At 65.9% G+C, this 57,671-nt stretch carries 55 protein-coding genes (1 of these 55 running past the window's edge); 24 read left to right on the forward strand and 31 right to left on the reverse strand.

Annotated elements, in window-relative coordinates; genetic code table 11:
• Positions 1-3,629, forward strand: a 3,629-nt coding sequence (locus ACWEO2_RS38755; protein WP_452409913.1) for a non-ribosomal peptide synthetase, incomplete at its 5' end; no start/stop codon positions are given.
• The gene (locus ACWEO2_RS38760) at positions 3,589-4,263 is read left to right on the forward strand and encodes a DUF6875 domain-containing protein (protein ID WP_452409914.1); all 675 of its coding nucleotides are present in this window, start codon (positions 3,589-3,591) and stop codon (positions 4,261-4,263) included. The genes ACWEO2_RS38755 and ACWEO2_RS38760, both read left to right, overlap by 41 nt.
• Before the next feature lie 30 nt (positions 4,264-4,293).
• Here the strand turns inward: ACWEO2_RS38760 and ACWEO2_RS38765 are convergent, their stop codons facing one another.
• The 5 genes from ACWEO2_RS38765 to ACWEO2_RS38785 all read right to left on the reverse strand — a co-directional run bounded on the left by ACWEO2_RS38765 (position 4,294) and on the right by ACWEO2_RS38785 (position 8,892).
• Positions 4,294-5,376, reverse strand: coding sequence for an AraC family transcriptional regulator (locus tag ACWEO2_RS38765; protein ID WP_452409915.1), 1,083 nt, complete (start codon positions 5,374-5,376; stop codon positions 4,294-4,296).
• 224 nt (positions 5,377-5,600) lie between these two features.
• Complete coding sequence (locus ACWEO2_RS38770; RefSeq protein WP_452409956.1) at positions 5,601-6,242, reverse strand: formylglycine-generating enzyme family protein; 642 nt, start codon at positions 6,240-6,242, stop codon at positions 5,601-5,603.
• Between the two features lie 99 nt (positions 6,243-6,341).
• A complete protein-coding gene (locus tag ACWEO2_RS38775) occupies positions 6,342-7,226 on the reverse strand; it encodes an alpha/beta fold hydrolase (RefSeq protein ID WP_452409916.1) in 885 nt (294 codons plus the stop codon).
• A 154-nt stretch (positions 7,227-7,380) separates the two neighbouring features.
• Positions 7,381-8,247, reverse strand: a complete 867-nt coding sequence (locus tag ACWEO2_RS38780; RefSeq protein ID WP_452409917.1) for a class II glutamine amidotransferase — start codon at positions 8,245-8,247, stop codon at positions 7,381-7,383.
• Between the two features lie 210 nt (positions 8,248-8,457).
• On the reverse strand, positions 8,458-8,892 hold the full coding sequence (locus ACWEO2_RS38785; RefSeq protein WP_452409918.1) for a MarR family winged helix-turn-helix transcriptional regulator: 435 nt from the start codon (positions 8,890-8,892) through the stop codon (positions 8,458-8,460).
• Between the two features lie 180 nt (positions 8,893-9,072).
• On the opposite strand from ACWEO2_RS38785, the gene ACWEO2_RS38790 reads away from it, so the two are divergent.
• Positions 9,073-9,639, forward strand: a complete 567-nt coding sequence (locus ACWEO2_RS38790) for a YbhB/YbcL family Raf kinase inhibitor-like protein (protein ID WP_452409919.1) — start codon at positions 9,073-9,075, stop codon at positions 9,637-9,639.
• Positions 9,640-9,883: 244 nt separating this feature from the next.
• Here ACWEO2_RS38790 and ACWEO2_RS38795 read toward each other — a convergent pair whose 3' ends face one another.
• Together ACWEO2_RS38795 and ACWEO2_RS38800 are read right to left on the reverse strand one after the other, a co-directional pair.
• Positions 9,884-10,570, reverse strand: a complete 687-nt coding sequence (locus tag ACWEO2_RS38795; RefSeq protein ID WP_452409920.1) for a TetR/AcrR family transcriptional regulator — start codon at positions 10,568-10,570, stop codon at positions 9,884-9,886.
• Positions 10,571-10,572: 2 nt separating this feature from the next.
• Complete coding sequence (locus ACWEO2_RS38800) at positions 10,573-11,178, reverse strand: TetR/AcrR family transcriptional regulator (protein ID WP_355189756.1); 606 nt, start codon at positions 11,176-11,178, stop codon at positions 10,573-10,575.
• Positions 11,179-11,584: 406 nt separating this feature from the next.
• Here ACWEO2_RS38800 and ACWEO2_RS38805 point away from each other — a divergent pair, with 406 nt between their 5' ends.
• The 10 genes from ACWEO2_RS38805 (at position 11,585) to ACWEO2_RS38850 (ending at position 21,519) form a co-directional block, all read left to right on the forward strand.
• Entirely contained in the window at positions 11,585-12,427 is an 843-nt protein-coding gene (locus ACWEO2_RS38805; protein ID WP_452409921.1) for an MlaE family ABC transporter permease, read from the forward strand.
• A gap of 26 nt (positions 12,428-12,453) precedes the next feature.
• Positions 12,454-13,344 carry an MlaE family ABC transporter permease gene (locus tag ACWEO2_RS38810; protein WP_452409922.1) on the forward strand — a complete coding sequence of 297 codons (891 nt, stop codon included), beginning with the start codon at positions 12,454-12,456 and terminating at the stop codon, positions 13,342-13,344.
• A gap of 7 nt (positions 13,345-13,351) precedes the next feature.
• Positions 13,352-14,401, forward strand: coding sequence for an MlaD family protein (locus tag ACWEO2_RS38815; protein ID WP_452409923.1), 1,050 nt, complete (start codon positions 13,352-13,354; stop codon positions 14,399-14,401).
• Positions 14,401-15,420, forward strand: coding sequence for an MlaD family protein (locus tag ACWEO2_RS38820; protein WP_452409924.1), 1,020 nt, complete (start codon positions 14,401-14,403; stop codon positions 15,418-15,420). The genes ACWEO2_RS38815 and ACWEO2_RS38820 overlap by 1 nt, the downstream gene beginning before the upstream one ends.
• A complete protein-coding gene (locus ACWEO2_RS38825; RefSeq protein WP_452409925.1) occupies positions 15,408-16,409 on the forward strand; it encodes an MlaD family protein in 1,002 nt (333 codons plus the stop codon). The genes ACWEO2_RS38820 and ACWEO2_RS38825 overlap by 13 nt, the downstream gene beginning before the upstream one ends.
• 4 nt (positions 16,410-16,413) lie before the next feature.
• A complete protein-coding gene (locus ACWEO2_RS38830; RefSeq protein WP_452409926.1) occupies positions 16,414-17,511 on the forward strand; it encodes an MlaD family protein in 1,098 nt (365 codons plus the stop codon).
• 14 nt (positions 17,512-17,525) lie between these two features.
• A complete protein-coding gene (locus tag ACWEO2_RS38835) occupies positions 17,526-18,572 on the forward strand; it encodes an MlaD family protein (RefSeq protein WP_452409927.1) in 1,047 nt (348 codons plus the stop codon).
• A complete protein-coding gene (locus tag ACWEO2_RS38840) occupies positions 18,569-19,558 on the forward strand; it encodes an MlaD family protein (RefSeq protein WP_452409928.1) in 990 nt (329 codons plus the stop codon). The genes ACWEO2_RS38835 and ACWEO2_RS38840 overlap by 4 nt, the downstream gene beginning before the upstream one ends.
• An 18-nt stretch (positions 19,559-19,576) precedes the next feature.
• Positions 19,577-20,146, forward strand: coding sequence for a hypothetical protein (locus tag ACWEO2_RS38845; RefSeq protein WP_452409929.1), 570 nt, complete (start codon positions 19,577-19,579; stop codon positions 20,144-20,146).
• A gap of 116 nt (positions 20,147-20,262) precedes the next feature.
• Positions 20,263-21,519 (forward strand): class I SAM-dependent methyltransferase, encoded by a 1,257-nt coding sequence (locus ACWEO2_RS38850; protein ID WP_452409930.1) that lies wholly within the window; start codon positions 20,263-20,265, stop codon positions 21,517-21,519.
• Between the two features lie 52 nt (positions 21,520-21,571).
• Here the strand turns inward: ACWEO2_RS38850 and ACWEO2_RS38855 are convergent, their stop codons facing one another.
• Positions 21,572-22,636, reverse strand: a complete 1,065-nt coding sequence (locus ACWEO2_RS38855) for a nitroreductase family deazaflavin-dependent oxidoreductase (RefSeq protein WP_452409931.1) — start codon at positions 22,634-22,636, stop codon at positions 21,572-21,574.
• 35 nt (positions 22,637-22,671) lie between these two features.
• A complete protein-coding gene (locus ACWEO2_RS38860; protein ID WP_452409932.1) occupies positions 22,672-23,253 on the reverse strand; it encodes an NADPH-dependent FMN reductase in 582 nt (193 codons plus the stop codon).
• Between the two features lie 52 nt (positions 23,254-23,305).
• On the opposite strand from ACWEO2_RS38860, the gene soxR reads away from it, so the two are divergent.
• A complete protein-coding gene (gene soxR, locus ACWEO2_RS38865) occupies positions 23,306-23,761 on the forward strand; it encodes a redox-sensitive transcriptional activator SoxR (protein ID WP_452409933.1) in 456 nt (151 codons plus the stop codon).
• Positions 23,762-23,851: 90 nt separating this feature from the next.
• On the opposite strand, the gene ACWEO2_RS38870 is transcribed toward soxR, so the two are convergent.
• From ACWEO2_RS38870 to ACWEO2_RS38895, 6 genes are all read right to left on the reverse strand, one after another.
• The gene (locus tag ACWEO2_RS38870) at positions 23,852-24,676 is read right to left on the reverse strand and encodes an alpha/beta fold hydrolase (protein ID WP_452409934.1); all 825 of its coding nucleotides are present in this window, start codon (positions 24,674-24,676) and stop codon (positions 23,852-23,854) included.
• A gap of 256 nt (positions 24,677-24,932) precedes the next feature.
• Positions 24,933-26,078 (reverse strand): acyl-CoA dehydrogenase family protein, encoded by a 1,146-nt coding sequence (locus ACWEO2_RS38875; protein WP_452409935.1) that lies wholly within the window; start codon positions 26,076-26,078, stop codon positions 24,933-24,935.
• A 261-nt stretch (positions 26,079-26,339) separates the two neighbouring features.
• Positions 26,340-27,407, reverse strand: a complete 1,068-nt coding sequence (locus ACWEO2_RS38880; protein WP_452409936.1) for an alpha/beta hydrolase — start codon at positions 27,405-27,407, stop codon at positions 26,340-26,342.
• 45 nt (positions 27,408-27,452) lie between these two features.
• Complete coding sequence (locus ACWEO2_RS38885) at positions 27,453-28,352, reverse strand: lysophospholipid acyltransferase family protein (protein WP_452409937.1); 900 nt, start codon at positions 28,350-28,352, stop codon at positions 27,453-27,455.
• 194 nt (positions 28,353-28,546) lie between these two features.
• Positions 28,547-30,013 (reverse strand): GTPase HflX, encoded by a 1,467-nt coding sequence (gene hflX, locus ACWEO2_RS38890; protein ID WP_452409957.1) that lies wholly within the window; start codon positions 30,011-30,013, stop codon positions 28,547-28,549.
• A 318-nt stretch (positions 30,014-30,331) separates the two neighbouring features.
• Positions 30,332-30,553: a hypothetical protein gene (locus ACWEO2_RS38895; protein ID WP_452409938.1), complete on the reverse strand. Its 222-nt coding sequence runs from the start codon at positions 30,551-30,553 to the stop codon at positions 30,332-30,334.
• A gap of 129 nt (positions 30,554-30,682) precedes the next feature.
• Between ACWEO2_RS38895 and ACWEO2_RS38900 the strand changes: the two genes are divergently transcribed.
• Complete coding sequence (locus ACWEO2_RS38900) at positions 30,683-31,573, forward strand: alpha/beta fold hydrolase (RefSeq protein WP_452409939.1); 891 nt, start codon at positions 30,683-30,685, stop codon at positions 31,571-31,573.
• Between the two features lie 329 nt (positions 31,574-31,902).
• On the opposite strand, the gene dapF is transcribed toward ACWEO2_RS38900, so the two are convergent.
• The 4 genes from dapF to ACWEO2_RS38920 are packed head-to-tail and all read right to left on the reverse strand — an operon-like array spanning position 31,903 to position 35,413.
• Positions 31,903-32,781: a diaminopimelate epimerase gene (gene dapF / locus ACWEO2_RS38905; protein ID WP_452409958.1), complete on the reverse strand. Its 879-nt coding sequence runs from the start codon at positions 32,779-32,781 to the stop codon at positions 31,903-31,905.
• 27 nt (positions 32,782-32,808) lie between these two features.
• The gene (locus tag ACWEO2_RS38910; RefSeq protein ID WP_355189703.1) at positions 32,809-33,642 is read right to left on the reverse strand and encodes a TrmH family RNA methyltransferase; all 834 of its coding nucleotides are present in this window, start codon (positions 33,640-33,642) and stop codon (positions 32,809-32,811) included.
• Between the two features lie 8 nt (positions 33,643-33,650).
• On the reverse strand, positions 33,651-34,568 hold the full coding sequence (gene miaA / locus ACWEO2_RS38915; protein ID WP_452409959.1) for a tRNA (adenosine(37)-N6)-dimethylallyltransferase MiaA: 918 nt from the start codon (positions 34,566-34,568) through the stop codon (positions 33,651-33,653).
• Between the two features lie 56 nt (positions 34,569-34,624).
• The gene (locus ACWEO2_RS38920; protein WP_452409940.1) at positions 34,625-35,413 is read right to left on the reverse strand and encodes a hypothetical protein; all 789 of its coding nucleotides are present in this window, start codon (positions 35,411-35,413) and stop codon (positions 34,625-34,627) included.
• Positions 35,414-35,679: 266 nt separating this feature from the next.
• Here ACWEO2_RS38920 and ACWEO2_RS38925 point away from each other — a divergent pair, with 266 nt between their 5' ends.
• Positions 35,680-37,161: a DUF349 domain-containing protein gene (locus ACWEO2_RS38925; RefSeq protein ID WP_452409941.1), complete on the forward strand. Its 1,482-nt coding sequence runs from the start codon at positions 35,680-35,682 to the stop codon at positions 37,159-37,161.
• 109 nt (positions 37,162-37,270) lie between these two features.
• Here the strand turns inward: ACWEO2_RS38925 and ACWEO2_RS38930 are convergent, their stop codons facing one another.
• Both ACWEO2_RS38930 and miaB read right to left on the reverse strand, forming a co-directional pair.
• Entirely contained in the window at positions 37,271-37,852 is a 582-nt protein-coding gene (locus tag ACWEO2_RS38930; protein ID WP_354959133.1) for an Rv2732c family membrane protein, read from the reverse strand.
• Between the two features lie 472 nt (positions 37,853-38,324).
• Positions 38,325-39,881 carry a tRNA (N6-isopentenyl adenosine(37)-C2)-methylthiotransferase MiaB gene (gene miaB, locus ACWEO2_RS38935; RefSeq protein WP_452409942.1) on the reverse strand — a complete coding sequence of 519 codons (1,557 nt, stop codon included), beginning with the start codon at positions 39,879-39,881 and terminating at the stop codon, positions 38,325-38,327.
• A 264-nt stretch (positions 39,882-40,145) separates the two neighbouring features.
• Here miaB and ACWEO2_RS38940 point away from each other — a divergent pair, with 264 nt between their 5' ends.
• The 4 genes from ACWEO2_RS38940 to ACWEO2_RS38955 all read left to right on the forward strand — a co-directional run bounded on the left by ACWEO2_RS38940 (position 40,146) and on the right by ACWEO2_RS38955 (position 43,462).
• Positions 40,146-40,874, forward strand: coding sequence for an amino acid ABC transporter ATP-binding protein (locus ACWEO2_RS38940; RefSeq protein WP_452409960.1), 729 nt, complete (start codon positions 40,146-40,148; stop codon positions 40,872-40,874).
• A 58-nt stretch (positions 40,875-40,932) separates the two neighbouring features.
• Positions 40,933-41,766, forward strand: a complete 834-nt coding sequence (locus tag ACWEO2_RS38945) for a glutamate ABC transporter substrate-binding protein (RefSeq protein WP_354961809.1) — start codon at positions 40,933-40,935, stop codon at positions 41,764-41,766.
• A gap of 125 nt (positions 41,767-41,891) precedes the next feature.
• Positions 41,892-42,566, forward strand: coding sequence for an amino acid ABC transporter permease (locus tag ACWEO2_RS38950; RefSeq protein WP_354961810.1), 675 nt, complete (start codon positions 41,892-41,894; stop codon positions 42,564-42,566).
• Positions 42,563-43,462 (forward strand): amino acid ABC transporter permease, encoded by a 900-nt coding sequence (locus ACWEO2_RS38955; protein WP_452409943.1) that lies wholly within the window; start codon positions 42,563-42,565, stop codon positions 43,460-43,462. The genes ACWEO2_RS38950 and ACWEO2_RS38955 overlap by 4 nt, the downstream gene beginning before the upstream one ends.
• 525 nt (positions 43,463-43,987) lie before the next feature.
• Here the strand turns inward: ACWEO2_RS38955 and ACWEO2_RS38960 are convergent.
• The gene (locus tag ACWEO2_RS38960; protein WP_452409944.1) at positions 43,988-44,962 is read right to left on the reverse strand and encodes a LysR family transcriptional regulator; all 975 of its coding nucleotides are present in this window, start codon (positions 44,960-44,962) and stop codon (positions 43,988-43,990) included.
• Between the two features lie 96 nt (positions 44,963-45,058).
• Here ACWEO2_RS38960 and ACWEO2_RS38965 point away from each other — a divergent pair, with 96 nt between their 5' ends.
• Positions 45,059-45,943 (forward strand): NmrA family NAD(P)-binding protein, encoded by an 885-nt coding sequence (locus ACWEO2_RS38965; protein ID WP_452409945.1) that lies wholly within the window; start codon positions 45,059-45,061, stop codon positions 45,941-45,943.
• Between the two features lie 769 nt (positions 45,944-46,712).
• Here ACWEO2_RS38965 and recX read toward each other — a convergent pair.
• The 3 genes from recX to ACWEO2_RS38980 form a co-directional block, all read right to left on the reverse strand.
• Entirely contained in the window at positions 46,713-47,282 is a 570-nt protein-coding gene (gene recX / locus ACWEO2_RS38970) for a recombination regulator RecX (protein WP_452409946.1), read from the reverse strand.
• Positions 47,283-48,288: 1,006 nt separating this feature from the next.
• The gene (gene recA / locus ACWEO2_RS38975) at positions 48,289-49,332 is read right to left on the reverse strand and encodes a recombinase RecA (RefSeq protein WP_355189866.1); all 1,044 of its coding nucleotides are present in this window, start codon (positions 49,330-49,332) and stop codon (positions 48,289-48,291) included.
• Between the two features lie 193 nt (positions 49,333-49,525).
• Positions 49,526-50,545, reverse strand: coding sequence for an Lrp/AsnC family transcriptional regulator (locus ACWEO2_RS38980; protein ID WP_452409947.1), 1,020 nt, complete (start codon positions 50,543-50,545; stop codon positions 49,526-49,528).
• A gap of 97 nt (positions 50,546-50,642) precedes the next feature.
• Between ACWEO2_RS38980 and ACWEO2_RS38985 the strand changes: the two genes are divergently transcribed.
• The gene (locus ACWEO2_RS38985) at positions 50,643-52,052 is read left to right on the forward strand and encodes an MFS transporter (RefSeq protein ID WP_452409948.1); all 1,410 of its coding nucleotides are present in this window, start codon (positions 50,643-50,645) and stop codon (positions 52,050-52,052) included.
• A gap of 90 nt (positions 52,053-52,142) precedes the next feature.
• Here the strand turns inward: ACWEO2_RS38985 and ACWEO2_RS38990 are convergent, their stop codons facing one another.
• The 3 genes from ACWEO2_RS38990 to ACWEO2_RS39000 form a co-directional block, all read right to left on the reverse strand.
• Complete coding sequence (locus ACWEO2_RS38990) at positions 52,143-52,592, reverse strand: nuclear transport factor 2 family protein (RefSeq protein WP_452409949.1); 450 nt, start codon at positions 52,590-52,592, stop codon at positions 52,143-52,145.
• 68 nt (positions 52,593-52,660) lie between these two features.
• Positions 52,661-53,554, reverse strand: coding sequence for a pyridoxamine 5'-phosphate oxidase family protein (locus ACWEO2_RS38995; protein ID WP_452409950.1), 894 nt, complete (start codon positions 53,552-53,554; stop codon positions 52,661-52,663).
• Between the two features lie 4 nt (positions 53,555-53,558).
• Entirely contained in the window at positions 53,559-54,020 is a 462-nt protein-coding gene (locus tag ACWEO2_RS39000; RefSeq protein ID WP_452409961.1) for a VOC family protein, read from the reverse strand.
• A 160-nt stretch (positions 54,021-54,180) separates the two neighbouring features.
• Here ACWEO2_RS39000 and ACWEO2_RS39005 point away from each other — a divergent pair, with 160 nt between their 5' ends.
• Entirely contained in the window at positions 54,181-54,696 is a 516-nt protein-coding gene (locus ACWEO2_RS39005) for a CGNR zinc finger domain-containing protein (protein WP_452409951.1), read from the forward strand.
• Between the two features lie 2 nt (positions 54,697-54,698).
• Here ACWEO2_RS39005 and ACWEO2_RS39010 read toward each other — a convergent pair whose 3' ends face one another.
• The 3 genes from ACWEO2_RS39010 to ACWEO2_RS39020 form a co-directional block, all read right to left on the reverse strand.
• A complete protein-coding gene (locus ACWEO2_RS39010; RefSeq protein WP_452409952.1) occupies positions 54,699-55,907 on the reverse strand; it encodes a phosphotransferase in 1,209 nt (402 codons plus the stop codon).
• On the reverse strand, positions 55,904-56,098 hold the full coding sequence (locus ACWEO2_RS39015; RefSeq protein ID WP_355189874.1) for a DUF3046 domain-containing protein: 195 nt from the start codon (positions 56,096-56,098) through the stop codon (positions 55,904-55,906). The genes ACWEO2_RS39010 and ACWEO2_RS39015 overlap by 4 nt, the downstream gene beginning before the upstream one ends.
• A gap of 99 nt (positions 56,099-56,197) precedes the next feature.
• Positions 56,198-57,355: a glycosyltransferase gene (locus ACWEO2_RS39020; protein ID WP_452409953.1), complete on the reverse strand. Its 1,158-nt coding sequence runs from the start codon at positions 57,353-57,355 to the stop codon at positions 56,198-56,200.
• A gap of 223 nt (positions 57,356-57,578) precedes the next feature.
• On the opposite strand from ACWEO2_RS39020, the gene ACWEO2_RS39025 reads away from it, so the two are divergent.
• Positions 57,579-57,671, forward strand: partial view of an HD domain-containing protein gene (locus ACWEO2_RS39025; protein WP_452409954.1) — the 5' end (the start) only. Its footprint extends 447 nt past the window's final position; only the first 93 of its 540 coding nucleotides appear in the window; the start codon lies at positions 57,579-57,581; its stop codon lies beyond the right edge, outside the window.

Here is a 57,671-nt window from a genome sequence, read left to right on the forward strand (position 1 = left end):
TGCGACTGACCCTGATCAACATCGCCCCCCAGCAGTACCGGCTGCTGTTGAGCATGCACCACATCCTGATCGACGGCTGGTCCACACCACTACTGATCCGAGAACTGCTGATCCTCTACGCCACCGACAGCGACACCGCAGCCCTACCCCCGGTACGTCCCTACCGCGACTACCTGACGTGGCTGAACAGCCAGAACCAGGACGCAACGGAGACCGCATGGACACAGGCACTCGAGGGTGTCACCGAGCCGACCCTGCTGGCCCCCGCGGACCGCGGCCGCCGACCCACCGCTGCAGCGGACGAAGTGCGCGTGCAGCTCGACGCGGACCGCACCGCGGCCCTGGTGACGGTGGCCCACCACCAAGAGACCACCCTCAACACCATCGTCCAGGCGGCGTGGGCACTCGTGCTCGCCAATGCGACCGCCCGCGACGACGTGGTCTTCGGTACCACCGTCTCCGGGCGCCCGCCACAGCTTCCCGGCATCGAATCGATGATCGGACTGTTCGTCAACACCGTGCCCGTCCGGGTCCGGCTCGACCACCGCGAAACCCTCGCCGAACTGCTGCGGCGGATCCAAACCGAACAGGCTGCGCTGCTCGACCATCAGCACCTCGGACTCGCCCGGATCCAACAGGTGAGCGGTCCCGGCGCGATGTTCGACACCGTGACCGTCTTCGAGTCCTACCCGGTCGACTCGACCGGACTGTCCGAAGACACCGACATCGCCGGAATGCACGTCCGCGACGTCCGGGGACGAGACGCCGCACACTATCCGCTCGGCCTGATCGCTCACCACGACACCCAGCTACACCTGACCTTCGAATACCTGCCCGAACTGTTCACTCGACAGCAGATCGACGCCTTTGCCGACCGGGTGCTGCGGGTGCTCGACACCATCGCCACGCATATCGACCTCCCGCTCACCGAACTGCAACTGCTCTCGCCGGTCGAGCAGGCCACGCTGGTGCCCGTCCGCGGTCGGCCCGGCACGGTGCCTGCGCCGTTGCCGCAGGTGTTATGGGACGCGGCCACGACGACGCCCGGCACGGAAGCGCTGGTCTGCGACGACGTGCGGCTGTCGTACCGCGAACTCGATGAAACTTCCAACCGGTGGGCACAGATATTCATTGATATGGGGATAGGTCCGGAAGTGATCGTTGCTGTGGCGCTGCCGCGCTGCATCGACGCGATGATCGCCGTATGGGCGGTCGCCAAGACCGGCGGCGCGTTCGTCCAGGTCGACCCCACCCATCCGCGCGACCGGGTCACACGCCTCCTCACCGATTCCGGTGCCGCCGTCGGGCTGACCCTCGATACCTACCGAGACCGGTTGCCGGAAGCGCTGGAATGGCTCGCCCTCGACGATCCCGGCTTTCTCGCGAAGACGGCGGCGGCCGCCCCGACAGCGATCGATGACGCCGAACGCACAACCCCACTGCGGCCGGAGCATCCGGCCTACCTGATCTACACCTCCGGCTCCACCGGGACCCCCAAGGGAGTCGTGGTCACCCATACCGGGATAGCGAACCTGGCCGCCGAGACACGGGAGCGGTACGGCCTCACCCCGGCTTCGCGGATGCTGGCCGTCGCCTCGCCGACCTTCGACGTCTCGATCCTCGAATGGCTCAGCGCGACCGCCGCTGGCGCCACCCTGGTCCTCGCACCCGCATCGGTGGCCGCCGGCACCGAACTGGCCGAGTTGATCAATGCCGAACACGTCACCCATGCCGCCATCACGCCCACCGTGCTCGCATCACTGCACCCCGACACCGTCGACACCCTCGAAACCCTGATCCTCGGCGGCGAGACCTGCCCGCCCGACCTCGCCGCGCAATGGACGTCGGGCCGCACCGTGCTCAACAGCTACGGGGCCACCGAAACGACCGTCGTCAGCTGCGGCGATGCTCCTTTGACCACGAGCACGGGCGGCCCGATGACGATCGGCGGGCCGGTGCTCGGATTCACCGCCGTCGTACTCGACCGCAGACTGCGCCCCGTCCCAGCCGGAGTGGTCGGCGAACTGTACGTCTCCGGACCAGGTCTCGCCCGCGGTTACCACCGGCAACCCGCGACCACCGCAGCCCGATTCATTCTCGCCCCCTACGGGCCGCCCGGGACACGCATGTATCGAACCGGCGACCTCGTCGCCTGGAAAACCGATCGAACACTGCGATTCTCCGGTCGCAGTGACCTGCAGCTCAAGATCAACGGCCACCGCATCGAACCCGGCGACATCGAAGCCGCGCTGCGCGACCACCCCGATACCGACCAAGCCGCCGTCACGATCCACACCCGCCCCAATGGCAGCGATCAACTCGTCGGCTACGTCGTGCCCGCTCCCGGCATCACGCCCGACACCGCGGCACTGACCGCCCACCTCACAACGCGACTGCCCACGCACATGATCCCGACCGCCATCCTCACCGTCGACCGGATACCCCTTACCCCCACCGGCAAAGTGGATTACAAAGCCCTACCCACACCACAGTGGCGACCTGCCCGGTTCCGTCCGCCGTCGACCGCACTCGAGGCCACCGTCTGCGACGCCTTCGCCCAAACCCTCGACATCGAGCGAGTCGGCCTCGACGACGGCTTCTTCACCCTCGGCGGCAACTCGCTCGCCGCGGCCACGCTGGTGGCGCGGCTGACCGAGTCGACCGGTGTCAACGTGCCCGTTCAGTGGATCTTCACCGATCCGACACCCGAGTCGCTGGCCCACCGCATCGACACCGGCCGCTATGGGCTCGACGAGCAGGACGTCGGCGAAGCGCTGTCCGTCATTCTCCCCCTGCGCGCCGCCGGAACCGAACCACCGCTGTTCTGCGTCCACCCCGCCATCGGATTGGCTTGGGGTTTCAGCGGACTCGTACAGCACATCGATCCCGGCCGCCCGGTGTACGGGCTGCAATCCCCGGCATTCAGCGATGCCACCGCGGAATTCGCGACGCTCGACGAACTCGCCGCCCGCTACGTCCGAGAGATCCGCGCCATCCAGCCGCACGGCCCGTACCACCTGCTCGGCTACTCGCTCGGCGGCACCATCGCGCACGCCATCGCCGTCCGACTCCGCCGCGACGGCGAGTCCGTCGCCACCCTGGCCATGATGGACACTCGCGTCGTCACGGCCAGCACCGTCCGCGCACCAACTCCTACCATCGGGAAGCTGCTCGCCGAGTTCGCTGGCTTCGAGGGGCCACCGGGCCCGGCCGATCTCACCGCCGCTGCCGCGGCGGAGCTGCTGCACCGGCAAGGCGGACTATTCACCGCAGTGACCCCCGAGCATCTCGTGCTCCTGCACGAGGACTACACCCGGCTCGTCGATCTCACCCGGCATCATCGGCCGACGCGGTTCGACGGTGACCTGATCTACTTCAGCGCCGCCCATACAGACGACGGGGCCTCCCCGGCCCTCGCATGGAACGACCTCATCACCGGCCGGATCACCGAACACCACATTTCGGTCCGGCACGAGCGGATGATCGAACCCGATTCGCTGCGCGCGATCGGATTCGTCCTCACCGAGCACTTCCGCTCAGCCAACACCACCCCACAGGAGTCCCAACCCTTACAAGGACAAGCCGATCATGAACACCTGCCGAATCGTCGGGTCTCGCTCCGGCGTTGAGCCAGTCAACCTGTTCGCTCCCGATCCAGCGACTCCTATCGCCGCGCATCCCCGTGCAGCCGAATTACGTAGGTGGACCCGCGAATACCTGTGTCAGCCGCATCCGGATCTCGGCCGAACCGGCCCGGTCTGTCCCTACACCAGCCGCGCCATCACGAACCGCTTCCTGTGGGCCGCATTCATCGAAGGTCGTTCCATCAACGCCGGGGTGCTGACCGCGGTCGTCGACGATCTGTACGACCTGTTCCCCGCCCTGCCGCCCCGGGAGGAGCCGGATTCGAAGCTCAAGGCTGTCCTGGTGGTCTTCCCGGACCTCACCGAATACGAAGATATCGACACGGTTCAAATCGAACAGAAGTCTCGGTTCGTCGAAAAGGGCCTGATGCTCGGTCAGTTCTATCCGGGGTGCACCGCCCCGGGACTGCACAACCCGGACTTCCCCGCACTCGACGCACCACTGCCCATGCTCGCCGTCCGCTACATGGCCCCCACCGACTTCCCATTCCTCAACACCCGCCACGAATGGATGGACTCCTACCTCAAACTCTTCGCCCCCACGATCCCCAAATTCATCACCAGCACCATGTCCGACAGACTCGTAGAGACAATCGGGGACGCGGACGAAACTCACTGAGATTGCGTCCGGGACAAACCAACCCAGCCGTCAACCGGCGCCGACCAGATGGGTCCGGTCGAGCGCGAACTCGGACACCGCCTTGATCGGCGCGGCCGTCCGGGCACCACGTGCCCGAAACTCCTGCGGCGGACAGCCTTTCCAGCGCCGGAACGCGCGAATGAACGATGCCGCCTCCGCGTAACCGAGCCGCGCCGCCACCTGTTCGGTGGTCATATCGGTGTGGTGCAACAGCTCCTCCGACATCATCTCCCGAACCTCGTCGAGCAGATGGCGGAAGGACGTGCCCTCGTGCCGCAGCCGTCGCGACAGTGTCCGCGGACTCATGAAAAGCTCAGCGGCAACTGCAATTTGATCCGGAATCTCGCCCGGATTGCGGACCAGCCGATCGCGCACCGACCCCGCGACACCGGTGCGGGCGCGGCGCGCGCTGAGCAGATCGCGGCAGAGCTGTTCGCATATGCCGCGCGCCCATTCATTGGCCTGCGGCAGCGCGTCATCGAGATGGGCACTGTCAAAGGCCAATTCATTGGCCTTTGCGCCGAAGACCGGCTCGACGCCGAACATGTTGCGGTAACGCGTCGTATCCGCCGGAGCGGGGTGCCGGAAGCTGACCCGGGAGGCGGGTACCCCCGCGGTGAACAGTTCCCGGCCGATGGTGTGGATGCCGGTGATGACGCGCTCGGTCAGGAACGGGCGCACATCCTCCGGAATCTCGGAGTCGTCGAAGATCAGCCGCGATTCGGTCGCCCCCTCCGCGAAGATCAGGTGGCCGAAAACGAGGGCGAGGTCGATATAGCGCAGCGACACCTCGATCACCTCGCGCACCGTGTGGCTGCTCAGCAGCGCCAGACCCCACGGCCCGTACAGCGAGATGTGGTAGCGACCCCCCGCCTCGACTCCCAAACCGGACTCATCGCCGAATCGCGCCAGCAGATTTCGCACGACGCGCACCTCTTGGCGCGCGGTCACCTCGGCACTGGGATCGGTCACCGCCGCGGGCACCAGTGCGGTGCCCTTCAGGCAGACCTCCGGCGGCATTCCGCGCTCCTGCGCCAATTGCATCAGCACATGCACGCTGGACGTACTACGCAGCAGATCCCAATCGAACACCGAACTGCATCCTCGTCGAAGCTGGTCTTGCTATTGGCGGAACATATCAATCATTGCTTCCGTATCGCAGGAAAATCGGGAATCCGGTATAGCCCACTACGACGCGGAAATCGAGGCGCCCACCACGATCGACCTCATCGAATACCGGTCGCGCAATGCCGCGAAATTCCTCCTCGACGAACACCGGGCGCCACACAGTCCGCCCGGCCGGACCGAGCGTCTGGTCAAGATATCGAGCGGGCGACGCGGAATCCGACATCATCGATCCGATAGGTCGGATGGCTGCGTCGCCGCACCGAGGCCCGGCAGCTCCACTTCTCATCGGACCATCCACCCCCGCGCAACACCCGATACGAGCCGTACACCTCGGCGTCATAGATATCCCAGCACCAGTCCCAGACATTGCCGAGCATGTCGTACAGCCCCCACGCATTGGGCAGTTTGCCGCCCACCTCGTGACTGTGCTCCTCGGAATTGCCTCGGTACCAAGCGATCTCATCGATATCGCCATATCGCGGTCCGGAAGTACCGGCACGGCAGGCATACTCCCATTCGGCCTCGGTCGGCAGCCGATACCCGTTCGCGGCGGCGTCCCATTCGACCTCGTCACCGTGCACGCGGTACGCGGGCGTCAAACCCGCACACGTGGACAGACCATTGCAGAACCCGATCGCATCGAACCACGAGACGCCCTCGACCGGCCGCCGATCACCGCGACCGCTGCTCGGCCGCGCATCGGTGACCTGTGCATACTGCGACTGCGTCACCGAAAACGCCGCCATCTCGCACCCCGCGACCTCGACCGGCCAACTCCGCTGAGTCCGCCGATCCGACAGTGTCACCCGCCCCGCCGGGAGCGCGACCATCTCGATTTCCGCATGCACAGGTAGGCGATCCTAGTCGCCCGGCGACGAAACCCGCACCGAACTCGTCCACCGCCTGAACGGCTGAGCGCGGAATCGCTTTCACTCTTTCGTATGCCACTCCCGGATCGCAGCGACAATCTCGTCAGCGGCGTCTTCCTGGATGAAGTGGCCGGCACCGTCGAGGAGAACCGTCCGATGGTCGGCGAACAACTCCTCCCAATGACGGCGTTCGGGGTCGCGGAAGGCGACATCCTTGGTACCCCACACGATCAGTGCGGGTCGGTCTCGGACCAGATCGAGGCCGCGCTCGACATCGGCCAGAAACTTTCGGCTGGACAGGATTTCGCGCGGGAACACATGGATGGGTTCGCGCGATTCCGGTGTCGGGAAGGGACCGCGGTAGGCGTCCAGCACCGCCTTGTCCAGCTTCTTGCGGCGCACGCCGGCGGGGATGATCCGCTCGACGAAGAAGTTGCGCTGCCGGATGAGCCAACCGCCGACCGGGCCGCCCAGCAGACGCGAGAAGGCCTGCGTCGTCACATCGGATTTCGGCCAGGCCCAGGTGTTTCCGATGACGAAGGAGGTGAAGCGATCCGGATGCCGACCGGCCACGGCGAATCCGATCGGGCCGCCCCAGTCCTGCACCATGAGTGTCGCCTCGCGTAGGTCGAGCCGGGTGACCAGTTCCGCGACGACCTGCGCATGCTCGGCGGGTGTGAAGCGGTAGCCGGGCGCCGCCCGGGACAGCCCGAAGCCGGGATAGTCCACCGCGACGCATCGGAACAGGTCACGCAGGCCAGCGATGATGTCGCGGTAGAGGAACGACCAGGTCGGATTCCCATGCAGCAGGAGCAGCGGCGGTCCGCTGCCTTCGTCGACGTAATGCACGCGCGAGCCGTCGATCTCGGCGAAATGACTCGGATACGGATACAGACTTTCCGGTATCCAGTCCGGTCGAGCCGGTGTGCCGCCTTCTTCGGTCACGCTGCCTCCGATCGCACCTTGGTCATCGAGCAAGTCTGGACGACGACGAACACAATGAGGAGCACATCAGGAGTAACTATTTGATAGCCGAAGCCCCGACCACGGAGTCGTCGCCGCCACAATGTGGCGACTGTGCCCCGCGCCTGCGGTGCGATCATCGCCCCGATTGGGCCGCCGCCGCGCGGCTGTCGAGCTGTGCCAGCGACAGCAGATGGCGCGGCGGGGTGTCGAGGACCGTGCTCGAGTGGACGCGCAGGCCGTCGTCGACGTGCAGCAGCTCGCCCGGTTCCAGCGCCCGCCAGCCCGGATCCTCGTCTGTGCGCTCGCTGGCCACCACGACCGCCGGATATTCGATCAGGTGTCCACTGCGCGCGCGGATCCCGGTGCGTCCGGCGTGGTCCAGATGCCGACCGCCGTGTGGTCCGCCCGCCGCGCGTTCGAGGACGAAAAGGTCATGTGTGTCGGGATACCGGAGTGCCCATAGGCTGGTCGCCGTCGTAAGCACCAAGTTGAGCGCGTAGACCGGCAGCCGGTCCGCGATCCACTGGACCGCATCGGTAATACCCGCCGTGATGTTGCCGCCGTGTCGATCGGTGCGCTGGGTGAGGAGGGCGAAGAACCGTTCGGAGTCCGTATCGCCGTGCACCAGACCGAGGTACGCACCGAGTTCGGCGTCCAGTTCGTCGAGGCCTTGCAGCACACCGTTGTGCGCGAACAGGCGGCCGTGCTGTTCGAACGGGTGGGTGTTGCGAGGTTGCATGCCACCGGTGGTGGCATAGCGAATGTGTGCAACGAACGTCGTCGATTCTCGTTCCCGCGCCTCCCTGGCGAATTGGACATCCTCGTATGCGGCGATCGGCTGCTTCTCCACCACCGCATCCCCATCGGCGTCGAAGGTGCCCAGACCCACGCCATCGGGCTCACGTCTGCTCTGTATCGACAGACTGTCCGGGGCATCGAGCAACCAGAACGTAGCCCGCACCCGGTGCGGTGCGGCCGACAAACCGAACAAGCGACACATGGCACTCCTGCCCGGGGCGTTGTCCGTAGCTGATGAGTTGCCTGCGATCCTAGTCCGCAATCCCCCACGCTGGCCCATCCGCCACCGAATCGGCCGGTGTTCGGCCAGCGCGGATACCAGCGGGTCGGAGAGATCGGTTCCCGCATGTCGCCCACTGTCGACACCGCGAGGGTCGATATCCGGGACATGGGCGAAACAGCCTTCGCGGAGTCAGTCCAGCAGCCGCCGCAGCAGGGGCAGCGACGCCGCCAACCGTTTGCGCTCGGCGGCGGTGAGTCGGTCGTCGATGATTTCGGCGAGGTGTTCGTGGCCGGCCAGGCGGCGTTCGGTGAGAAGTGCGCGGCCGTCCTCGGTGAGGATCAACACTTTGCGGCGCAGATCTTCGCTGTCGACAGTGCGGCTGACCAGGCCGCGGTCGACGAGTGCGGCGACCGTAGCGGCGACCGATTGGTGGCGGAGCTTATCGGCGCGGGCCAAGTCACTAACTGTCGCGGGCCCCTCACGATCGAGGCGTTTAAGTACCGACACCTGCGACAGCGACAGCTCGCGCCCCGGAGAGGCCGAGCGCATGATCCGGACCAAGGCGCCGACTATCGACTGAAGTTCTTCAGCGATCGTCTCGTAGTCGCTTGTCTCACCGCTCACAGTTCACTAAAGTACAGTAAAACTGCGCAGGCTAGCTGTATATCTGCGTTCGCATATCGAGCACCGAGGATGACACCGAATGACCCCGGGGACATGGTAGCGAGCCGGTTCGCACCGCCGCCGTGCGGTTCGGCGCACGATCGCAAGCTCTGAAATCGACTGTCTACCAAGGAGATCACAATGTCCATTGTCGGCAAGCTACTCGCGAACCGGCGCGCCGGTGACCAGGGCCTGGCCTGGCATCGCCCGAATCTGGCCGGGGCCGACACCTTTCAGATGACCAGTCCGGACTTCGACCACGAATCACCCCTGGGCACTATCCATGCCGGAAAACGCGTCGGCGGCCAGGATCGCTCTCCGGCGCTGACGTGGTCACCGCCGCCCGCGCAGACAGCTCAGCTGCTGCTGGTCATCGAGGATCCCGATGCACCGACGAAGACGCCGTTCGTGCATGCGGTCGCCCTGCTGGACCCCACAGTCGACGGCATACCGCAGGGCGCACTCGCCGCCGACGATCCCGTGCCGGGTGTGCGGGTCCTGCGTTCGGGGTGGGGCCGTGGCTACCTCGGTCCGGCACCGATCAAGGGACACGGCGCGCATCGCTATGTCTTCCAACTCTTCGCCCTGACCGAGCCCATCACCGCAGCGGGCGGAAAACCGGTGGAGTCGGCGAAACCACATGCCATCCTGGATACCGGACGGTCACTCGGTCGAGCCCGCATCGACGCCTTCTATGAACGTCACTGACAGAGCAGCGGCGGAGACCGGCTGAGTGCGTAAACGGCTGGGCGCGTGCATGTTCGGGCGGCCAACCTATTTCGCCCGGGTGTTCTCCGCCATGCCGCACAGCCATCGGCCGCGGACCTTCTCGAAGGATGACATCCACATCGTCGGCAACCTGATTCGCAATCCCGCCGCCTATCGCACGGCGCGAGTTACCCCTGGCCGCAACGAGTCTCCGTCGTACGGGAGACGATCCCGATAACGCCGGTTATGCCTCGCGCAGGAACAGATAGTCGAACAGCGTCAGAATTCGGCCGATGTCGAACTGTTCGGGATCGTCGAGTACCAGCCGGGCCGCGGTCTGGATGGCGCCCTGCACAACCTGGGTCAGTACCTCGGCATCCACGTCATCGGCATCGGGCTGTTCCGCCAGCCACCGGCCGACCGCCCGCCCGAGCGGCGTGCGCAATTCGTCGCGCGATTTGGCTACCCGCTCCCGGAGCACCGGCGGGACCCCATCGATGGGGAAGTACACCAGCCGCCAGGTATCGGGTATCGAACGCACCTCGGTGAGGAAGCGTGCGAGCATCGCGGGCAGCTCTTCTGTTGTGGCAGCCCCCGAATCGGTTGTCGTGGCATCACCGGCGACGGAACGTTCGACGGCGGCGGCCATTCGGGCGGTCTCGCGTTCGATGAGTTCCTCGAGCAGTTCGTCGCGGCTGCCGAAGGAGTCGTAGACGACCGGCCTGGTCACGCCGCCGCGCTCGGCGACGGCGGCGATGCTGACGCTGGTGAATCCCGCCTCGGCCACAATGCCCAGTGCCGCGTCGAGCAGTTGCTCGCGCCGGTCGGCGGGCTGGAGTCGTTTGGCATATTTGCGCTTGGCGGGCTGGGGTCCACCTGCCGTGTCGGCTGCCGTCTTCTTTTGGGGCGCTGCTTGTTTCGCGTTCGCCATTGCTACGTCTCCCGGGCCTCGACGGCGGCGACAGCCCGGCGCGCCACCCAGCGCAGCGTTTTCGCCACGGCCTCGTGACGCTCGACACCACCGTCGGCGAGCACGATCCTGGCTCCGGTTTCACTTGCGCTGATCACCGCGTGGCTCAATAACTCACTGTCGATATCTTTTTCGCTCAGCGCGCCCATTACCGCGATCATGGCCTGACTGCGCTCCCGAATCGCATTGCGGGTGCGATCGACCCGCTCGCGCACCTCCTGGGGCAGACCATCACCGGGCATCAGCACGAACCGCCAGGTTTCCGGCGCGGCGACCACTAGGTCGAGATAGATATCAACGCCGTCGACCGCGATATTCGATGCCATCGCGGCCAGGTCGACACCTTCCGGAATCACCGGGGTCGCGGCGGCCGCCATATCTTGTACCCGTTGGTCCTCACGATCGAGCAGTGCCTCGAAGAGTTCGTCCCGATCACCGAATTCGGCATACAGCGCGGGTCGGGTAATGCCCGCCGCCCGGGCGATGGCGTGCATACTCACGCTCGCATAGCCCTCGCGAACAATGAGATCGCGGGCCGCGTCGAGAATGTCGTCACGTCGTGTTGACATGTGCTCCTCCCCACGTCGGCTGACGGATACCTGTTTCAGATTGCTTCCGGCTGGGCCAGTGTACGCATTGCCATCGCGCCTGCCGTAGACATCATTACTCCCGCCGCACACCATCGGGGATTCTCCGGCCGCGCCTCAGCTGGGAATCAGCCGAATCCTGCACCGGCACACCGAATGTCAATCGAAATTGACCCTGTTGTTTTCCCTGCTGGGCAATGTTAGCGTTTGCCCCGGCAGCCGATGGTGTCGATCACACCGGGGGCGGTTGGTGACCGCGTTCACAGCCACTCGCGATCACCACGGCGGCGGCTGTCGAACCTGTCAAGACTCTGAGGTGTCACGTCAACGGGCAGTGTGGCCTGGCACTTGACGTGGCCTTGTGGGGGAAATATGGGAGGAACGATCGATGGACTCCGACGCGCCGAATGCGGCACCGACGGCAACGCAGATCGCGCGGAAGAATCTCACCGATACCACGCAATCGAGTCTGCGCACCTTCGGCCGGGTGGTCGATCTCGGTCTCGAATCGGCGCGCGGCACTGTCTCCGATATCGTCGCGGGTAAGTTCCAATGGCACGAAATGCTGCGCCAGGCTTGGTATTTGGTGACGGTCACCGCATTTCCCGCGGTGCTGATGGCGGTGCCGTTCGGAGTGGTCGTTTCGGTGCAGGTGGGCAATCTGATCCATCAGCTCGGCGCGGATTCGCTGATCGGCGCGGCCGGCGGCCTCGGCGTTATCCAGCAGGGCGCGCCGATCGCGACGGGCCTGCTGCTCGGCGGCGCCGGCGCGTCGGCGATCGCCGCCGACCTGGGCGCACGCACGGTCCGCGAGGAGATAGACGCGCTGCGCACCATGGGCATCAGCCCGGTTCATCGGCTGGTGATTCCGCGGGTGACCGCGATGATGCTGGTCGCGCCGCTGCTCAATGTGCTGATCATCTTCGTCGGCATCGTCGCGGGCTATGCGGTGGCGATCGGCGCGCAGAATGTCACGCCCGGTAGCTACTGGGCCACCTTCGGCTCCTTCACCGTGCTCACCGATGTCTGGATTTCGATGATCAAGGCGGTGCTGTTCGGATTCATTGTGGTGATCGTGGCCTGCCAGCGGGGGCTGGAGGCCAGGGGCGGGCCGCGCGGCGTCGCCGACGGCGTCAATGCGGCGGTCGTGCTGTCGGTGGCATCGATAATCGTGGTGAATCTGGTGATCACCCAGGTCGTCGCGATGTTCCTACCGTTGCGGGTGGCCTGATGGTTCGAGCATCGCGTAACGATTCCATGAGGGGTGGCGGTCAGGTCGCGAGCGGGCCAGCTACTCCCTATGTGCCCAAGGGATTTCGCTGGGCCCATCGCCTCCTCGACCGCGCCCGGGTGCTAGCGCCGCTGGAGAACGTGGGTTTCGCAATCGGATTCGTATTCCAGGCGCTGGCCGCCATTCCATTGACCCTCAGGCGCTATCGCGGCGAGACCATGCGCACCATTACCGATATGACCTGGGGCCGCGGCTCGGTCATTGTCGGCGGCGGCACGGTGCCGATGTTGATCGTGCTCGGCATCGCCATGGGCGCTGGCGTCGGCATCCAAGGCTTCACCACCCTCGACCTGATCGGGCTCGGCCCGGTCACCGGCGTGGTGTCCGCCTTCGCCAATACCCGCGAACTCGCCCCCATCGCCGCCGCGGTCGGATTCGCTGCACAGGCGGGCTGCCGGATGACCGCCGAAATCGGCTCCATGCGCATCTCCGAGGAGATCGACGCCATCGAATCCCTTGGCCTGCGGTCGATTCCATTCGTAGTGAGCACCCGGGTCATCGCCGGCGCGATCGCGATCGTGCCCACCTTCCTCATTGCGCTGATCCTGAGCTATCTCGCCTGCGATACGGTGGTCGTGCTGCTGCACGGCCAGGCGGGCGGGGTATACGAGCACTACTTCTTCCAGTTCACCAGCGGCTACGACGTGTTCGCCGCGGTGATCAAGATCCTGGTGTTCGGCGTCGCGGTCATCCTGATCCATTGCTATTACGGGTTCTTCGCCTCCGGCGGACCCGAGGGCGTCGGCATCGCATCGGGTCGTGCGGTGCGCGCCAGCTTCGTCGCGATCATCGCGCTGGATATGGTGTCGACCCTGCTGCTGTGGGGCGTCAACTCCTCGATCGAATTCCCGGGGTAAGCGAGATATGCCCAATTACGGATTGCCCGGCGTCAGCATGGGCAGGCGCGGCTCGCGCGCCCGGGGTGCGGCAGCATTGGTCGTCGCCGTCGCAGTCACCTTGGCGTGGACCGGATATCAGCATCGCCCGGACGGTGAGCGCATGCGGGTGCAATTGCGCACCGAACAGATCGGCGAGGGCATTATCGAGGGCACCTCGGTGCGTCTGGACGGCGTCGATATCGGCACGATCACCGATATCGCCAGCATCGGCGGGGGCCGCCAGCTCATCACCCTCGACCTGGACAAGGCCCAGACCTCCGGGCTCACCGAGGATCTCGGCGTCGCCTACGTACCGGAGAACCTCTTCGGCATCAGCGCCGTCACCCTCGAACGCGTCGATGCCGGCGCACCGCTGCGCGCCGGGTCGGTGGTCGATCTCGCGGGCGCGAACGCCAACCGGGTCGCCGACGCCACCATGGGACGGCTGCTGCGTGCCCTCACCGAGACATCGACCGAGGTGTTCACACCCCAATTCGCCGAGGTGCTGCGTACTTTCAGCGGTGATCTGCAGGCGTTCACCCCGATGCTGGAGGCCGTCATCATGCTGAGCCGGACGGTCGCCGAAACCCAGCGCTACCCGTCGTCGTTCCTGATCGACCAGTACGCCTCGTTCTACGGCGGATTGGGCACGTTCACCTCCGCGACCTTCAAACTGCTCGCGACGGTGCTCGATATCGAGGTTCTGCAGCACGACCGATCCAAGTACGACGCGTCCGTCACCATGGTCACCGACCAGGCCTTTCCGGCCATCGGCAGCATCGGCGACATTGCCCGCCAACACTTCTCCGGCTACATCGAGACGTTCGCACCCTTGGTCGCCGCCATCGCCGCGACCGTCCCGAACCCGGGACAGTCCCATGCCGAGCTGACCGAACTGATCCAGCGGCTCGATCGGATCTTCGCCGACACCCCGGACGGACCGACGGTCAATGCCGCCATCACCCTGCGCGGCGTTCCCGGCATCGCGGTGCCGCTGCTCGGGCAGCAGGGATTCGCCATGTTGGGAGGCGCGTGATGAAACCGACCTCGACCCTCGCGGTGGCCTGGAAGCTCGGACTGTTCGCGGCAGCGATGATCGCACTGCTGGCGGTGATCGCGGCGGCCATTGTCCGGCCGGTTGGCGGCGATACCACCACCTACCGTGCCGAATTCACCGATGCCAACGGTTTGAAGATCGGTGACGACGTGCGCATGTTCGGTGTCGCGGTCGGCAAGGTCGCCGATATCTCCCTCGAAAATGGCCGTGCCGCAGTCGAATTGACCGTGCAGCGAGACCGGCCGATCTACGACGCCAGCGTGCTGGCCATCCGGTACCAGTCGCTGACCGGTCAGCGCTATATCGATATTCGCCAACCCGAACATCCGACCTCGAAACAGGCGCAGGGCGTCACCATCGGCGCGGACCGCACCATACCGTCCTTCGATATCACCCAGCTCTTCAACGGACTGCAGCCCGTATTGCAGGAGTTCTCCCCCGGCGCGCTCAACCAGTTCACCGAGAGCGTGCTCGCGGTCATCGAGGGCAACGGTTCCGGGGTCGGGCCCGCACTCGATGCGATCGGACGGCTCAGCGCGTATGTGTCGGATCGGCAGGCCGTACTCGCGACGATCGTCGGCAATCTGGAGTCGATTTCCAACCAGATCGGCGGTCGCTCACCGCATTTGGTGACTCTGCTGCGCGGTCTGTCGGATGTGTTCACCGCATTCCAGCAGAAGCTCGACGGCCTGATCGACTTCGCCAATGTCGCCCCGTCCGCGCTGGGCCCGCTCAACAGTCTGTTGGTCACCCTCGGTTTCACCGAAGCCGCGAACCCGAATCTGGAAAACGATCTGCGCCTGCTGTTCCCGGATCCGGCCACGGCCTTGGACCTGCTCGGCAAACTCCCCGGCTTGCTGCAATCGCTGTCCACCCTGGTGCCCTCGGGCCGCACGGGGGTTCAGATCGACCTCACGTGCTCGAAGGGCCGGGCCCAGGTGCCGTCCATGGTGTCGGTACTGATTGCCGGGCAAAGGATTTCGATATGCAACAACTGAAGCACGGACACGACCGGCACGAGGCCAGCAAACAGCGCCGCGAACTGCGCCTCGGCCTGCTCGGGGCGCTGCTGCTCATTCTCGCGCTCGGCGCGACCGCGGTGATCTACGTGCTGCCGATCGGCAAGGCCACCTACACCGCCTATCTGCCCGAGGCACAGTCGATTCGCGTCGGCAATCAGGTGCGGGTCGCCGGGATCACCGTTGGCGCGGTGACTTCGCTGGAACTGCAGCCGGATCGGGTGCAGATGAGCTTCACGGTGGACCGTGATGTCTTCGTCGGCGATGCCACCACCCTGGAAATCCGAATGCTCACCATTGTCGGCGGCCACTATGTGGCCATGACCCCGGCCGGGCAGAAACCATTGGGCAGGAATGCGATTGCGCCCGATCGGGTGAAGCTGCCCTACAGTCTGGTGCGCACCCTGCAGGATGCCGCCAAACCGGTCGCCGAGGTCGACGCCGCGACGCTGCGCGAAAATCTGACCGCCCTGCAGACCTCATTGGATCAGAGCCCGGATGGCCTGCGCCACATGGGAAATGCCATGCAGACCTTGGTGACCATCCTCAACCGGCAGAACGCCGAGGTGTCGCGATCGCTGACCGTCACCGACGAATTCCTCACCGCCATCAACGGAAACCGTTCGCTGCTCGGCCAATTCGTCCGCGAGATCGGTCTGCTCGAGGTGCAGGGCCTGGACAAGAAGGCCGAGATCACCGAGGCGCTGACGATCGCCGCCGAACTCCTGTCCAGGATCGCGGCGCTCGAACCATCCTGGCGCGAGCAACTGCAGCCGATGGTCGACAAGCTGATGGAGGCGCTGCCCGCACTGCGCGAACTGGCCGGAAAGCTCGGCGAATCGCTCGACACGCTGCGTGGTGTGCAGGAGAGGTTGCAGGCGGCGGTGAATCCGCAGGACGGCATCGTCATCGATCAGTCGGCGGATACGATCACCACCTGCATCCCGGTCCCGGGAAGGGGGTGCTGAGGCCGTGAAACGACTGCTCGGTTCACAGGGATTCGTCACCATTGTCGGCGGGATCGTCATCGCCGTCGTGGCGGTGGCGGGCTATCTGGTGGCATTCCGACCCCTGGACAAGACGCTCGGCTACTGCGCGATCATGCCCGATGCCGTCGGCCTCTATGCCGGCAACCACGTCACCATGCTCGGCATGCCGGTCGGCACTGTCACCTCGGTCGAGCCCCAGGGTGATGGTGTGCGCGTCGATTTCGAGGTGAACGCCGACCATCCGCTGCAAGGGCAGGTCAGCGCGACCACCGTCGCCGACACTCTCGTGGCCGACCGCGACCTCGCGGTGCTGGGCGAGCCGGGCGGCCCCACATGGAACCGCGACACCTGCATCACCCAGACCTTCACTCCCAAGAGCATCACCGAATCGCTATCGGCCTTCTCGCGCCTGGCCAGTGAACTCAACGCCCACGGCGCACCGGGCGAACAGACGCGCATTCGCGATAGTGTCGCGGCCTTCCAAAGGGCCACCGCCGGAACCGGACCCGCGATCAATGCCCTGATCAAGGACCTCGGTACCGCGCTACGCGCCCCCGATGCCGCCATCGGGCATATCGGCGCGCTGATCGACGCGATCGGTCAGATCTCGACCAGCATCTCGACCAACTGGGACGACATCAAGACCACGCTGGTCAATGCCGGAGCGGGTATCGCCTTCGTCAACGAGATCTGGCAGAAGGTGGTGCAATTGGTCGATTCGCTGCTCATCGACCTGCCGATGCTCAATGACATCTCGCGCAGGTACGGCCGCGAAATACTGCGCGGACTCGACGACCTCGCACCCTATCTGCACCTGCTGAGCGCCAATGTCGGCACGCTGCACCAGATCATCGATATGATTCCGGCGCTCGTCGGCGCCTTCCAACAGGCCATCGACCCGCAGAGCGGACAGCTGAAACTCACCTACGCACCGCCGAAAGTTGCACTGCCCCAACAGAATGCCGATCAGATCTGTGCTGCCGTGAATGCGGTGACGCCCGGTCGATGCCGCAGTGCAGTGGACGGACTCACCGCTGTCGACCTGGCCACACTCGTCTTCGGAGCGGTAGGTGCCCGATGAGGAATACTACCCTCGTGCGACGGACGCGAACCGGGTTCGCGGCCGCACTGACAGCCGTAATACTGCTCGGCGGTTGCGCTTTCGATCCCTCCTCGGTGCCGGTGCCAGGGGCATCCGTGGCCGGTCCGACCTATCAGGTGCGGATCGAATTCGCGAACGCGCTGAACCTGCCGGAACAGGCCAAGGTGGTGGCAAATGGCGCACAGATCGGCAGGCTGCACAGCCTCACGGTGGTCGACCCGTCGGCACAGCAGGCGGGTCGCATCGACGCCGTCGTCGATATCTCCACCTCGGTGAAATTGCCGACCACCACCACCGCGCAGCTGCGCCAGAACACCGTCCTCGGCGATATCTACATCGGACTTACCACTCCCCCGGCGGATTTCGCCAGCACCATTGCACCGGGCGGCGCCATCCCCCTGCAGCAGACCCGGCCCGCACTGCAGATCGAGGATCTGATGGCGGGCATGTCCACCTTTATCGGCGGCGGCGCGCTGCACAGCATGCAGGAGATCATCAACCGGACCAATGCGGTGCTGCCCGCGCAGTCGATCGAAACGGCGCGGATCTTCCAGACACTGGGCCATGACGCCCAGGATGTCGCCGACAATCTGGACTCGGTCGGGCGCCTGCTCGACGCGATCCAACAGGACCTCGGCGCGGTGCTGGACAATCGGGCAGAGCTGGATGCCCTGCTCTCCGAACGTGGTGCGCGCGATATTCCGGCATTCGCGAATTCGCTGGTATTCACTCTCGGTATCGTCGGCGCACTCGGTGTCATCGGGCACGCGACCGCTTGGCTCGGCCCCCTGCTGCAGGCCGGTGACGCCGCAGCCAAGGCCTTCGTACCCATGCTATTGGCGGCCAACCCACTCGACCTGTCCGCACCGTCCAATCTGAATCGTCTGGTGGCGCTGTTGCGCGACAAGGTCATACCGTTCGTGGAGCGAGGACCGAAAGTGAATCTGACCCGCATCGGCGTCGAGGGCGCGCCCGTTTCCACCGACGACCAGGTCGATCGCATTATCGCGAGCCTGCGGATGATCGGCGCGGTGCGATGAAACCCGGTCGTATCAAACCCGGTTCGGTCATCTCTCTGGCCGCCATCGCCGCGATCCTGATCATCGGCAGCAGCTATCTGAGTTTCGGCGTGGTCAAGGTCGGCTGGCTGAAGAACTACACCGACGCGACCATGGTGCTCACCGACTCCGGTGGCCTACTACCCCGGTCGAAGGTGCTGCTGTCCGGCATCGAGGTCGGGCGGGTGATCTCGGTATCGCACACCGGAAGTAGGGTCGCCGTGCGGTTCCGTATCGACGACAAATACCGCATTCCGACTTCGAGCGTCGCGCGGATCGAGAGTCTGTCCGGACTCGGCGAGGCATATGTGGACTTCCGTCCACGCGGCGGTGCCGCGGGCCCTTATCTGCACGACGGGCAGACGGTGGACGCCGACAAGATCGTCATGCCGATCTCCATCCCCGAGGTGGCGCAGACCGCAACGCGCATCCTGAACCAGCTCGATCCGCAGGCGATGGGCGCCATTGTCGAAACCTTCGGCCAGGGGCTGGCCGGAACCGAATCGGTCATTCCGCAGCTGTCCCGGTCCACGGATCTGCTCGCGGCGACGCTGCTGGCCCGCTCGGATGTCATCCGCGACATGCTGATCGCATTCCAGGCCAAAGCCTCCGATATGTCGTGGTCCGGACCGGCCCTGCACGATGCGGCCGATCCATGGGCCGCATTCGGGCCCCGGGTGAGCGAGGTGGCCGCATCGATCGCCAGGGTGATCCGCAAGGGCGATGTGCCCGCCGACTATCTCACCGATTCCGCCGAAACCGTCGGCCTCGTCCCGTTCCTGCGCCGACTGGCCACCGAGATCGACCGGATCGGACCGGATCTGGCAGCCATGATCCCGCTCCTGCAGCCCTTGGCGGCGCTCACCACAAATGCCGTGCGCCCCTTGGATATCGGCGGCCTCATTACCCAGGCACTCGGCGCGACCAGCCCCGACGGCACGCTGAATTTCCAGATCACCGTCAAATAGCCATCTTCCGGAGCAGCAATGACAGTCGATACGACCGAGACCGAGGCGCCCAGCGACGCGGTTGCGGCACAACACCGTTCGATCTCGATACCGATCGCCACCGTCGCCTGGGGCGTGGCATTGGCCGCGATGACCATCCTCGCCGTCACGCTCGCTGGATTCCTGATCGCCGCCCGCGGCGACCTCGCCGACCGGGATGCCGTCGCCGCCGACCATGCGCACGCCGAGCAGGTCGCCACGGACTACGCCGTCGGCGCCTCGACGGTCAACTACGCCGAATTCGCCTCGTGGGTGGGCAGACTCAAACAGAACACCGCGCCGACCCTGGCGAACAAATTCGACGCCACCGCACCGAAACTCGAGGAACTGCTCACCCCGCTGAAGTGGACCTCGACCGCGAATCCGATCACCGCCAAGGTCGTCTCCGATAGCGCTGGCATCTACCAGGTCGACGTATTCGTCAATGTCAGCTCCACCAATGCCCAGAATCCCGACGGCGCGCAGACCACCGTCACCTATACCGTCACTGTCGACCGCAACTCGGACTGGAAGATCACCGATGTCGGCGGCGGCCTGCCCATGAAGTAGTCCGATCAGGGCTGCGGGGGGGAGGCCGCGCGAATGCGGGCGGCGAGTTCGGCACCACGGCCGCCAAATCTGTCTCAGACAATATAGGCTAAGGCTGTATCTTCGAAGGGACAGCGATGTCTGCAATGACCGAAGGCTCGGCACGCGCACTCAATGGATTGGTCACCCACGGTTGGAACCGGGCCGCGCAGCTCTACAACTTCCCGGTGCTGCAACGGCTGGCCTATCGTCCGCCGCAGCACGAGATCATCGCGCAGTTGCGGCTGAGCAGGGCGCATCGGATCGCCGATGTCGGTTGCGGCACCGGCATTCTCGCCGCGCGCATCGCACGGGAACTGCGGCCGCAGGTGGTGTACGGCTGCGATGCTTCGGTGGGGATGTTGAAACAGGCGAGGTCGCGTTCGGACCAAGTGCAGTGGCGCAATCGTCGGGCCGAGGATCTCGGATTGCCCGACGGTGCGGTGGAGGCGGTGGTGTCCACGCACGCGTTCCATGCGCGCACTGGTCGAAGCGGCCGGATTCACCATCACCGAGCAGCGTCCGGTGCGTCGGCCGCTGCCGAATTCCATGGTGCCGGATGTGCTCACGGTCGCCCGGCGCTGAGACAGCGAGAACGCCTGGAGTCGGACGCGGGTAACCCATCCGTGGCATGCTCGATTCATAGGCGATCTCGAATCGAAGGTGGGTGCGATGCCCGGACCAGCGCCATGACCGCCACCGTGTGGTACGCGTCCTACGGCTCGAATATGCATATGAGCCGCTTTCGCTGCTACCTCGCCGGAGGCACGCCCGACGGCGGAGCGGTGACACTACCCGGCTGCCGCGACCGGACCGGGCCGCTACGGTCGGTGCCCGTCACGCTGCCCGGTCTGCAATATTTCGCCACCGAATCCCTGACCTGGACCGGCGGCCGAGCCTTCTACGATCCGGATGCCCCCGGCGAAACCGCCACCCGCGCCCACCTCGTCACCATCGGGCAGTTCTCCGATATTGCCGCCCAGGAGATGTACCGAGCGCCCGGCATCGACCTCGATCTCACCGAAGCGATCACCAACGGCCGCCTCACCTTTGGCCCCGGCCGTTACGAAACTCTAATCTGCACCGGCACTTTCGAAGGCCACCCGATCCTCACCATCACCGCGCCCTGGCACTACACCGACCTCCCCGGCAACCCACCCTCGGCCGCCTATATCCGCCATCTCGCGGCGGGCCTCGCCGAATCCCACGGCTGGGCCGCCGAGAAGGTCGCCACCTACCTGGCCACCCGCCCCGGTGCGGAACTCGGCTGGACACCCGGGACCATCGCCACCCTGCTCAGCGGTCAGGCCACGCGGATGGATGCCGAGACGATCGCGCCGTCGCGAACGACGTAGTCCGATCACCGCTGCGAAGTCTCGAACCCAGACGGTGCGGGTTCTGGCTGAATCAGGCCTCTTCAGTGCGGCGTTCGATGACAACGAGCGGGATTTCGCGGTGGGATTTCGCCTGGTAGGTGTCGTAGAGCGGAAAGATCGCGGTCATGAGGTGCCACAGCGGTGGTTTCTCTTCAGCGGTCGCGGGTCGCGCACGCCCGGTGAATTTCTCCGCGCCGACTTGGATTGTGACGTCGGGTTCCGCGATCAGGTTGAGGTACCACGCGGGGTGGGTGGGGGATCCGGCGTTCGAGGCCACCAGGACGTAGCGGTCGTCGTCCTGTCCATAGATCAACGCGGTGCGCCGGAGCTTTCCTGATTTCCTTCCGCGTGTGGTGAGCAGCAGCGAGGGCCAGCCTTGGTAGAGGTGGCCACTGCGCCCGTCGGTCTCGACGTAGTCTCGGATGTGGTCCGCCACCCAGTCTGTCGGGCTGTCGTGGACGTCGTCGGGTTCGGGCGCCGAACTCTCGGATAGGCTGTGCAGCAGGTGGTATCGCGTGAATCCGCTGTCGGTGACCCCAGGGAATTCCTGCACTCGCTGCCAGCCGCTGCCTGATCCGATCATGCCTTGGCCGGACCGTTCGATCGCGTCGCGGTGGGCGTCCGCAGTTGTCCATTCGGCGTAGGGGAGCACTCGGGTGCCGTCGGTACTGACGTGGAAGTGGCCGGAGATGCCGCCGGGGTGTGGGTCGGTTTCGCCGGCCATCGCGTCGAAAACCGTATCGACCCAGCGTCGTTGCCGATCGTGATCCGGTCCGTCGAACTCGACGTCGAGGATGACGATGCATCCTGGAACCGGTGGATTCACCCCAACGCTGCTGCGATACAGCCGATATTCGACCGCTTCGATGTCGGCAAATCCGGTCAGGTATTCGCGGCCCGCTTCGCCGTTTCGCCACTGGGTGTAGGTGAGGTTCTGCTCGCCGTCGGTGCTCACGAATGCGGTGCACGAGATGAGTTCCTTCGGCCAGGAGCCGCGTTCCAGATCCGCGAAGACCTCCGCCGCCGCCGACCTCATGATCAGTACGGCGTCGACGTCGGGATGTGCGATGTCGGGCAATGCATTACGGGCGATCATGGTTCGCTCTCCGGTCATCGTTGGTTGGGGTCAGTTCAGGCGGCGTAGGGGTGCTCGGATCGAGCGACTTCCAGCGCTCGGCCGAACCAGAGGAGTTGATCGATCAACTTCGCGGCGGCGGCGGCACTGGCCGCCGTGGATGTCAGCTCGCCCGATGCGCTCATGGCGTTGTGGAAGCTCACGGTTTCGCGAACAGTCACCGCGTGCAGTTCGGTGAAGACCTGCCGAAGGTGCTCGACTGCGCGAAGTCCACCTGCCATGCCTCCGTAGGAGACGAATCCGATCGGCTTGGCTTGCCACTGGGTGTAATGCCAGTCGATGGCGTTCTTCAGCGGCGCGGGATAGCTGTGGTTGTACTCCGGTGTCACCACGACGAATGCGTCGGCCGCCGCGAGGCGCGGGCTGACAGCCGCCAGTGCCGCGACCTCCTGTGCCCCGAGGTCGGTCGACAGCCGTTCGGGCAGAGGCGATTCCGCGAGGTCGATGACATCGACGGTGATTCCCGCACGCTGCTCGGCGTGTTCGACGAACCAGTTGGCGACTGTCGGGCCGAATCGGCCCGTGCGGGTGCTGCCGACGATCACGGCGAGGGTCAGTGGGCTTTCGGATGCGCTCATAGGTAAAGCCTCGAACTTAAACACGAGTTCAAGTCAAGGTAGTGTGGGCCGCGTGACACCGCCGCATCCCGAAGTCGCCGAAGTGACGATCGGCGAACTGGCCGAACGCAGTGGTGTTCCGGCCTCGGCGCTGCGCTTCTACGAGCGGCAGGGGCTCATCCACAGTCGTCGCACCACCGGGAATCAGCGTCGCTATACCCGGGCGACGTTGCGGCAGGTAGCCTTCATCCGCGCCTCACACCATCTGGGCATTCCCCTGTCGGTGATCGGCAACGTCCTGGCACTGCTGCCACCCGGTGAAACACCAGGCCAGGAGTTCTGGGCCAGGGCATCCGATTGCTGGACCAAGGACATCAACTCCAGAATCGCGCGACTGGAGCGGATGCGCGATCGGTTCTCCGAATGCATCGGCTGCGGCTGCCTGTCGTTCCCGCAATGCGCACTCGTCAACCCGAACGACGAACTGGGCAAAGAGGGTTCGGGTCCGCGGCGGCTCTTCGACAACTGAGGCGTCGCTCGAACAGGCGATGCTGGCGCTGGACGACCGAAGAGCCGTACGCGGCTGATCGCGCCGGTTGGGGCCCCGAGCCGAAGAAGGCTAGTTGGCGGCGCTGCCCGCGATTCGCAGAATCTCTTCGACGATCAGCTCGGGTTCGGTGAACATGATCAGATGACCGGAGCGTTGCGCCTCGACCAGCCGACCATTGGGGAAGGCGGCGGCGGTGCGGCGATGGGCGGCGGTCAGCGCCAGCCGGGTCTTCTTGTCCAGCCGTGACAATTTCGTCCCGGTGATAACGCTGACGTCGAGGGCGCCGAGTCCATGTGGCTGCTCGCGCAGCTTTCCCAAACCCGTACTGAATTGGTCTTGTTCGGCAATCATGATGCGTGCGGCCCGCATTGTGAAGTCCTCGGCGCGATGGTCGGCGGCGATATCGGCGGGTTGCTTACCGCCCATCCGGCTGCCGAGCAGCCGGTAGAGGCCGGACCTGGCGAGAACGGGCAGCAGCACCCGGGTCATCGCATACCGCTTCTCCGCTGAGGGCAGGAAATACAGCTCGCAGTTCTCATCGCTCTGATCGACGAGCACGATTCCCCGAATGTCCGCCGGATTTGCCCGCGCGGCGACGCGCACGACGGGGCCGCCCCAGCTGTGCCCGACGAGAATGAAGGGACCATCCCCCAGTTCCCGCAGCACGGCGGCGAGATCGTCGGCCATTCGGTCGAGCGTGCGCGGTTGTGAATCGCCATCGCTGCGCCCGGTACCGGCCCGGTCGTAGACCACGGCACGCACACGCTCGGCGACCACCGGCTGTACCAGGCCCCAGATCGACCGCGAGAATCCCATGCCGGATTCGAATACGACGGTCGGCCCACCCGATCCACGCACCATATAGTGCAGCCGACGGCCATCGGTTGTCGTCACGAACGCGCTTGTCCCGAAGGTGTGTCCCGCCTGGCGCCCCTGTCCGGCGACCCGCTCGATCACTGTGCCCAACCCGTCTTCCGTCGATGTCCGCAGAGCTCGCTGCGCCTGCCGCTCGAGCCGCGATGGCCCGCTTACAGGACTAGACAACTTCGGCCGATTGTGCAAACCGATCCCGCTATCGGGCGGGTCTCGACGGGGAACTCCAGCCGGTGCCGGGGCGAGCGCTGCCGACTGGAGTCGAAACCGACTGCGGTCAGGCCAGTTTCAGCGAACGCCCGATGATCTCCTTCATGATCTCGGTGGTGCCGCCGTAAATGGTCTGGACGCGAGCGTCCATATAGGCCTTCGCGATCGGGTATTCCTTCATATAGCCGTAGCCGCCGTGCAGTTGCAGGCAGCGGTCGATGAGGTCGAGCTGTTCCTCGGTGCTCCACCACTTGGCCATCGCGGCATCCTCGACCGAGAGCTTGCCCGCATTGAGGTCTTCGATGAAGCGGTCGACCAAGACGCGAACCGCGGTGGTCTTCGTTGCCAGTTCGGCGAGCACGAACCGAGTGTTCTGCAGTGCGCCGATGGGCTTGCCGAACGCCTTGCGGTCACGGACGTACTGAATGGTCATCTCCAGGCAGGACTCCATGGCCGCGGCCGCCATGACGGCGATGGACAGGCGCTCCTGCGGCAGGTTGTGCATCAGGTGGATGAAGCCCATGCCCTCGGTGCCGAGCAGGTTCTTACCGGGGACGCGGACGTCGGTGAAGCTCAACTCGGCGGTGTCCTGCGCCTTGAGGCCGAGCTTGTCGAGGTTGCGACCGCGTTCGAAGCCGGGCATACCGCGCTCCACGACGAGCAGGCTGAAGCCCATCGCGCCCTTGGCTGGATCGGTCTGCGCGACGACGATGACGATATCGGAGTTGATGCCGTTGGTGATGAAGGTCTTGGCGCCGTTGAGGATCCAGTCGTCGCCGTCCTTCACCGCGCGGGTCTTGATGCCCTGGAGGTCGGAGCCGGTGCCGGGTTCGGTCATGGCGATGGCGGTAATGATCTCGCCGGAACAGAAGCCCGGCAGCCAGCGCTGCTTCTGCTCGTCATTGGCGAGCTCTAGCAGATATGGGGCGATCACATCGTTGTGGAGAGCGAAGCCGAGACCGGAGTACTGGCCGCGGACGGACTCCTCGGCCACGATCGCGTTATAGCGGAAGTCCTGCACCCCACCGCCGCCGTACTCCTCCGGCATGGCCATCCCGAGGAATCCCTGTTTACCGGCCTCGAGCCAGACCTCCCGGTCGACAATCCCCTGCTCTTCCCACTTCGCGTGACTCGGCGCGACGTGCTGATCGAGAAACTTGCGGAACGACTCCCGGAACAGCTCATGCTCGGGTTCGAACAGTGTGCGCTCCACACCAACCTCCTAATGACCACCCGGCCGGTCCACACCGACCCATCCTTCCCCCATACGGTACCCGCAACAAGAACCCACGTTCACTTCCGACCCAAAAATTATGGCCTCACCTGGCCAAGTCCCCCCATTCCCCCGAACCAACCGAGATTCCCCACAAACCCCCCACCCCCACCGAACCACCCACCCACCGACAATGCGCTGATGCAGGAGTGCTCTCGAGCGTCTTCCTGCATCAGCGCATGGTGATCGTCTGTCCAGGGCTCAGGATGGGAGACTTAGGCCCTGGGCTAGGACTGGCCAGGAGGATTTGAGGGCGTCTTGCCAGTAGCCCCAGGAGTGGGTTCCTGAGGGTTGGAAGTCGTAGGTGGCGGGGATGCCGAGTTGGTTGAGGCGGGTCTGGAGGTTGTGGGAGCAGTAGTTGGTCGCGGCTTCGAGCGCACCGCCGAGGGCGACCTGGTTGGTGAGGCCACCGACGCCGGGGAGGGTATGCGGGCCGTTGAGCGTATCCCACTGGCCGGGCATACCGTTGCCGTCGGAGATGAACAGGTTCAGGCCGCGCAGCTGGTCGGCGTGCACGTACGGGTCATTCGCGGCCCACATCGGATCACCCTGCGGCCCATACATATTCACGGAATCACCGCCACCCACTGCGACCACGGAGTTGACCATGTTGTAGCCGACGGGGTCAGAGATCTGCGCGCAACCGCTGTAGGCGGCAACGGATTTGTACAGACCGGGTGCCGCGATCGGTAGTTGCAGCACCGAAGTGCCCGACATCGACAGGCCCGCGATCGCATTGGTGCCGTTCGTGCCGAGGCCGCTGTCGATGAGCGGCGGCAACTCCTGGGTGAGGAAGGTCTTCCACTTGTTGACGCCGAGCTCCGGATCCGGCGCACGCCAGTCGGTGTAGTAGCTCCAGTGGCCGCCGACCGGTGTGATCACATTCACATTCTTGTCGTCGAAGAACTGCGCGGCATCGGTCCGCGCCTGCCAGGTCGCCGAATCCTCTCCGCCGCCAGCACCATTGAGCAGATACAGGGTCGGTCGCGGAACCGTGGTGTCGGCGGGACGCTGCACCTGGATCTCGATGTTCTTGTCCATGGCGGCCGAATACACCTGCAGTGTCAGGTTGCGGTTGTCCTCGACCGCAACCTCGGCGACATAGGAACCATCGGACGAGCGCGACGAAGCGAGCAGTTTGCCCGAGGAGATGATCGGATCGGCCGAACCGGCCGCGGATGCGAGAAATCCACCAGAGGCGGCCGGAAAGCCCACCAAAACCGCTGCTGCCCCCGCCACTGCCGCCATTCGCACTCTCGTACCAGCCATTCGGCCAAAGTAGGGAGAGTTACTGAAAAATAGCTGAGAGCAGCCTCAGAACAGACTGCGCAGTCGGCCGAAAAGGGTGCGACCCGGATCACGGTCGCGCTCGCTGAACAGGAACCGCAGTTCCTCCTCCAGCTCCTTGCGCACCACATCACGCAACTCCACCGCGGCGGCATGCTTATCGACCGCATCCCGCCACGGCGTCGGGTCGATCGGCGCACCGGCGGAGAAGTAGAAGCGCTCGGGGCGTGGAATACCGGTCGGGCCGACACCGCGGATCAGCGGCGGGGTCAGCTCGCGACTCAGGCCGAGCGCTTCGACGGCCCAGCGCAGTGGGCGCATTACCGGATGGTCGCCGTCGACAACGATGTCATAGGCGTCGTCGACGCCGATCATCGCCACCGGCACGATCGGCGCACCCGCTTCGATCGCCATATGCGCGAAGCCGGAGCGACCCTCCCATTTGAGGACGTACTTTTCGTTCTTGCGGCGCACGGCTTCTCGGCCACCGCCGGGAAAGACGATAACGGCCTCGCCGCGGGCCAGCAGCGCGAGGCAGTTGCTGCGATTGCCGCGCACCGACCCGAAGTGGTGCAGCAACTGCCGGATACCGGGCACATTGATGAGCACATTCTCGGCAAGCCCGCGGATCAGCCGCCCGCGACGGCGCAGCACCTCCGGCAGCAACAGCGGTGCATCGATACCGCCCATCAGATTGTGGTTGCCGACCAGCAGTACCGGACCCTCGGCCGGAATGTTCTCCAGGCCGTAGAACCGCGGACTCGTCCACGCGCGCAGCGGCGCGAGCAGGGCGTCGAGCACCCGCTTATCGGTGTCGGTGAGCGAAACCGATAGTGGCGCACCGTCACTCAGCACGGGCGTGGCGAGCGACGAATCACCGGAGCGCCGATCACCGGAATCGGCGGCACCGGAGTGGTCATGCGACATGGAACCCTCCTGATGTCGATTCGATGACGATAGCGCAACGAATTCGCCTGTGTCGCACTGGATGTGCCAGGGGTGCGCTACCGACCGGCCGGTCCGTGAACGAACTGGGCCGATACCGGGGCGTCGGACCCCGCCCAGCCGCCACCCTCAGCGGGGTGGCCGACTGCTCGCCGGTCGCTGGATGACACCACGGCTCAGTGCGAATGCCCGTTGGTCTCGGCCGGACCCGATCCATTGGTTTGCGCCGAACCACCGGCGTGCGCGTACTGCGACAGTGCCGCGGCCAGTGCGTGCGGAACGCGTGCGCGGACCCGGGTGCCGCCCTCCTCGTGCTCGGAGGTGGTGATGCGCCCGTCCGCGTGGATGCGGGCGAGCAGATCGCCGCGGGTGTACGGCAGCAGCACGCTGATCTCCACATCGAGGCCACCGAGCACCTCGGCCAGGCGCTCACGCAGTTCGGCGATACCGGTGCCCCTGTGTGCGGATACATAGGACGCGTCGGGCAGCATGCCGCGCAACCGGGTGAGCTCGACCGGGTCGATCGCGTCGATCTTGTTGACCACCAACAGTTCCGGCGGCGCTGGCGTACCCGACTGCTTGATCACATCGGTGATCACCTCGCGGACCGCCTTGATCTGTTCGGCGGGCAGCGGATCGGAGCCGTCGACCACGTGCAGCAGCAGATCGGCGCCGGTGACCTCCTCCAGGGTGGACCGGAACGCCTCGACCAACTGGGTCGGCAGATGCCGTACGAAACCGACGGTATCGGTGAAGACGACCTCGCGGCCGTCGTCCAACTCGGCGCGGCGGGTGGTCGGATCCAGGGTCGCGAACAGGGCGTCTTGGACCAGCAGGCCCGCGCCGGTCAGCGCGTTCATCAGACTGGATTTGCCCGCATTGGTGTAACCGACGATCGCCACCGACGGGATGCCGCTGGAAGTGCGGCGGGCCCGCTTGGTGTCGCGTGCGGTCTTCATCTCGCGAATCTCGCGGCGCAGCTTGGCCATTCGTTCGCGGATACGACGGCGGTCGGTCTCGATCTTGGTCTCACCGGGACCACGCAGACCCACACCGCCACCGTTGCCACCCGCACGACCACCGGCCTGCCGGGACATGGACTCACCCCAACCGCGCAGTCGCGGCAGCATGTATTCCATCTGGGCGAGCGAGACCTGCGCCTTGCCTTCGCTGGAGGTGGCGTGCTGGGCGAAGATATCCAGGATCAGCGCGGTCCGGTCGATCACCTTGACCTTGACGACCTTCTCCAGCGCGGTCAGCTGTGCCGGTGTCAGTTCACCGTCGCAGATCACCGTATCGGCGCCGCTTTCGAGCACCACCGCACGCAGTTCGTCGGCCTTGCCGGAACCGATGTAGGTGGCCGGGTCCGGCTTGTCGCGGCGCTGGATCAGGCCCTCCAGAACCTCCGAACCCGCGGTCTCGGCCAGCGCGGCCAGTTCGGCCATGCTCGCGTCGGCCTGGGTGGCGGTGCCGGTGGTCCAGACCCCGACCAGCACGACCCGTTCCAGGCGCAGCTGCCGGTACTCGACCTCGGTGATATCGGTGAGCTCGGTGGACAGACCCGCGACTCGGCGTAGCGAGGAGCGCTCGTCGAGCTGCATCTCGCCGACCGTGGGATCGGCGGTCCACCCGGACCGCCGCATCCGCGCGGCGTGCTCGGCTACTACGTCGCCGGTGCCTTCCGTCGTGTCCTCGACGGCCTCGTTGTCATCGTCGGCCGGAGTGAATTCATAAGTCTTTGATTTCGTCATACAACATCCATGCTGCCACGCGAGCTCAGGTACGCGCATTCGGTTATCCCTGGACGCGGCCGACGCCCGTGGTTCACACCGGTCCAGGCGAGCCGCCAGACGCCCACAATGTCCGCAGTTCGGCCACTGACGCACCGTGACCTGAAGGCGCAGGTCGTAATCCCCGCCGACCTCAGCACACATCACAGCGACCCGCACGGCACCACCGGATCATCCCCAGGTGGTGTCCCGGTAGTAATCGCCGAGAATCAGGCGAATATAGCGATAACCGCTGTTCAGCTCGTCGAGGGCCGCGGCCGAGCACTGGCCGGGGTCGGCGGATTTGCCGACCAGACGGCAGAACTCCTCGCGCTGCGGCTCACACTGCTCGCGGGTGAGCAGGGTGGGCAGTGTGGGCAGCCGGATCGGCGTACCGCACCAGCTAAGCCACATCCGCCCGATTTTCGGCGACTACTACCGGAACCCCAAGTTGGTGCGGCTGTCGATCAACCGCGCCGCCCATTCGACCTAGGGGTGTCAGGGGCCGAGAGGACCCGCCAACCCGATCATTTGGAGCATCCGATGCGCAAGACCGTCGCCGCCATCGCGGCAGCCGCCCTGGCCGCGGGCATCCTGTCCGGCTGCGGCTCTTCCGCGGAGCCGACCACCACCGTGCATCCCGGCCACTACGCTCAGGTCAACGGATTGAACATGTACTACGAAGTGCACGGCGAACCCAACGGTCTGCCGCCACTGGTACTGCTGCATGGTGGGCTCAGCAACATCGACAGCACATTCGGCAAGATTCTGCCCGATCTGGCGAAAACCCGACAGGTCATCGCCATCGAGCAGCAGGGGCATGGGCGCACCGCCGATATAGACCGGCCGTTGCGCTACGAGACCATGGCCGATGACACCGTCGCGGTGCTGAACACGCTCGGCATCCGCAAGGCCGACTTCTTCGGCTTCAGCGACGGCGCAACCATAGGCCTCGATATCGGCGTCCGCTACCCGGAGTTGTCTCGCAAGCTGGTGCTGACCTCCGTCGGCTACGACCCGCGCGGGGCACAACCGGGGCTGCACGAAGGGCTGGCACAACTGCAACCACAAGTCTTCGAAGGCACCCCGTTCCTGGCCGAGTACAACCGACTTTCCCCGCGACCCGAGGATTTCCCGAAGGTGGTCGAACGCGTCAAGGATCTCGATGCCCACACACCGACCTACGCTCCGGAGCAGATCAGGTCCATCCAGTCTCCGGTGCTGATCATCGCCGCCGACAACGACATAATCCGCCCCGAGCACACCATCGAGATGTACCGACTCCTGGGTGGCGGCGTCGAGGGCACCAAGGGCATGCCCGCCGCACGCTTGGCAGTGCTTCCCGCTACCTCACATCTCACCGTATTCGACCAGACACCGCTGTTGCTCCCGATCGTCCTCGACTTCCTGGGCGTATCCGAAGCGGGCCGGTGAGCATTCGTCAGAGCCGATCCTCGTACTCCCGGTGGCGCGGCGACAACGCTCGAGCTCGGCCGGTGGCCGCCCGCCACACCTCGCCCGGTGTTCGATCGACACACCGTCCGCGTGCGGTATGTCGTCGCTCAGCTCCGCGCGCTGGGCGATTACTGATCTCGGTGGTAACCCGCCCGAGTTGCCCACGATGGTTCGGCGCCAGATGCGGTGTGCGCTGATGAGGGATCGCCGCCAATGGCATTGATCGTCTCCGTTTCACCACTGGTTGTGATGTCCGAGCACCGCGGAGCAGATAGGCCGACGCGGACCGAGGCCACGCGACCAGCGAGCTAGGCGGCCTCCCACCAGCTTTCGGCAATCCGACCGGTTGCCACCAGCACCGACGGCCCACGCAACCATGCCGCGCCCTCGGCCAGGCGGACGGTGACTTCACCGCCGGGTACCCGAACCCGGACCTCACCGCTATCGGTGGCGATGCGGAAACCGTTGGCGGCCAAGGCGGCCGCCGCGGTGGCGACAGTTCCCGTTCCGCAGGAACGGGTTTCGCCGACACCACGTTCATAGACGCGCATATCTACCGCGCCGTCGACCAGTCCGGTCACGATCTCGACATTCACGCCATGCGGGAACAGATCCGGGTCGAATCCGGGGGCGACGCCGAGGTCGAGTTTGGCGAGCGCGTCGGTGGACAGGCTCGCATCGACGCAGGCCAGGTGCGGATTGCCGACATCGATGCCGATACCGGGAAACGCCCAGCCGCCGATGGTGGCAGTCGACGGGCCCAATTCGCGCACCATCCCCATACCGACGGTGACCTCGCCGTTGACCGGCCCGCCGCTGTGCACGGTGACCGGACGGGCTCCGGCCCGACTGCCGACCACGTACTCCGCGCGCGATTCGAATCCCTGTGCCGCCAGGTAGTGCGCGAAAACCCGCACCCCGTTGCCGCACATCTCGGCGATCGAGCCGTCGGCATTGCGGTAGTCCATGAACCAGTCGGAGTCGGTGACACCCTCCGGGATCTCGGCGAGCACACCGGCGTCGCGCAGCGCACCCGCGCGCGCCACCCGCAGCACACCGTCCGCGCCGAGGCCGCGCTGGCGATCGCAGAGCGCGGCCACCCGGTCCGCGGTCAGGTCCAGGCGGACCTGCGGATCGGGCAGCACCACGAAATCGTTCTGGGTGCCATGGCCCTTGGTGAACTCGATATCCGACACGTCGCGCATTCTCCCTGCTTATCGTCCTCGAACCAACGTACGGCGCTGCCGTGAAATTTCGTACAGCGCGACCGCGGCGGCCGATGGCGCGCCCAGCGAGCTGGCGGTGCCACCCATCGGGATGTAGACCATATCGTCACAGGCCTGCTGCCAGGCCGCGCTCATGCCGCTGGTCTCATTGCCGATGACCAGGATGGTCGCCTCGGCGAAGTCGTAGTCGAAGACCGCGTGCGCGCCGTTCTCGTCGGTGCCGACAATGCGGGTCGGGATTCCCCGCTGCACCTGCCGGTCGCGGAATTCGAGTACCTGCGCGGTCCCGGCCGCACGGAATACCGGCATGGCGAACAGCGAACCGGTGGACGCACGCACCGCCTGCGGATCGTATTGGTCGGCGCCGTGGCCGGTGACAATGATGCCGCTGGCGCCGAACGCATCCGCCGAGCGGATGAGCGTACCGAGATTGCCCGGCGAGTTGGGGCGGTCGAAGACGATCACCACCGGCGGTGCCGGGTCACCGGGTTCGCCGGGTTCGAAGGTATCGAGCTCGGGCTGCTTCGATACCGCGACGGCCACCAATTCCGGTATGCCGGTGGACTTCTCGCCGAGTTCGGCCATCAGCTCCGGCACCAGGCCGACCTGCGGCACACCGCTGGTCTCCAGTAGTTCACGCGCCCAGCTCGACAGGTCGGGCGTGCCGAGCCGGTAGAGCATCGTCTCCAGCGGCCAGTCGTTGGCGATCGCCTGGGTGATCGGACGCACGCCCTGCACCAGGAAGCGACCGTCGCGGTGGCGTTTGGTGCGGTTGCTCAGGTACGCCTGCCACACCTGCACCGAGGCATTGCGGGTACTCATACGACGTGTCACTGCGGCGTCCGTTCCTTCTCGAGCAGGGTGAGTGCGGTCACGACCAGATCGGGATCGGCGCCGTCCACCCAGCGCACCCGGGGATCGCGGCGGAACCACGAGCGCTGCCGCCGGACGTAGCGCCGGGTGCCGATCAGGGTGCGTTCCTGTGCGTGGTTCAGGTCGTATTCGTTGTCCAGATACGACAGGACTTGCACGTAGCCGATCGCCCGGCGCGCCGTGACGCCCTCGCGCAGACCCTGATCGATGAGGCCACGGACCTCGTCGACGAGACCGGCCTCGAACATCCGCGCGGTGCGCAATTCGATGCGCGCGTCGAGTTCGGCCGTCTCCCGGTCGACCCCGATGATCACGGTGCCCCAGCGCGGTCGTCCGATGGCGGGCGCCGACGCCGCAAACGGGCGGCCGGTGAGTTCGACGACCTCGAGCGCGCGCACCATGCGGCGGCCATCGGTGGGCAGAATCGTCGCCGCGGCGGCCGGATCGGCCTGTCGCAGTGCCTCGTGCACCGCGCCGAGGCCGCGCTCGGCCAGCAGCTGCTCCCAGCGCACGCGGACCGTGGGGTCGGTAGCCGGAAACTCCCAATCATCGAGCAGCGCTTGGACATACATCATCGACCCGCCCACGATGATCGGGATGCGCCCGCGGGCCATGATCTCGCGCACGTCCACGCTGGCCGCGGCCTGGTAGGCGGCGACGGTCGCGGTTTCGGTCACGTCGAGGACATCGAGTTGGTGGTGCGGGATGTCGCGGCGTTCGCCCGGAAGGAGTTTCGCGGTGCCGACATCCATGCCGCGGTAGAGCTGCATGGCGTCGATATTCACGATTTCGCCGCCGAGCCGCTCGGCGAGATCGAGACCGAGATCGGATTTGCCGGTGGCGGTGGGGCCGACGACGGCGATCGGAGTTATCACGTTGCCGGACAACGGGTTCCCCGGCGCCGAGCCCGTCGAATGCGAATCCGAATCGATCACGAACCACCTCCCGATGCGCTCGGCCGCCAGACGCTCACCTGATACCCGACGCCGAACGGGGCATCGCTGTACAGGGTTTCAACGTAGGGGGCTTTCGGATCCGCGGCGAACAGTCCAGCAAGCACCTGATAGGCCGCGCGCCCGGATAGTGCCAGTTCGGCGCACAGTGCCGGATCCAAGGCGAGCAGTCCCGCGGTATCACCCTCTGCCAGGGCCCGGTCCAGCTCGCGCTGCACGTCGGCGGCGCGCTCGTCGAGATAGCCGGGCGCCTTGACTGTGAGGGTCGCGGCGCCGTCGGCGATCACCAGGACACCGGCCGGTTCGGGCGAGCCGTCCAGGGCGCTGCGCAGGTCCGCGCCGATCCGGGCACACCGATCGGCGGGGGTATCCGCGGCGACCAGCGTCGTCGAGGCCACCGCATCGGGTGCGATCTGTCCACGCAACCACCCGGCGATCAGGGCGGGTAGCGGCAGCTGCGGATCCGCTGCGTCGGGACTGTGCCGGGCCCGCGCAAGCGCATCGTCGGAAAGTGCGACCCGGACGTCCGCACCGAAACCGCGGAAGGTGCCCACCGCGTCCTGGCCGACGACCTGCGCGGCTTCGCCAACACCGATGACCGTCCAGTGCCGAGTCACCTCGGCCAATGCGCCAACCGCGGCGAGTGCGGCCGCGCGCAGCACGGCTGGCGCGTCATCGGGACCGGCCCCTGCCGCGTGCGCGAGACCGCCGCAGAGCTCGGGCACCAGGATCGGCGGCGACGGGACCAAGGCCGCAATGGAGAACACGCCGTAAACCGTAGTCGTTGGCCGAATGAGCGATCCACACCGCCGCTGTCGCCCTCCGTAACGCCCGGCTTCGAGTGTCTCTGCCGCAAACTTGGCCGAGATTGATAGTGTTCGAGGTGCTACAACCCAGGTCATCACGGGTTGATTTCCCTGGGAATCATCAGTCGGAGGGTATTGATCGATGGTTTACAGGGCTCGGACCGGGTTCAATGGAGTGAGCTAGGGCGTAACCAGGCAGCCGTGACGCGCGGCAGGGACGAGGAGCAATGAATCAAGCATCGCGCAGCGATTCAGTGAGGGGTGGTGGCCGGGAGACGGGCGGGCGCGACAGCAACGGAACGGCGAAAGCGAACCCAGGCAGCACGCCGCGCCCCTCGGATGCCCCGAAGACCGCCGCGCCTAAACCTTCCGCCACCCCGAAACCGTCCGCGGCCCCCAAACCAGGTGGGTCGACGGCACATCCGAAGCCGCATGCGATCAAACCGGCGCCGGGTCCGGCCGCACAACATCCGCATCCGGTCGTTGTCCCGACCGTCAGCGATCCCAGCGCCTGGGGCCGCGTCGACGACGACGGCAGCGCCTGGGTGAAGACCGCCGACGGCGAGCGCATCGTCGGGTCGTGGCAGGCCGGTGACGCCGCCGAGGGGCTCGCGCACTTCGGCCGCCGGTTCGATGATCTGGCCACCGAGGTGGCGCTGCTCGAGGCGCGGCTGGCCGCTGGCGCGGATGCCCGCAAGACCAAGGCCGCCGCGGTCACCATCGCCGAATCGCTACCCACCGCGGCCGTTATCGGCGATATCGACGGGCTGGCGCGACGACTGCAGGCCATTGCCGAACACTCCGAAGAGGCGGCGGCACACGCCAAGGAGGAGAAGGAAAAGGCCAGGCACGAGCACACCGAGCGCAAGGAAGCGCTGTGTGCCGAGGCCGAGAAGATCGCCACCGAATCCACCCAGTGGAAGGCTGCGGGCGATCGGCTGCGCGAAATCCTCGACGAGTGGAAGTCGATTCGCGGGGTGGACCGCAAGGTCGACGACGCGCTATGGAAGCGCTACTCCAAGGCACGCGAGGCATTCAACCGGCGCCGTGGCGCGCACTTCGCCGAACTCGATCGCGAACGCGCGGCCGCGAAGACGCGCAAGGAAGAACTCTGCGTCCGCGCCGAGGAGCTGTCCGGCTCCACCGATTGGGGTGGTACGGCCGGTGTGTTCCGTGATCTGCTGGCCGAGTGGAAGGCCGCGGGGCGGGCGCCGCGCGAGGCCGACGAGGCGCTGTGGCGGCGGTTCAAGAGCGCCCAGGATGTGTTCTTCGCGGCGCGCAATGCCGCGGTCTCCGAACGCGACGCCGAATTCGAGCACAATGCGGCCGCCAAGGAAGAGCTGCTGCACGCCTACGAGCACATCGATCCGGCCAATGGCCTGGACTCGGCCCGCGCCGCACTGCGCGAACTGCAGGACAAGTGGGATGCGATCGGCAAGGTGCCGCGCGAGCGTATCCAGGAGTTGGAAGGCAAGCTGCGCGTCATCGAAAAGCGGGTCCGCGACGCGGTGGACGCCCAGTGGCGGCGCACCGATCCGGAGGCAATGGCGCGGGCAGCGCAGTTCCGCGAGCGGGTGGCACAGTTCGAGGAGCAGGCCGCAAAGGCAACCGCCGCCGGAAAAAAGCGGGATGCCGAGAAGGCGCTGGAGCAGGCCAAGCAGTGGCGCGAATGGGCCGAGGCCGCGGAGGGTGCCGTCAGCAATCGCTGATGGTCAGCGGCGGTGCAATGCGCTGAGCGTGCACTCTGCGCCGAAATCCGGCGATCGATGCCGGATTCTGGCGAGGGTGCACGCTCAGTGCGTTTCAGCGGGCGGAGGTTCAGGAATCGCCGATGCGGCGCCGGCGATCGCGTTCCTCGGCGGCGGCCGCCGCGATGCGGCGCTGTTCTTCCGCGGCGAGTTGCAGTGCGGTACGGCTCCAGACGACGCGGATCCAGTGGAATGTCAGGACGATGATCGCGATGGCGCCGAGAATCAGCCCGACGCCAGGGCCCGCACCGTGATAGTTGCCGAGGCCGGGGGTCTGGCGGTGCCAGATGGCGAAGACACCGAAGACGCTGCCGATGGCCGATCCGGCGACGGCGATCCACGCGAGCACCCAGCGGCGGGTCATCAAGGCGAGCAGCGAGAAGCCGATGCCGAACAGGACTGCGAACCAGACAAAGATCCGTGACGGCAGACCGATGTGCTCCGCACGGGCGGCATCGGTGCCGAGCAGCACATCGAAACCGCGGGCACCCCCGGCATGCGGCAGCACCAACGACAGCAGCAGCAGGAATACCGCCCCAGCAACCACCAGCGCGCGCACGCCGGGATCGATCTCTCCGGCGATGCGCCGCTCGACGGCGTCGAGTTCGTCCTTGAACTGCTCGAAGTCATTGCTGCTGTCGACCGAGTTCACTGAGCCCTCGTTTCCTTCGGCTGATTCGTGGTCCGCTGCCTTATCCGCACCCACTGTGCCATCAGTGCTCTCAGCGGCCTCAGTCGACCCACTACGTCCGGTAGTACTTTCCTCATCGTCGCCCGCGCCCGACGTCGGATTGCCCGCGACGCCGCCCTCATACGGGGTCGAGGAACCGCCGTCGGGTATGCGCCCGGACGCCGGATCCGTGCCCTCGACCGCGTGATCAGCTCGGGCACCATCCGAATTCGATGCGGACGAACCAGCCCCCGGTGCACCGTATTCGCGGTCGGGCGCGGCGTCCGCTCCCCCGGTACCGCGCGCCGTGTCGTCGTCACCCGGCCGGATGCTCACGAATCCACCTCGCTACCGCTCGATCGCGTGCAGGCGTTCAGCGAATGTTTCGTCGGCGCGGTCGACACCGCCGCGCTGGCCCTGGCCGCGGTGACAACCGCACCAATGGCTCGCACGATCATGCGCCGCAACCGGTTGAGCAGCCAACGGCGGCCGGTTCCGGTGCGGGGACGCCGATGCGGGGCAGGCCGAGGCCGACACCGATGGGTTCGGTCTTGGGGGTGATGCCACGTTCGTGGGCGTCGCCCGCGTGGGTGCGGCGGTGCGATTTGATGGCCGAATCGGCGATCAGGTGGTGCGGGGCCGCGTCGGTGATATCGACGGTGATGATGTCGCCCGGACGGATCCGCTCGGCGGTACCTTCGGGGCGGAAGTGCACGAGCCTGCCATCGCGGGCGCGTCCGCTCATCCTGGCGGTCGCGGCATTCTTCTTGCCAGCGCCCTCGGCCACGAGCAGTTCCACCTCGGTGCCGATCAACGCGCGGTTCGCATCGAGGGAGATCTCCTCCTGCAGCGCGATCAGGCGGTCGTAGCGTTCCTGGACCACGGCCTTGGGCAGCTGGTCGGGCATATCCGCGGCCGGTGTGCCGGGACGCTTGGAGTACTGGAAGGTGTAGGCGCTGGTGAACCGCGCCTGCCGGACCACATCCAGGGTCTCCTGGAAGTCCTCCTCGGTTTCGCCAGGGAAGCCGACAATGATGTCGGTGGTGATCGCGGCATGCGGCATCGCGGCCCGCACCTTCTCGATAATGCCCAGGTAGCGCGCCTTGCGGTAGGAGCGGCGCATCGCCTTGAGCACCCGATCCGAACCGGACTGCAGCGGCATGTGCAGCTGCGGGCAGACATTGGGGGTCTCGGCCATCGCCTCGATCACGTCATCGGTGAATTCGGCCGGATGCGGCGAAGTGAAACGCACCCGCTCCAGGCCGTCGATCCGTCCGGCGGCGCGCAGCAGTTTGGCGAATGCGCCGCGATCGCGGGCCTCATCGGGATCGGCGAAGGAGGCGCCGTAGGAATTCACGTTCTGACCGAGCAGCGTGACTTCCAGCACGCCCTGGTCGACCAGCGCCTGCACCTCGGCCAGCACATCACCGGGACGGCGGTCGACCTCCTTGCCGCGCAGTGCCGGCACGATGCAGAACGTGCAGGTGTTGTTGCAACCCACCGAGATCGAAACCCAGCCTGCATAGGCGGATTCACGCTTGGCGGGCAGGCTCGACGGGAACGCCTCCAGCGACTCCAGGATCTCCACCTGCGCCTCGGCGTTGTGCCGGGCCCGCTCCAGCAGCACCGGCAGCGAACCGATGTTGTGCGTACCGAACACCACATCCACCCACGGCGCCTTGCGCACGACGGTGTCGCGGTCCTTCTGTGCCAGGCAGCCGCCGACGGCGATCTGCATGCCGGGCCGGTCGGCCTTGATGGGCGCGAGGTGGCCGAGGGTGCCATAGAGCTTGTTGTCGGCGTTCTCGCGCACCGCACAGGTATTGAAGACGACGAGGTCGGCCGTCGCGCCGGGCGCGGCCTTCACATAACCCGCATCCTCGAGTAGGCCGGATAAGCGTTCGGAATCGTGCACGTTCATCTGGCAACCGAAGGTGCGGACCTCGTAACTGCGGGTGCCGTCCTGGGCCGAAGGTGCGGGAGACAACACTGCCTGTCCGATCGAATCCACCCATCCAGGGTACGGGGGTGGGCAATGTGGGTTTTCAGCGCATCGGCGCAGGCTCCGGGCCCCGACCGGGTCGCATCGGATGGGTTACGGCCCTGTGTCGGACCGGCGTGTCGCGACGGTGTGTCGCGGAAACCGGGGCAAATCGCCGTTTTCCGCTTAAGGTCTTGGACCATGACCGACGAAGCCGCCGTGCCCGACACAATCGGGTTGGCCAAAACCGGGGCAACTAGTTCTGATGAGGGCAGTACCGCCACGGGCGCACCGATGATTTCGATGCGCAATGTGGACAAGCATTTCGGTGAACTGCATGTTCTGCGCGATATCAACCTCGAAGTCCCCAAGGGGCAGGTCGTCATTGTTCTCGGTCCCTCGGGATCCGGGAAGTCGACGCTGTGCCGCACTATCAACCGCCTCGAGCCCATCGACTCCGGCGATATCGCCATTGACGGCGTGCCGCTGCCCGCCGAGGGCCGATCACTCGCCGCACTGCGCGCCGACGTCGGGATGGTGTTCCAATCGTTCAACCTCTTCGCTCATAAGACGATCGTGGAGAACGTGATGCTTGCGCCGCTGAAGGTGCGCAAGGTCAAAAAGGACGACGCCCGCAAGCGCGCCATGGAACTGCTCGAGCGCGTCGGCATCGCCAACCAGGCCGACAAGTATCCGGCGCAGCTGTCCGGCGGCCAGCAGCAGCGGGTGGCGATCGCCCGGGCGCTGGCGATGAGCCCGAAGGTGATGCTGTTCGACGAGCCCACCTCGGCATTGGACCCGGAGATGGTCAACGAGGTGCTCGACGTCATGGTGTCGCTGGCCAAGGAGGGGATGACGATGCTGGTCGTCACCCACGAGATGGGCTTCGCGCGCAAGGCGGGCAACCGCGTGCTGTTCATGGCGGACGGGCTGATCGTCGAGGACGACACACCCGAGGTGTTCTTCACCGCGCCGAAGTCCGACCGCGCCAAGGATTTCCTCGGCAAGATCCTGAGCCACTGAACCGAGTAATCACCGCAACCGTAAACGGCCATGGAAACACCAGAGGGAGAAGGAACCGATGAGGATCAACCGTGCGCTTCGACTCGGCATCGGGGCAGTAGCCCTGACGCTGGCCGCCAGCACCGCCGCCTGTGGGGGCGGCGGCGATAAGTCCGCACTGGACCACGCCAAGGACGGCAAGCTCACCGTCGGCATCAAATTCGATCAGCCGGGCCTCGGCCTGCGCAATAAGGACGGCTCCTACAGCGGCTTCGACGTCGAGGTCGCCAAGTACGTCGCGGGCAAGCTCGGCGTGAAGCCGGAGAACATCACATTCAAGGAGTCGCCCTCCGGTCAGCGCGAGACGCTGATCGAGAACGGTCAGGTCGACTACATCGTCGCCACCTACTCGATCAACGACAAGCGCAAGGAGAAGGTCGACTTCGCCGGACCGTATTACGTCGCGGGCCAGTCGCTGCTGGTGAAGGCCGACAACAACAGCATCAACGGCCCCAATGATCTGAAGGGCAAGAAGGTCTGCTCGGTGAAGGGCTCCACCCCGGCCCAGAACATCGAGAAGAACTACCCGGACACCCAGTTGCAGACCAACGACACCTACTCGCTGTGCCTCGAGGGCCTGCAGGCCGGTTCGTACGACGCGGTGACCACCGACGACATCATCCTGGCCGGTTACGCCGCGCAGAGCGCGGGCACATTCAAGGTCGTCGGCAAGCCGTTCACCACGGAGAACTACGGCATCGGCCTGAAGAAGGGCGATAAGGAACTGCGCGACAAGGTCAACGACGCGATCGAGGCGATGATCGCGGACGGTTCCTGGAAGAAGGCGTTCGACTCCACGGTCGGTGTCTCCGGCTACCAGGCGCCGACGCCGCCGACGGTGAACCGGTACTGAGTTCCTGATCGGGTGGTCCGGACCGGGCCACCCGATCTCTTCGCTACGAGCACCCCTGTACATCGCGCGCGGAAGGACGATCTCCGGCCGCCGCACATCTATCCGATCGGAGGGACGCGCCCACCGTGTTCGACCTGATCTCGAGGTATGACGTCCTCGGCGCCTTCTGGGTGACCATCAAATTGACCGCGGCGTCGGCGGTCCTCGCCCTGATCCTGGGCACATTCGTCGCCGCCATGCGCGTCTCTCCGGTGCCGGTCGCCCGTTTTCTCGGCACCGCCTACGTCACCATCTTCCGCAATACCCCGCTGACGCTGATCATCGTGTTCTGCTCGCTGGGGCTCTACTCCACGATGGGTTGGAAGCTCGCACCCGAGGGCCCGAACTCGCTGGCGCAGAACAACTTCCGCTACGCCGTACTCGGACTCAGCATCTACACCGCGGCATTCGTCTGTGAATCGCTGCGCGCGGGCATCAATACCGTGCCGATGGGCCAGTCCGAGGCGGGCCGCTCACTGGGCTTCACCTTCCTGCAGAATCTGCGGATCGTGGTGCTGCCCCAGGCATTCCGTTCGGTCATTGCCCCGCTGGGCAGTGTGTTGATCGCATTGACCAAGAATTCGACCATCGCCTCGGCCATCGGCGTGGCCGAGGCCGCGACCCTGATGGCCAAGATGAACGAGAACGAGGCCGCGCTGATCACCATCGGCTTCATCTTCGCCCTGGGCTTCGTAATCCTGACCCTGCCGACCGGCCTGCTGTTCGGCTGGCTGGCCAAGCGATTCGAGGTGGCCCGATGAGTTCCGGAGCTTCGGTCCTTTTCGACGCGCCGGGACCACGCGCGCGCCTGCGGAACCAGATCTATTCCGTCATCGCGATTGTCGCGGTACTGGCACTCGGCTGGGTGTTCTACCGCGGCTTCGCCGATAAGGGGCAGTTCACCGCAGAGAAGTGGAAGCCGTTCCTGGAGGCGGACGTCTGGAAGACCTATCTGCTGCCCGGTCTGCGCGGCACCCTCGTGGCCGCGCTGCTGTCGATCGTGTTCGCACTGGTGATCGGCATGATCTTCGGCATCCTGCGGCTCTCGGAACACCGGCTGGTGCGCTGGGTGGCGGGCGCGATCGTCGAGGTGGCCCGGGCCATCCCGGTGCTGATCCTGATGATCTTCCTGTTCTATGTCTTCTCCGATTACCAGGTATTCAAGGTCGATCAGCTCGCACTGTGGGCCGTGGTGATCGCGCTGACGATCTACAACGGCTCGGTCATCGCCGAAATCGTGCGCGCTGGTATCAAATCGCTGCCCAAGGGGCAGACCGAAGCCGCGGTGGCCCTCGGTCTGCGCAAGGGCCAGCTGATGCGACTGATCCTGCTGCCACAGGCGATCACCGCGATGCTGCCCGCATTGATCTCGCAGATGGTTGTCGCACTGAAGGATTCGGCCCTCGGCTACCAGATCACCTACCTCGAGATCGTCCGTCAGGGCTCCCAACTCGGCGCCGCCGAACGCAATACGGTGCCCGCACTGATGGTCGTCGCAGTAGTAATGATTCTGCTGAACAGCACCCTGACCGTCGTGGCCAACAAACTCGAGCAGCGCCTCCGCTCCCGCAAACGCAAGAGAGGAGGCACGGTCGTCGCCGCCGACTCGGTCCTGACCGACGCCACCCCCGGAATGGATATCACTCAGAAGTCCTGAGCCCCAGCTGACTGTTCGGCTCGAAGACACCTCGCCTTGGTCGCCGATCGCGGGATCTCCCGCCTCGGCGACCGGTGCGGGTCATCTGCATGTCATCGGTAGCCGCGCGGAACCAGGACCGTCCGTCGATGGTGTGTACACGACTGCCTGTCGAGGACGCGCTCGGCGGACGTGGAACACGTCAGCCGCAGCGGAATCGGCCGCATAGCTGGCCGCCGCGACCGATGGGCGCCGACAAGAAGCCAGCACATGCTGGCCGAACTGAGGGTGCAGTCGCGGTCCGGCGAACGGATGGATGGTCCCCGACCGTTGTGCGCTGGTCAGAACGAGGTCACGATGCCTCGGAGCCCTTCCCCGTCGAGAAGACCCGGGGGCAGAAGGCCTTTCTGTCGTGGCAGATTCGGGCGGGCAGTCGACTGCCCGGAAGCGGCCCGGACGATAACAACGCATGCTCGCCGAACCGATGCCGCAGTCGCGGTCGCGGTCGCAGCGAACGGGTGGGTAGTCACTGACCGTGTGCCCTTGTCAGGACGAGGTCACGACGCCTTGGAGCCCTTCCGCGTCGAGAAGGCTGGAGGTAGAAGGTTCTTCTGTCGTGGCGGATTCGGGTGGGTAGGTGGCTGCTGCGACGGTGGTGGCGGCGCGGACGAAGGCGGCTACGGCGGGTGAGTGGCAGGTTTGTGGCCAGGCCAGGGCGAGGGTGGTCGGCTGGAGGTCGGTGACGGGGCGGTAGGCGATATCAGGGCGGGGGTGGCGGCGGGCCACCGAGGATGGCGGGAACCAGATGATGCTGCCCAGTTCGATCAGGTTGAAGATCTGTGCCAGGTCCAGGTTTGTCCGGCGGGCGACCGGGTTCCGGCCGTGGGATCCGCTGTGGGCATTGGGGATCAGGCCGTCCTGGTCGGCAGGTGAGCCGTCGGGCAACATTCTGCCGGTGAGGTCGGCCAAGCACAGGGTTGCGCGGGCGGCCAAGGGATCGGATGCCGCCAATGCAACCACGCGCGGCTCGGTCAGCAGGGGTTCGACGTCCAGGTCGCGGTCGTCGAACGGGGTGGGCACCAGTGCGATATCCGCTCGGCCCTGGCGCAGGGCCGGGACCTGCTGACCCCGACCGCCCAACATCACCTCGACCGGAATCGCCGCTTCCTCACGGTGGTATGTCTCGAGGATCTGCAGCAGGAGCCCGCCGTCGTAATCGGTTTTGAGCGCGAGCCGCAACCCGGGCGTGGGCTGCCCAACGTGCCGGGCTCGGTGCGCGGCGGCGGCGACCGCGTCGAGCGCGGTCGGGGCATCGCGGAGCAGAACCTCACCGGCCGCGGTGAGCACAACCTGCCGGGTGGTGCGCTCGAACAACTGAACACCCAACTGGCGTTCTAGCTCCCGAATCGCGCGGGACAGGGGCGGCTGCGCCATCCCCAGGCGCTCAGCGGCGCGCCCGAAATGCAGTTCCTCCGCAACGGCCACGAAGTATCGGAGTTGGCGAACCTCCAGATCACTCATATCCCCACGGTATCAACGGATATCGGATCGGTCCTTCAGGTTCGGTGCCGTGCCGAGTTGACTGGCCAATGCCAAATCACTCGAACAGAGGTCGTCATGATCGTTGTCACCACCCCAACCGGCACCATCGGCCACCAGGTCGTCCAGCGTCTGCTCGACAACGACGCACCGGTGCGCGTCATCGCACGCGATCCCGCACGCCTGCCCGCAGACATCCGCGAGCGCGTCGACATCGTGCAGGGCTCACACGGGGATATCGATGTGGTCACCAAGGCATTCGCCGATGCCGACGCCGTGTTCTGGCTCCTTCCCCCCAACCTTCGCGCCACGAGCCTCGATGCCGCCTTTCTCGACTTCACCCGGCCCGCGTGTGCGGCATTCACGAGCCAGGACGTGCAGCGAGTGGTCGGAGTCTCGGCCGTCGGGCGCGGGTCGGCGGTAGCCGCACACGCCGGACTGGTCACGGCATCGCTGGCCATGGACGATCTGATCGCGAGCACCGGCGTGAGCTACCGAGCGCTGGCCATGCCCTCGTTCATGGACAATATGCTCGGCCAAGTCGAGACCATCAAAAGTCAGGGCACATTCTTCTGGCCACTCGCCCCCGATCACAAACGCCCAACCTGCGCAACCCGCGATATCGCCGCTGTCGCCGCCGAACTGCTACTCGATGATTCCTGGACGGGACAGGACAGCGTCCCCATCCTCGGCCCCGAGGACCTCTCCGGAAACGACATGGCACAGATCATGTCCGAAGTACTCGGCCGCCCGATCCGTTTCCAGCAGATCCCTGGCACCACCTTCAAGACCAGACTCCTCGAATCCGGTATCTCCGAAGTAATGGCCCAGGGCATGCTCGACATGCTCGAAGCCAAGAACAACGGCCTCGACAACGCCGAACCCCGCACCCCCCAATCCACCACCCCCACCACCTTCCGCCAATGGTGCGAAGAATCCCTCACCCCCGCCTTCCAAAACTGACCCCACCCACACTCCCCCAGCGGGTAGCAACTTCGGCGTGCACCACAGTGCATGCTGTGGATTGGTTGCGGCCGATCGGGGTGTATGCCCATGATGGCGGGTTGTCTTGTCGCAGCGCAGATTCGGAGGCGATGGTGCGCGATCAGCGTCACGCCGGTGCAGAGTTCGCCGTGAACTTGGCAGTACCGCTATGTCCTTCGAAGGCACTGCCGACGCTCGGTCAGGATCGCGCGTACAAGCTGCACCGGTTCGACGGTGGCGACGAACATCGCAGCGGCAGTCGGCTCGCCTGCCGACCAAACCGGGCACGGCCGACGCTCGGGTCAAGATCCGGTGCACCGAACTGCACTGGCTCAAGATCGGCGTACACCACAGTGCAGGCTGTGGATTGGTTGCGGCCGCAACGGGCGAGCGCCAATGACGGCGGATCATCTTGTCGCAGTCAGGTTTACGGCGCTGGTGTGATCGGCAAGGGACCACTCCAGTCGGCCTTCGCCACGATCTGGGCTGTACCGCTAGGTCTGTCGAAGGCGCAGCCGACGCTCGGGCGAGATCGGCATCGGGCTGTGCGGGCTCAACGCTGGCCATGGACACCGCGGGATCAGTGGAGCTGCGGTCAGCTCACCTGCCAACCAGGCCAGGCGCGGCCGACGCTCGGTTGCGATCCGGCGCATCGAACTACACACGGGTTCAACATCGGCCACGGGCACCGCCAATCGGTGGACTGGCGGTCACCTCGCCTGCTGACCAGGTCAGGCGCGGCGGGCGCTCAGTCGGGGGCTGGGGTGTCGATTGGGGCTTGGGTGAGTTCGGCTTTTACTACGGTGAAGGCGGTGGATTGGTGGTAGCCGCGGCGGGCGAGCATGCCTACGAGGCGGCGGATTGTCTTGTCGCGGTCCAGGTTCGGGGGCACGGTGCGTAGTTTGCGGCGGACCAGTTCGGCGGCGCGTTCTTCCTCGTCGTCGGCGGTGATGGCGGCGAGAGCGGGAGCGGCGTCGGATTGGGATATGCCCTTGCGGCGGAGTTCTTGGGCCAGGGCTTGTTTGCCTTTGCCGGAGAAGGTGTGGCGGGAGTGGACCCATTGTTCGGCGAAGGCGGCATCGTCGATCAGGCCGACCTCGGTGAAGCGGTCGAGGGCTCGTTCGGTGATATCGGGAGTGAAACCCTTGGCCGCTAGGCGCTGGGCTAGTTCGGCACGGCTGCGGGCGCGGACGGCGAGCAGGCGAAGACACGCCTCCTTCGCCTGCTCGACCGTCCCGCCTTGGCGGGTGCGCTCCGGACCTGACCGGGTTACACCGGTATCCGTCGAGGGCGCATCCTCCTCGGATCCGGCCGCCACCGGATCCGCCCATCGGCCATTGGAACTTTGAAAGTCAGCCGACTGGGAGTCGTTGCGCCGGAACTCGTTCCGGCGCTCGCGACCGCGCCGGGACCCGGTCGAGCGCGCCCGCTGCGGATCGGGCGCGCTCGACCGAGTTCCCATGATGTCCGAATCGGCCGAACCACCTTCGGCCAACCGGACCCGTCCATCCCCCCGCTCTTCCCACTGAAAACCCGAGGCCTCCGAATCGCCTTCAGACCACGGCCCCCGCCCCGACTCGGACGCACCGGATCCGAAACCATCGGCCTCCGAATCAATTTCCGACCGCCGCCCCCGCCTCAACCTGGACGAACCCGAGCCGAAACCATCGGCCTCCGAATCAACGTCAGGCCACCGGCCCCGCCCCGACTCGGGCTCACCCGACCGGAAACCATCCGCCTCCAGATCGGCCTCGGGCCGATGACCTCGCCCCAACCCGGACTCACCCGATCGAGATCCGCCGCGCACCGAGTCGACCTCGGACCACCGGCCCTGTCCCAAGCCGGATCCGCCCGACCGGAACCCGTCGGCCTCTGAGCCGACCTCGGACCGCCGGACTCGCCCCAACTCGGACTCAACCGAGCGGAAAGAGTCGGCTTCCGAATCCATCTCCGACCACTGCACTCGCCCCGCGGACTCGCCCGAACGGAGCCCAGCCTCTGGGGCACCTTCGGACCACCGGGCTCGCCCCGCCTCGCCCGACCGGAATCCGGCAGCCTCCGAATCGCCCCGGGACCACCGACCCCGCCCCAACCCCGACTCACCCGCCCCGAAACCCGAAGCCTCCAAGTCCATCTCGGACTTCCGAGCCCGTACCGATCCAGGCGCACCCGAATGTGATCCAGTCTCCTCCGGGAGAGTAGGCCGCCCCGAAGCGGAGAGCAGCTCATTCAGCTGACGCCGAACCTCTTCCACCGGATCGGGCCGCGCCTCATCGGACGCGGACCGACCACGACGTGATGCTGGGCGCCGAGAGTTCATCGGATCAGAAATCGGCGGGAACCTCTGCGGCCGCTTCCGCGGTTACATCGGCGCCGATGCCGAGCTTTTCCTTGATCTTCTTCTCGATCTCGTCGCGGACATCGGTGTTCTCCAGCAGGAACTTGCGGGCGTTCTCCTTGCCCTGGCCGAGCTGGTCGCCCTCGTAGGTGTACCAGGAGCCGGACTTGCGAATGAAGCCCTGTTCGACACCCATATCGATGAGCGAGCCTTCCTTGGAAATGCCCTGACCGTAGAGAATGTCGAATTCCGCCTGCTTGAACGGCGGCGAGACCTTGTTCTTCACGACCTTTACGCGGGTGCGGTTGCCGACCGCGTCGCTGCCGTCCTTGAGGGTCTCGATGCGGCGCACATCCAGGCGCACCGAGGCGTAGAACTTCAGCGCCTTACCACCGGTCGTGGTTTCGGGCGAGCCGAACATCACGCCGATCTTCTCGCGCAGCTGGTTGATGAAGATGGCGGTGGTGCCGGAGCTGTTCAGCGCACCGGTCATCTTGCGCAGCGCCTGACTCATCAGTCGAGCCTGCAGACCGACGTGGCTATCGCCCATCTCCCCCTCGATCTCGGCCCGCGGCACCAGCGCGGCCACCGAGTCGATGACAATGATGTCGATCGCACCGGAACGCACCAGCATGTCGGCGATTTCGAGGGCCTGCTCACCGGTATCGGGCTGGGAGACGAGCAGCGCGTCGGTATCGACGCCGAGCTTGCGGGCATAGTCGGGATCGAGCGCGTGCTCGGCGTCGATGAAGGCGGCGACACCGCCCGCGGCCTGTGCATTGGCCACCGCGTGCAGGGCGACGGTCGTCTTACCCGAGGATTCCGGACCGTAGACCTCGACAATGCGGCCGCGCGGCAAACCGCCGATGCCGAGCGCCACGTCCAGCGCGATGGATCCGGTCGGGATCACCGAGATGGGCTGGCGGGCCTCCTCGCCGAGACGCATGACCGCGCCCTTGCCGAAGCTCTTCTCGACCTGCGCCAGCGCCAGCTCGAGCGCCTTATCGCGGTCGTACGCCTGTGGTGCCATATCCTGATCCCCTTTTCGACGGGTAAGTCTCGTTCTTGGTTGGCGCCCACATTAGAGGGCGGCACCGACAAGTTCTGGCGACAAGCCTAGACGAACAGATGTTCGAGTCAAGCGACGCGCCCGACAACACGCGAGCCGACTTCGGCGCACCGGGCAACCGCCGCGCTACGGCCGATTCCGCGCCACCGCCCGTTCACCGCACCAGCGATATCCGGTCGCTGTCCAGCAGCGTCTGTGCCTGCTTGAAGACCCGCAGGGCCGGTGTCACCTCGACATCGGTGATCCCATCGAGGGCACCGAGCCGCTGGGTGACATAGCGGTAGAGGTGGGCGGTATCCCGGCACATGATCGACGCCATCAGATTGACCGGCCCCGTGGTCGCGGCGACGAATGCGGTCTCCGGATGCTTCGCGATCGCGGCGCCCACCGACGCGAGATCGGCCGGGCGGGTGCGCAGCCACAGCGCCGCGCGCACGGCATATCCCATTCGCTCGATCGCGAAATCGAGATCGAAGTAGAGCACCCGGGATTCGACCAGTTCGGCCATACGACGCGCCACTCTCGTTGGGGTCCAACCGATTTCGGCGGCGATCTGAGCATAGGGCGCACGGCCGTCGCGACCGAGGATCGCCAACATCGATTCGTCTTCGGCCGAAAGCCGCACCGGCGCTTCCGGTCCCATATCGGCCCGCGTCGACCGCGACCCGAGTTCGCGCAACTGCGCTGCGGTGAACAGGTGACCGAAATGCGGCCACTCCTCGTCGAGCGGAAACCGATGGATCACCTCGTGCGCCGTCAAGCCGATCACCTGGCTGGCCTGCGGCAATGTCTGCAGCAGCAGTTTGTCGCGGCGTTCGACCGAGCGCGGGCGGCTCACACAGGTCACCTCGGATCCGGTGGACAGCAGGGTGACCCAGCTCAGATCCGGAAACCGAGCCAGCGATTCGGCCAGCCGCACCGCCTTATCCGGCGTCGTGCGCAGCCGGATCGCCCAGCGCGCGTGCCCGAGCGGCACCGCGTTCACCTGCCCCGACACATGCAAGATGCCGCGCTGCCGCAGCGACCGGTAGCGGCGCGCCACCGTCTGCTCCGAAACCCCGAGGATGGCGCCCAGCTTGGCGAACGCGATGCGGGCATCGCTGACGAGCGCGTGCACGATCTGCTTGTCGAGCACATCGAGGACGGAGGATTCCGACTCTTCCCCAGACTGCATAGGAGGAATATATCGCCAACAGACGCGCAGCTATGTGGATATCGTCGCATGTCGCACGCTGGGTGTCGAAATCGTTCATTCGCCCCCGGAGGCTCCAGTGAAGAAATGGCTCCCCCTATTCGCAGCGTGCCTCGGCACGCTGATGCTGCTCATCGACGTCACCATCGTCAATGTCGCGCTCCCCGATATCGCCGCCGATCTCGGCACCGGACTCTCCGGACTGCAGTGGGTGGTGGACGGATACGCACTGGCACTGGCCGCGCTGCTGCTCGTACTCGGTTCGCTGGCCGATCGGGTCGGCGCCAAGCGCACCTATCTGGCCGGGCTCATCGTCTTCGCGATCGCATCGCTGATCTGCGGGATCGCCGATACGTCGCCGAGTCTCATCGCCGCGCGGGCACTTCAGGGTGTCGGCGGCGCCGCGATGTTCGCGACCACACTGTCACTGCTGAACTCCACCTACACCGGTCGGGACCGCGGTGTCGCCTTCGGCGTCTGGGGTGCGGTCGCGGGTGCGGCGGCCGGAATCGGCGTGGTGCTGGGCGGTGTGCTCACCGAGGCGCTGTCGTGGCGGTGGATCTTCTTCGTCAATCTGCCGATCGCGGTCTTGGCGATCGGGTTGACGGCCATCGTGTTCCAGCCGTCACCGCGGCAGGCGGATCGGGCCGTGGACCTTCCCGGCATGCTCGCGTTCGCGACCGCCGCGACAGCGGTCACCTATGGTGTCATCCGGGGCGGCGAGCACGGCTGGTCCGATGGCGCGACATTGCTCGCGCTGACGCTCGGCGTGGTTGCATCGCTGGCCTTCGCATTCATCGAATACCGCAGTGCGGCACCGATGTTCCCGCTGCCACTGCTCGGCAACCGCAACTTCGGCGCCACGCTGGTCTCGGCTTCCGGACAGACGTTCGCGGCCTTCGCCGCCACTCCCCTGGTATCGCTGTGGCTGCAGCAGCAGCTGCATATGACGCCGCTGCACGCGGGACTCGCGATGCTGCCGATGGCGGCGACCGCATTCGTGGTGGCCGGTGCGTTCGGCAAGCTGCTGCACGATGTTTCGCCGAAATGGACGATCGGGGCGGGCCTGGTGCTGGTCGGCATCGGAACCGGATTGCTCACCATCATCGACGCCGGATCATCGTGGGTCGCATTGGTTCCCGGATTCGCGGTGATCGGTGCTGGCATCGGCATCAACTCACCCGCGCTCGTGGCGGTGGGAATGGCGGCGGTGCCGCCGCGACAGGGCGGAATCGCCGCTGGCGCGGTGAATACCGCACGCCAGCTCGGACTCGCGCTCGGAGTCGCGGTGCTGGGCACGGTATTCCGCGAGGTCGCCGATGCCGATCAGCCGATGACATTGTCGCGGTTCGTCGATGGGCTGGACGCGGCATTCGCCGTGGCGGCCGGGGTCGGGATCGTGTTCGGGGTGATCGCATTCGGGCTGTTCCATCGTCAGCACGAGGTGGTCGCGGATGGCCCAGCGGAGCGGGAAGTTGTTGCCGCATAGGTAAACCCGCAGCGAAGACGGGTGCCGGAATCCCCGCAGGGGTTCCGGCACCAACCGCGCGCGGATCGTCGAACCAGCAATGCCCCCGCACTACCGCTGCGGCAGCACCGATTCGTCCCCTTCCTGGCGCGGGCCGAAAATGCGGCGGTCGGATTCCTCGATGCGGACATCGTTGATGCTGGCCTCGCGCCGCGACATCAGACCTTCCAGGGTGAACTCCCACTGCTCATTGCCGTAGCTGCGCCACCACTGGCCGGATTCATCATGCCATTCGTATTGGAAGCGGACCGCAATGCGATTGCCTTCGAAGGCCCAGAGGTCCTTGCGCAGCGCGTACCCGTTCTCGATGGACCACTTTCGGGTGAGGAACTCGACAATGGCGTCGCGGCCGGTGAAGAACTCGTCGCGATTGCGCCAGACCGAATCCTCGGTGTACGCCGCGGCGACACGCTCGGGATCCCTGGTGTTCCAGGCATTTTCGGCGGCAAGCACCTTCACCTTCGCGGATTCCAGGTCGAACGGCGGCAATGGGGGTCGCATAACAAGCTCCTTCTTCGGTATCGGATTCGGCCGCACCCTGCGTGGATGTCGCAAAGGCGTGGATCCGGTCAGGGGTTGACCGGGGAGAGTTCGGCAGGACCCCAGCGCAGCGGGCCCGAACCGCGAACTTCCACTACATCGGTAATGGTGAAGTCGATCGTGCACTGGGATCCGACGGTGAATGTCGCAGCATCCCAGATCAATTCGGCGGTTCCGGTGAGCTGCAGCGTTCCGCCGGTGCGCCAGTCCGGGATCAGCATGCCGCAGCGTGGATTCACCGCGATATTCCCTAGCGTCATGAACATCGAGTTGCCCTGGTAATCCGGCCATCGCAGCCGCGTGGACGAAAGCACCTGCAGGAAACCGGGATTGCCGCCGCGATGGGAGGCATCGGCATTGCCGTCGACATCCGCGGTCGCGACGAAGAACGTGTCGGCCGCGGTAATCAGCTCCCGCTGGCGCGCGTCGAGTTCGGTACCGCATTGCGGCGCCGGAATATCGACACCGGGTCGGTAGGAATCGATCGTCCGGCGTGAGATGTATTTCGGGCAGTTCGAATACACCTGGTCGACAGCGATCCGCAACCCGTCACGCCACTGCGTCGGCACCGCGAAACCATTGACTCGCATCCGCCTGCGCCGCTGCGGCTGCAGCGCGATCATGCCGATCCGGGCCGGGCAGGTCAGTGTGCGATGCAGCGGATCCCCGACCGCCGGAAATGCATCGACCGCGATCGTCTCGGCATCGAGGGCATGCACGAATCCCAACGGCCCAACCAAATCACTGGCCCACACATGTCCCGCATCGTCTGCGGCCGCGATCACGACCATCGGCTGTTCGGCCAGGAAGGACGCCGCGACATCCGGGATATCGCAGCGGATCATCCGGCCGACGCGGTCCGCGATGTGCTGCTGACCCATTCGCTGTTGTACGGCGACCTCACCGGAGTGGAAGTGCGTCATCGGCTCAGAAGAATCCACAGGTCGGAGCAACACCGCTCGGCGCGGGAGCGGATTCGGCGCCGGTGGGTGCGTAGACCTCGAGCCGGATGCCGTCGGGGTCGGTGAAGAAGATGCCACCGGAAGCCACGCCCTCACCGTGCGCGACGACACCGTCGTGCACGAAATCCACCGCGAGTTCGCGCAGCAGCGCCTCGATCGCGCGCACCTGTTCGACGGTGTCGACCTGGAACGAAAGGTGATGCAGGCCGGGAGTCTCAGTGGAGAACGTGCCATCGGACTGCTGCCAGAGGGTCACCATGAGCTTGCCGTTGACGCCGAGGAACGCCCAGCGTTTGCCGTCATCGGTGCTGGCCGCGAGCTGTTCGAAACCGAATGCGCGCCGATAGAAGTCCACCGAGCGGTCCAGATCGGAGACGTTCAGGCCGATATGTCCGGTGACCAACTGTGGCGCGATGGCTGTCGTCATCGTCATGTGAATCCTCCTCGAAATCAATAACCGTCATAGATTGTTTTATTGGTTAGAACATAGCGAGTGGCAGCATGGGCGTCAACCTTTAAAATCGATTTGACTAGTTAGAACGGCGGTGGTCGACCTGACGACACAAGGCGGATCGCTACCCTCAGGTATGCCCGATCCACGACCCCACCTCGGTGAGCCGCTGGCACTCGATCTGCTGAACACCCGATGGATCGAGAACGGGCCGCAGGATCTACTCACCGATGTGGCGGGTCTCGGCATCTGGCTGACCTCGGCCGGGCTGGCCGAGCGCGCGAAAGCCGACGAACCGACCCTGCAGGCGGTGCTCACCGCGCGCACCGCCATCTATGACGTGCTGAAGCACACCTCCCACACCGCCCTCAATGAGGTGCTCGACCTCGGCCGGATCCGGCGCACCCTGACCGATGCCGGCCCAGCCGATATCGTCGACGTGCCCGAAGCGACCTGGCTCCCCGGCTGGCTGGCCGCCGACAACCTGTTGCGGCTACTCGCCGAGGCACCGGACCGGATCCGCCAGTGCGCACATCCCGATTGCGTGCTGTTCTTCTACGACACCTCGAAAAACGGCACCCGCCGATGGCATTCGATGGCGACCTGCGGCAACCGCACCAAGGCCGCGCGCCACTATGCGAAAAAGGTTTGAGCTCAGAAGAGTTCGTCCAGCAGCCGGTAGTAGTCCAGCCGTCGCCGGTCCGGCTCGGTGAGACCGTAGGCGGTATAGAACGCGTGCAGTTCGTCGTCACCGAAGTCAATGGGCAGATCGCGCGCGACCAGGGCCAGATCGCGGTACCGATCCGCCACGCCCAGCCCGCCGACGTCGATCAGCAGGCCGCCGTTCAGGACATTGGACGGAGTGAAATCACCATGCGCGACAACGAGATCCGCATCCGTCGGGCGTTCGGCGAGCAGCCTGTCAAGTATCTGTTCGGGCGTCAGCCATCGGTTGTCCTCGTCGAAGTCCTCGGTGTCGACCAGACCCTCGAGCACATTGCGCCGCGCTTGGGTGAGCATGACATCCAGTCCACCGTCGAACGGGCACTCCGCGACCGGGATGTCGTGCAGGCGGCGTAGCACCGCGCCCATGACCGCGCCCGCCGATACCGCCGGATCGTCGAGTGCGGCCAGGCTCGGCACGCCCGCATCAGTCAGCACCAGGACATCGGCTTCGAACACGGCGATATTCGGTAGCCGAATCCCCCTGCCCCGCAACCAGTTCAAGCGCTCGTACTCGGCGACGGCCTTCGGCCCACGCTTCACCCAGTACGTGCCGTTGACGTGCGCGACACCACCGCTCATCCCTTCGTGATCATCCGACCACGTGGGTTCCTCGCCGAGTAGCGCGACCACCTTCGGCGGCAAGGTCGCGGGCAGTTCGTCGAGGGCGTCCAAGGAGGTGCGCGTGGATTCGATCAACTCGGCGTCCCCCTCGGCGACTCGCAACTTCAGCGCCTCACTCAGCAATGCCTTGGCCTCCGGCAGCCGACCTTGTTCGGCGAGCGCCTTGCCCAGGTGCTGCAGCGCGAAGGACAACACCTCCGGCGCGCAGTCCCGAGCCCGGTCGACGGTCCGGCGATACAGCGTTTCGGCGGTGACAACATCGCCGCGATACCGGTGGGCATCGCCGAGGTTGATCCAGACCGAAATCCGGCGGCGATCGCTGTCCGCGAGTTCGAGGGCGCGATCGAGGTGATCCAGGGCCTCGTCATAGCGGCCGAGTAGTAGCAGGTCGATGCCGGTCTTGCGGAATTCGGCGAAATCGACCGGCCGGGCGGCCGCTACCCGCGCAGCCAGCTGTTCATGATCGGTAGCGATCATGCGCAGCCGCCCGTCGAAGCGGTATCCACCATCGGTCACCAGCGTGATCTCGGTACATCGAAATCCGCACAGAGTGCACGCCACACATCCCGTGGATCGACACCCGCCTCGATGGCGGCGGCACCCGTCCGCCCGCCCAACGCCGGGATGGTGTGATCTTTGAGCAGGCTATCGCCACGGGCCACACCGAACTCGGTGTGCAACAGTTCCTGGAACTCGGTCAACCGCACCGTGTTCAAGATACTCGCGTCGCCGCGCTCACTTCCAGATACCGGTATGCGGTGGCGTTGCCCATTCTCGAATTTGCACTGAAGCGAGCGCCCCTGGAATCAAGCTCGAACACTGAGAACGTCGTGGCAGATAGCGATGGCATCGGTGACGTCCGCGACGCCGGAGGCCGCCTCCTGTGCCGCGGTCGTGTAGGAGGGGGTGTCGAGGAGCTCTCGGACCGCCGCGCGAACGGCGTCCACGGTCAGCGGCCGAACCAGAATCGAACCGCCCTGGCGGGCGGCACGATTTGCCAGTTCCCATTGGTCGCCGCCGCCGGGGACGGTGACGATCGGGACACCCGCGAGCAGCGATTTCGCCAGCAGGCCGTGCCCGCCACCGCCCACGACGAGCGAGGCATGGGTGAGCAGTTCGTCTTGACGGCCGAGTCCAGCGGTCGCCCAGGGCGGGAGGTCGGTCGGCGGGGCGTCGAGCATGGAGATGGCGACCCGCACCCCCGCCCCGTCCAGGGCGGCCAACACGGTGTCGACCATGCCCGCGACGCCGGTGTGTGCCGTCGACGGCGCGACCATGACCAGCGGCTCATCACCAGGCGGTAGGTCAAGAGTTTCCCGGGTCGGTTCCCACAGCAGTGGGCCGATGACATGAGTGTGCTCGGGCCAGTCGGGGCGCGGCACTTCGAGGGCGGGCAGGGTGGCAACCAGGCGGGCCGCCGGACCCGGATCGGTGGCGGGCAGGCCGACACTTTCGCGGGCATGCTCCCGCTGACGCAGACCGTTGCGGATGGCGCGAGCGGTCATGGTGCGCAGCATGCCGTCGCGGAGTCGCCCGCGCAGACCCTCCCCCGGCGCGAGGCCACTGCCGATGGGCGGCAACGCTTTCGACGGAAGATACAGCGGATGCGGCGACAGCTCGACCCACGGCACCCCGAGTCGCTCGGCGGCCAGCCCGCCGCCCGCGGTGAGCACATCCGACACCACGAGTTCCGGCAGCATCGCGCTCAGATCGGGCAGGATCTCGGTCGAAATATGCGCCGCACGTTCATGAATGCGCTGACCGGCATCGCGGTCATCGTCGACGGCGCGCGGGGCAAGACCCTTGAGTCTGCGCACCGCAATGCCCGCCTCCTTGGCGGCGTCGAACCAGCGCGGTCCGGTGAACAACACCGGTTCGTCACCGGCGGTCAGGAAGCGCTCGCACAGCGCCAGCGCCGGAAACGCATGGCCCGGATCCGGCCCGGCAACAACGGCAACACGCATGCGGTCAGCCTGCCATATCAGCCTCGGAATCAGGTGGGGTGGCGATCGGGCGGAGCGCGCATGGGCCGCATTCCGGGTGCACGGCCTGCCAGCATTCACCGAAACGCCATTCACCCGCAACCCCACCGGCCGACGATCGACGGCAGACTGGTCCAGACCATTTCGCTCACCGGCGCCGGACGCGCTCAGCAGTGAGCAATCACATCACGAGATCGGGGCTGAGGTGTCGGTATCCACCGTGGACGAATTGATCAACCTGCTGACCGACTGCGCCGATGTCTGGGATATGCCCGATCGCAGCGGCGACCCCGTCGAC

Source organism: Nocardia sp. NPDC004278 (genome assembly GCF_053602975.1).

Excerpts from the sequence above, each read along its gene's own strand:
- ACWEO2_RS38790 (WP_452409919.1), top strand. The coding sequence starts at position 9,073 with ATGTCCATTGTCGGCAAGCTACTCGCGAACCGGCGCGCCGGTGACCAG.
- ACWEO2_RS38895 (WP_452409938.1), bottom strand. The coding sequence starts at position 30,553 with ATGTGGCTTAGCTGGTGCGGTACGCCGATCCGGCTGCCCACACTGCCC.
- hflX (WP_452409957.1), bottom strand. The coding sequence starts at position 30,013 with ATGCGGCGGTCCGGGTGGACCGCCGATCCCACGGTCGGCGAGATGCAG.
- ACWEO2_RS38820 (WP_452409924.1), top strand. The coding sequence starts at position 14,401 with ATGAAACCGACCTCGACCCTCGCGGTGGCCTGGAAGCTCGGACTGTTC.
- ACWEO2_RS38770 (WP_452409956.1), bottom strand. The coding sequence starts at position 6,242 with ATGGTCGCGCTCCCGGCGGGGCGGGTGACACTGTCGGATCGGCGGACT.
- ACWEO2_RS38960 (WP_452409944.1), bottom strand. The coding sequence starts at position 44,962 with ATGAGTGATCTGGAGGTTCGCCAACTCCGATACTTCGTGGCCGTTGCG.
- ACWEO2_RS38900 (WP_452409939.1), top strand. The coding sequence starts at position 30,683 with ATGCGCAAGACCGTCGCCGCCATCGCGGCAGCCGCCCTGGCCGCGGGC.
- ACWEO2_RS38945 (WP_354961809.1), top strand. The coding sequence starts at position 40,933 with ATGAGGATCAACCGTGCGCTTCGACTCGGCATCGGGGCAGTAGCCCTG.
- ACWEO2_RS38800 (WP_355189756.1), bottom strand. The coding sequence starts at position 11,178 with ATGTCAACACGACGTGACGACATTCTCGACGCGGCCCGCGATCTCATT.
- ACWEO2_RS38845 (WP_452409929.1), top strand. The coding sequence starts at position 19,577 with ATGACAGTCGATACGACCGAGACCGAGGCGCCCAGCGACGCGGTTGCG.
- ACWEO2_RS38825 (WP_452409925.1), top strand. The coding sequence starts at position 15,408 with ATGCAACAACTGAAGCACGGACACGACCGGCACGAGGCCAGCAAACAG.
- ACWEO2_RS38910 (WP_355189703.1), bottom strand. The coding sequence starts at position 33,642 with ATGAGTACCCGCAATGCCTCGGTGCAGGTGTGGCAGGCGTACCTGAGC.
- ACWEO2_RS38815 (WP_452409923.1), top strand. The coding sequence starts at position 13,352 with ATGCCCAATTACGGATTGCCCGGCGTCAGCATGGGCAGGCGCGGCTCG.
- ACWEO2_RS38995 (WP_452409950.1), bottom strand. The coding sequence starts at position 53,554 with ATGACGCACTTCCACTCCGGTGAGGTCGCCGTACAACAGCGAATGGGT.
- ACWEO2_RS38795 (WP_452409920.1), bottom strand. The coding sequence starts at position 10,570 with ATGGCGAACGCGAAACAAGCAGCGCCCCAAAAGAAGACGGCAGCCGAC.
- ACWEO2_RS38940 (WP_452409960.1), top strand. The coding sequence starts at position 40,146 with ATGATTTCGATGCGCAATGTGGACAAGCATTTCGGTGAACTGCATGTT.
- ACWEO2_RS38965 (WP_452409945.1), top strand. The coding sequence starts at position 45,059 with ATGATCGTTGTCACCACCCCAACCGGCACCATCGGCCACCAGGTCGTC.
- ACWEO2_RS38955 (WP_452409943.1), top strand. The coding sequence starts at position 42,563 with ATGAGTTCCGGAGCTTCGGTCCTTTTCGACGCGCCGGGACCACGCGCG.
- ACWEO2_RS38885 (WP_452409937.1), bottom strand. The coding sequence starts at position 28,352 with ATGTCGCATGACCACTCCGGTGCCGCCGATTCCGGTGATCGGCGCTCC.
- ACWEO2_RS39005 (WP_452409951.1), top strand. The coding sequence starts at position 54,181 with ATGCCCGATCCACGACCCCACCTCGGTGAGCCGCTGGCACTCGATCTG.
- recA (WP_355189866.1), bottom strand. The coding sequence starts at position 49,332 with ATGGCACCACAGGCGTACGACCGCGATAAGGCGCTCGAGCTGGCGCTG.
- ACWEO2_RS38925 (WP_452409941.1), top strand. The coding sequence starts at position 35,680 with ATGAATCAAGCATCGCGCAGCGATTCAGTGAGGGGTGGTGGCCGGGAG.
- ACWEO2_RS38760 (WP_452409914.1), top strand. The coding sequence starts at position 3,589 with ATGAACACCTGCCGAATCGTCGGGTCTCGCTCCGGCGTTGAGCCAGTC.
- ACWEO2_RS38980 (WP_452409947.1), bottom strand. The coding sequence starts at position 50,545 with ATGCAGTCTGGGGAAGAGTCGGAATCCTCCGTCCTCGATGTGCTCGAC.
- ACWEO2_RS38810 (WP_452409922.1), top strand. The coding sequence starts at position 12,454 with ATGAGGGGTGGCGGTCAGGTCGCGAGCGGGCCAGCTACTCCCTATGTG.
- ACWEO2_RS38805 (WP_452409921.1), top strand. The coding sequence starts at position 11,585 with ATGGACTCCGACGCGCCGAATGCGGCACCGACGGCAACGCAGATCGCG.
- ACWEO2_RS38780 (WP_452409917.1), bottom strand. The coding sequence starts at position 8,247 with ATGTGTCGCTTGTTCGGTTTGTCGGCCGCACCGCACCGGGTGCGGGCT.
- ACWEO2_RS39000 (WP_452409961.1), bottom strand. The coding sequence starts at position 54,020 with ATGACGACAGCCATCGCGCCACAGTTGGTCACCGGACATATCGGCCTG.
- ACWEO2_RS38850 (WP_452409930.1), top strand. The coding sequence starts at position 20,263 with ATGTCTGCAATGACCGAAGGCTCGGCACGCGCACTCAATGGATTGGTC.
- ACWEO2_RS38840 (WP_452409928.1), top strand. The coding sequence starts at position 18,569 with ATGAAACCCGGTCGTATCAAACCCGGTTCGGTCATCTCTCTGGCCGCC.
- ACWEO2_RS38880 (WP_452409936.1), bottom strand. The coding sequence starts at position 27,407 with ATGGCTGGTACGAGAGTGCGAATGGCGGCAGTGGCGGGGGCAGCAGCG.
- ACWEO2_RS38860 (WP_452409932.1), bottom strand. The coding sequence starts at position 23,253 with ATGAGCGCATCCGAAAGCCCACTGACCCTCGCCGTGATCGTCGGCAGC.
- ACWEO2_RS38990 (WP_452409949.1), bottom strand. The coding sequence starts at position 52,592 with ATGCGACCCCCATTGCCGCCGTTCGACCTGGAATCCGCGAAGGTGAAG.
- ACWEO2_RS38855 (WP_452409931.1), bottom strand. The coding sequence starts at position 22,636 with ATGATCGCCCGTAATGCATTGCCCGACATCGCACATCCCGACGTCGAC.
- ACWEO2_RS39020 (WP_452409953.1), bottom strand. The coding sequence starts at position 57,355 with ATGCGTGTTGCCGTTGTTGCCGGGCCGGATCCGGGCCATGCGTTTCCG.